Genomic DNA, 56,179 nt, shown 5'->3' on the forward strand with positions numbered 1-56,179 from the left:
GGGACGGCTTGCGACGGCAGGCAGCACTGGCCGCCTCCGCGCACGTGAGCGCCGCGAGGGCCGGCTGAAGGGGGGACGCGGACGTGAGGGAGAACGACAAGGCGGGCTGCGTCGGCTTCATCGGGCTCGGCACGATGGGGCGCGAGATGGTCCGCAACCTGCTCAAGGCCGGCCACGCCGTGCAGGCCTACGACGTGCGTGCCGAGGCCGTGGCGGAGCTCGCGAGCGACGGAGCCGTCACGGCGACGAGCCCGGCCGACGCGGCGCGGGGCGCGGACCTCGCGATCACCATGCTGCCCGACACGCCTCACGTCGAGGCGGTGGTCTACGGGGAGCAGGGCCTTCTCAAGGCCCCCCCGGCCGGTCGACTGATCGTCGATATGAGCACGATCTCGCCCGTCGCCGTCCGGCGCATGGCGGCGGATCTCGCGGCGGTCGGCATCGCCTTCCTCGACGCGCCGGTCTCCGGCGGCCCGGTGGGCGCGAAGAACGCGGCTCTCTCGATCATGGTCGGCGGCGAGGCCGAAGCCTTCGCGAGGGCCGGGCGGTTCTTCCGCGCCATGGGCACCACGATCACCCACGTCGGGAACGCCGGTGCGGGCCAAGCGGTCAAGCTGTGCAACCAGCTCATCTGCGGCATCACCATCCAGGCGATCTGCGAGGCGCTGGCGCTCGCGCGCGCGTCGGGCGTCGATCTCGAACAGCTGCGGCACGTGCTGCTCGGCGGCTCCGCGGCCTCCTGGATGCTTGACCGGCTCGGGCCTCAGATGATCGCGGGCGATGCCTCCGCGGGCTTCCGCATCGACCTCATGCTCAAAGACCTGCGCCTCGTCCTCGAGCAAGCCGGTGCCCTCGACGTCCCCCTGCCGGCGACCGCGCTCGTGACGAGCCAGTACGTGGAGGCGCGCGCCCACGGCGAGGGCGCGAACGGCAACCAGGCGCTGTTCCGCGTCTACGACCGCATGACCGGTCGGGCGGCAGGCTGAGGCACGGGATCGCGGCCGGTGTCCCTCGACCTCGACTTCGGCGCCGTCCTCGAACGGTGGCCGAGCTTCCTCGACGGTGCGCTGCTCACCCTTGAACTCTCCGGCATTGCGACGGCAGTCGGCGGCGCGCTCGGCGGGATCACGGCGATCGGCCGCAGGAGCCGGCACGCGGCATTGCGCCGCCTCTGCGAGGTCTACGTCGAAGCGATCCGCAACACGCCGCTCCTCGTCCAGATCTTCCTCGTCTACTTCGGCCTCGCGAGTCTCGGCTTCCGCTTCTCGGCCCTAACCGTCGCCGCGCTCGCACTCACCATCAACGTCGGCGCCTACACCACCGAGATCGTGCGCGCCGGGCTCGACGCGATCCCCCGCGGCCAGATCGAGGCGGCGGAGGGTCTCGCCCTGTCGCGCGCGCAGATCTATCGGCACGTCGTGCTGCTACCCGCGATCGAGCGGGTCTATCCCTCGCTCACGAGCCAGTTCGTGCTCCTGATGCTCGCCTCCTCCGTGACCTCGCAGATCTCGGCCGAGGAACTGACGGCGGTGGCGAACTACATCCAGTCCGACACGTACCGGGCCTTCGAGACCTACATCGTGGTGGCGCTGATCTACGTCGCGCTCTCCTTCATCATGCGTGCGGGCTTCTGGGGGCTGGGTCTCGTCCTGTTCCCGCGGCGGCGACGCCTCGGTACCCCGCTGTGAGGTGCTGAGATGTCCGGCTCCCTCAACGCGAACCACCTGCTCTTCCTCGGCCAGGGTGCGCTCTGGACGATCGGATTGTCGCTCATCGCCCTCGTCGGCGGCGGCGCGCTCGGCTTCGTCATCGCCCTGTGCCGCATCTCGGCTCTGCGCGCGGTGCGCTTCGCCAGCGGCGCCTACGTCCAGCTCATCCAAGGCACGCCGCTCCTCGTCATCATGTTCCTGACCTTCTTCGGCCTGCCGCCGCTGGGTCTGAGGGTGTCGCCGCTCACCGCGGCCGGCGCCTCGCTGACGATCTACGTCGGGGCCTACCTCGGCGAGATCTGGCGCGGTGCCATCCAGTCCGTGCCGCGCCCGCAATGGGAAGCGGCCGAGGGACTCGCCCTCTCGCGCGCCCAGCGCATGACGAAGGTCATCCTGCCCCAGGCCGTGCGCATCGCGACCCCGCCAACCGTCGGCTTCATGGTGCAGATTGTGAAGAACACCTCGCTCGCCTCAGTGGTCGGCTTCGTCGAATTGGCTCGCGCGGGCCAGATCATCAATAATTCCCTGTTCGAACCCTTTCTGATCTACGCAATCATCGCGGCCGTGTACTTCGCCATGTGCTTTCCCCTGTCGCGGCTCAGCCAGCGACTCGAGAGGCGAGGCGCGCGCGGCCGCACCACCCTGATGCCGGCCTGATGGAGATGCCGCGCGCCATGCCCGATACCCCAGCAGGTCAGACGCCGGCGCCCGTCGTCACCCTGCGCGACGTCCACAAGAGCTTCGGCACCCTCAAGGTGCTCGACGGCGTCTCGTTCGAGGTGCCGCGCGGTACGGTGACGGCGATCATCGGCCGCTCGGGTTCGGGCAAGTCGACGGCGCTGCGCTGCATCGACCGCTTCGAAACCATCGATCGCGGCGAGATCCGCGTCTGCGGTCATCGCGTCGACGATCCCGGCCTCGATCTCCGGGCGCTGCGCCAGGACGTCGGCATCGTCTTCCAGAGCTACAACCTGTTCCCGCACCTCACCATCGAGGAGAACATCACCCTCGCACCAACTTCGGTGAAGGGCACACCGCGCGCGGAGGCCCGCGCGCTCGCTGCCGAGGTGCTCGCGCGGGTCGGCCTCGCTGACAAGCTGCAGGCCTATCCGGAGCAGCTGTCCGGTGGGCAGCAGCAGCGAGCCGCGATCGCCCGCTCGCTCGCCATGCAGCCGAAGGTCATGCTGTTCGATGAGGTGACCTCAGCCCTCGATCCGGAGCTCACGGGCGAGGTCCTCAAGGTCATCGAAGGACTGGCCGCATCCGGGATGACCATGGTCATGGTCACGCACGAGATGGGGTTCGCGCGCGGCATCGCCGACGAGGTCGTGTTCATGCATCGGGGGCGCGTTCACGAGCGGGGTCCCGCCACGATCCTCGCATCGCCGACGACCCCGGAGCTCATGCAGTTCGTGGGCTCCGGTCTGTGAGCCAACACTCAGAACCACGGAGGGAGACGATCATGAGACGCCCGATCCTCGCCGCGCTGCTCGCGGCTACCGCGTTCGTTGCGATGCCATTCGCGGCGCATGCCGACCTTCTCGACGACGTGCTGAGTGCCAAGAAGATCCGCGTCGCCACCGATCTCGCGATACCGCCATCCGGCATGATCGACGCGAATCTGAAGCCGACCGGCTCGGACGTCGAAACCGCACAGCTCCTCGCCAAGGACCTCGGCCTCGAACTCGAATTCGTGCAGACGACGGGGGCGACCCGCATCCCGAACGTGCAGACGAACAAGGCGGATCTGATCATCTCCACGCTCTCCGTCACGCCCGAGCGCGCGAAGGTGATCGACTTCACCAAGCCCTACGCGGCGCTGCAATCCGTGGTCGGCTGCCTCAAGTCGGTCGAGGCAAAGAGCTGGCCCGACCTGAAGGGCAAGACGATCGCGGTCTCGCGCGGCACGACGCAGGACACCACGCTCACCAACATGAAGGATCGCGACCTCCGGCTGGCGCGCTACGACGATGATGCGACGATGGTCACGGCGGCGGTGTCGGGGCAGGCGGATTGCATCGCCACCTCGGCCACGATCGTCAACCAGATCGGCGTGAAGAACCCGTCGCGCGTCTACGAGCCAAAGGTGCCGATTACGACGTTCGACCTCGCGATGGGCGTGCGCAAGGGTGAGCCGCGGTTCGTCGAAAAGCTCAACGCGTGGATCGAGACGAACCTGAAGAACGGCAAGCTCAACGCGATCTACAAGAAGTTCCACGGCTCGGAGCTGCCGCCCGAGCTGCGCGGCTCGTGAAGCGCGACAACCGCCACGCTTTTCCGATCGCGGCGGCAATCCCGCCGCGGTCAGCCATCAACGGAGCGAAGTGACATGCGACTCGTGATCGGATCGGACCACGCCGGCTGGATGCTCAAGGGAGCGGTGATCGACCACGTGCGCTCGCTGGGCCATGAGCTCATCGACGTCGGCTCGTTCGACGAGCATCCCGTCGACTTCCCCGACATCGCGCGCGAGGTCGCCCGCAAGGTGACCTCCGGCGAGGCTGACCGCGGCCTGATGGTCTGCGGGACCGGCGTCGGCGCCTCGATCGCGGCGAACAAGATGAAGGGCATCCGGGCCGCCGTGTGCCACGACGTCCACTCCGCGCATCAGTGCGTCGAGCACGACGACGTCAACGTGATGTGCATCGGCGCCCAGATCGTGGGGCCTTGGCTCGCCAAGGACCTGATCGCCGCCTATCTCACGGCCGAGTTCTCCACCGACGCGGATTTCCGCCGTCGGGTCGAGAAGTTGCACGCCATGGACGCGGAAGGTTGACGCGCGCGGAGGACGCATCGGTGATCCTCGTGTTCGGCTCGATCAACGTCGATCTCGTCGCGCGCGTCGCCGCGATCCCCCGCCCTGGGGAGACGGTGCTGGCGCCGCGCTACGCGACGCTGTTTGGTGGCAAGGGGGCGAACCAAGCGGTGGCTGCCGCGCGCGTCTCGGAGCCGGGGCGGGTCGCCATGATCGGGTGCGTCGGCGACGATCCCTTCGGCCGGATGTGCCGCGAAAACTTGGCCGCGAACGGCGTGGCCGTCGCGTGTGTCGCTCAAGGCGCGGAGCCGACGGGGTGCGCCTTCATCACGGTCGATGCGGCCGCCGAGAACGCGATTACGGTGGCGAGCGGAGCCAACGCGGCCCTGACCGCCTCCGCCCTGCCCGAGGCGATGCTGGTGCCCGGCGCGACGCTCGTCCTCCAGATGGAAGTTCCCGTCGCGGCCTCGCTATCCGCCGCGCAACGGGTCCGCGCCGTGGGAGGGCGCGTCATCTGGAACCTCGCACCCGTGCCGGAAACCCTGTCTCCCGTCGAATTGCGCGCGCTTCTCGCGGCGACGGACGTGCTCGTCGTGAACGAGCACGAGGCGCGCGCAGCGAGCCGACTGCTCGGGCCGCCGGATGGCGCACTGAGCCAAGGCGCCCTGAGCCAAGCGGCCGCCACGCTCGCGCTCGCTGGACCGCTCACCTGTGTGGTGACCGCGGGAGCCGAGGGAGCACTGGCGGTCGAGCCGGGTGGCTCGCAGCATGCCGCGGCTGCCGTAGCAGTCCGGCCGGTCGACACGACGGGGGCGGGCGACACCTTCGTCGGCATTCTGGCCGCAGGCCTCGACGAGGGACGGACCCTGCACACGGCGATGGCCCGAGCGTGTCGCGGCGCGTCGCTCGCGTGTCTGACGGAAGGTGCACAGGCTGGCATGCCGACCTCAGACCAGTTGCGGCCGTAGCGATCCGGACGCGCGTGTCTCGATGCAGCTCTCCCAGGCGACGGATGAGACCTGTGCGCGAGGCGCTCGAAACACGGCGTCTTGCGCCTTCCTTCTCTGAAAAGATACCGGGAATGATGGCTCCCCAGAGTCGCGCACTGGTCTCACCGATGCGGAACGGCGACGGCGAAGCCGGCCAGGGCGCGGTCCATGGCTTGCGTGCAGACGCGCGGCAGAACGAGGGCGACGTCCTCACCCATGGCGGGCCGCACGGCCTCGAACAGCCAGGCAGAGGCGAAGCGCGTGTCGGCGATCCCGGGCGGGCGCCGCACGAAGGGCCGATCCGGTCGTTCCTGACCAGGGCCTCCGATCGCACGACGACGATGATTGTCCGGGCAGTAAGCTGAGCAATAAGCAGAACTCCTCCATTCATGCCGCCCACCAGCCTGTCATGGTTAACCACTTGTTAACCATCAGGTCTGATCATCAGATCTCTGCGAGGAGTCGGAGATGACGCGATCCCAGAAGCTTCGCCTCAAACGCTGGATCATGCGAGAGATTGATCGAGCTCTACCAAAAGCACAAATAGACCCTTCTCAGTACGCCCGCATGGCTGCTCCTGAAGGCTCGACTTGTGGTTTAAGCGAACCTGGTCGGTAACCCACTTGAGGAACGCGCAGGAACGACACTCGCGTCCGCGGCACAAGCACCGGCACTGCCCTGGATCCGCGACACTTGCCCTGCCTGGCGAAGGGAGCGGGGGACGGCCATGGATCGTGTCCCCTGGCGTGGCGTCGCTGCGGCGCGGCCACCACGGTCACCGGTTGGGGCCGGTCTGATCAAGCTGCCGGGGTCGGCAGGTTGACGAGGGGGTCATCGCTGATCGGGGCGATGCGTTCCAGGGAGATGGAGCGGGCGCGCTGGACGGCCCTTCGTCGTTCTGTTCGAGCAGGATTGCGCCGACGGGGCGGGCGATGGCGGCCTCGCTGCGAAAGTGCCGGCCACCTCGGCCCGGCATTTGATCTCGCCGTTGGGGCACGCCAGCGGGTTCGTAACCGGTGTGACGATGGCGGTGCCGCGGTTCGGCCGGGACGCAGGTCCTGGCGTATGGTGCGACCATCCGGGACAGAGGCACCGGGAGCACGAGGTGCGGAGGTCTGGACGCCGGACGCGGCGACCGAGCGGCTGCGCCGGCTCGTGGCGCCGCGCAATCAGGTCTCCGCCATCGCGCGCGGCGCAAAACGAGACCCAGGCGATGCGGCACGCCCACCGCGTGCCGCCGTGCCCGCACGCCGATCCGTTCAGTCGGGTCGGCCGGGCTTGGCCGGGGCGGCAGGCGTTGCCCGACGACGCGCACGCGGCCGTACGGCGGCGGCTGCGCGAACTCGACACGCTGCGCGATGATCGCGCCGTCCTCGACCCGGCGATCGTGGTCCCGTTCCTGATCTACGGGGTGCTCGGCACCTGGGCCTGCCGCCGGACGGGGCACGGCGGGCTCACCAACGCGGTCGCCTTCGCCTGGGACCTCGGGGTCACGTTCCCGCTGCTCGCCGCCTGAGACCCGGAACGTGGCGGCCCGCGGCGGTGCCGGACGGCGTTATGGTGGCGGCGGCAATCGTGGGGGCAATTATGGCTCAAGCGTCCTCCGGCCATCGCGGGCGGCGGGTCTTCCTCGTCGGCGCGACGGGCACGATCGGTCGCGCCACCGCGCGGGCTCTCGCGGCGCGCGGTCACGACGTGGTCTGCTTCGTCAGGCCCCGCCCCGGCCGGTCGCCCGGGTCGGATGCTGCCGTGCGCCTCGGGCTGCCCGCGGGCGCCGCCGTCCGGTTCGGCAACGTGACCGATCCCGCCTCGCTCGCGCATGACGGCCTGCGCGGCGAGCCCTTCGACACGCTGGTCTCGTGCCTGGCCTCGCGCACCGGGCGCCCTCGCGACGCCTGGGCGATCGACCACGACGCCCATCTGGCGCTGCTGGCCGCGGCCGGGGCGTCCGGCATCGGGCACATGGTCCTGCTCTCGGCGATCTGCGTCCAGAAGCCGCTGCTCGCGTTTCAGCAGGCCAAGCTGGCCTTCGAGCGCGCCCTGATCGCCTCGGGGACCGACTACACGATCGTCAGACCCACCGCCTTCTTCAAGTCGCTCTCCGGGCAGGTCGAGCGCGTCAGGCGGGGCAGGCCGTGGCTGCTGTTCGGCGACGGCGCGCTCACCGCCTGCAAGCCGATCAGCGACGACGATCTCGCCCGCTACCTCGCCGAGTGCGTCGAGGAGCGCGAGCGGCGCAACCGCGTGCTCCCGATCGGCGGACCGGGCGAGGCGATCACGCCCCGGCAGCAGGGCGAGGCGCTGTTCGCCCTGCTCGGCCAATCCCCGCGCTTCCGGCACGTTCCGGTGGTTCTGCTGGACGCCGTTGTCGGCGGGCTGTCCGCGTGCGGCCGCGTGATCCCCTCGCTGGCCGACAAGGCCGAGCTCGCGCGGATCGGGCGCTACTACGCCACGGAGTCGATGCTCGTTCTGGATCCCGCCTCGGGCCGGTACGACGCGGCGGCGACGCCCAGCACCGGGTCCGAGACGCTGTTCGACTACTACGCGCGCCTGCTCCGGGGCGAGGCCGAGGCCGAGCGCGGCGATCACGCCGTGTTCTGACCGCGTCCCCCGGCCCGGCTGCCGGCTCTCGCTCAGGACATGGATCGGCTCCGAAGCGCGCCCGCGGCCAGGCAACACCTGCTCGACCGCCGAGAACGGAGGTCGAGGTGGGCCGTGGCTTCGCTCCTCCGCGCCGCAGCGTCGACATCGCCGGCCGCGCCCGCTCCGCAGAACCGCGAGAGCCTGCAGGCGACGTCGGACGAACCGGGCGCAAACGGGCGAGAGGGACCCCAAGCGGCCCCTCGTGAGGCGGGTCGGGAGTGTCCGGATCCGAGAGTTGTCCGGACACCTGTTCTCCCGGCACCGATCCCCTGGCGTCAGGTTCCCTGCAGGGCCGCTTTCACCTTGGCCGGCGAGAACGGCACTGACCGCAGCCGAGCGCCCGTCGCGTCGAAGATCGCGTTCGAGATCGCCGCCGGCACGATCGCTGCGGACGGCTCGCCCGCGCCCCACGGCTTCTCGGTCGGCCGATCGATCAAGTCGGCCACCACCTGCGGCACGTCCGGGAAGCTGAGGATCGGGTAGCTCGCCCAGTCCAGACTCGTGACGGCGCTCCGGTCGAAGGTGATCTCCTCCATCAGCACTCGGCTCACCGTCTGAATGACGTTGCCGTCGAGCTGGTTGCGCACACCGTCCGGGTTGATGATCTGACCGCAATCCTGGGCCACGAAGAAGCGCGGCACCCGCACCTGACCCGTCTTGCGGTCGACCTCGACCTCGGCCACGCCCGCCACGTAGGTGCGGTTGAGCTCGTAGCGCACGTAGGAGAGCCCGCGGCCGCGCAACACCTCGGCCTTGGCGTCCTCCTTCGCAGGCGAGGGCCGCGCCTGCCAGCCGGCCAGCTCGGCCACGCGCCTGAGCACCGCGATGCCGCGGGGGTCCTTCAGGGCGCGCAACCGGTAGTCCAGCGGATCGGCGCCGGCCGCCGCCGCGCACTCGTCCAGAAAGGCCTCGTTGGCGAAGGTGTTCTGCATCCGCCCCGGCGTGCGGATCCAGGAGGGGCGGAACGGCGTGTCGGCGAGCCGGTGACACACCGTGCGCACGTTCGGAAAGCCGTAGGGCAGCGCCGAGTTCTGAATGACGTTGCCCGGCGCCATCGTGGTCTCGTGCGGCAGGCCCGCCAGGGTCGCGGCCACCAGCGGCACATTGCCGGCAGCCCCTTCCGGCACGTGGAACTGTGAGGACCACGCGGCAACGTTGCCCGCCGCGTCGAGCCCGGCCTTGAGATCGATCAGGGTCGGCGGACCTTTGGGATCCCAGCCATGCTCGTCCGCCCGCGACCACTGCACCCGCACCGGCCGGCCGACGGCCCGCGCGAGCAGCGCCGCGTCCCCGGCCGCGTCCTCGTGCCCGTTGCGGCCGTAGCAGCCCGAACCCTCGACGTAGATGCAGCGCACCGCCTCCGGCGCGAGCCCGGTCATCGCTGCGAGCTGCATGCGCAGCGCATGCGTCATCTGCGAGGCGGTCCAGCAGGTCAGCAACCCTTCCTTGAACTCGGCCACGGCGCAGGAGGGGCCGATCGAGCCGTGCGTGTGGATGGCAAAGTCGTAGGTCGCCTGGAGCACCTTGGACGCGCTGGCGAGCGCAGCCTCCGCGTCGCCCGTGCTGCTGGTGACGTCGTCCTTGGTCACTTTCGTGGCGCGCACGTGCTCCCAGAGCCGATCCTGCGCGGGCAGGCCCTCCCAGGCGGACCACGTGGCCTTGAGCTGACGGGCTGCTTTGATGGCCGCCCACTCGCGTTCCGCGACGACGGCCAGGAAGCTGCCCCGGCGCACGACCTCGATCAGCCCCGGGATGTCCGCCACGGAGCCGTCATCGACGCCCTCGAGCGTCGCCCCGATCGCCGGCGGACGGACCACGCGGGCGTGCACCATGCCGGGCACGCGGAAATCCTGCATGTAGGTGAAGCGGCCGGTCATCTTCTCGGGGATGTCGAGCCGCGGCACCGACTTGCCGACGAGCGCGAAGTGCGCCGGGTCCTTCGTGGTGATGGCCGGGTCGACTTTGGTCTCGAAGCGCCCGTCCTTCAGGAGGTCCGCGTAGGAGACGCCGGTGCCTCCCGCCTTCGGCCTCACACCGCCGTTCTCGGTCACCAGCGCGTCGACCGGTGCACCGAGCCGCTCGCTCGCGAGCTGGACGAGGCGAGCGCGGGCAGTGGCCGCAGCGTGCCGGATCTCGACGCCGCCCTTCTGGATCGAGAGGCTGCCGTAGGTTGGTCCCTGGTCGGGGGTGAGCGCGGTATCGCCCTGCACGACGGTGACGTGGTCGAGCGGCAGGTCGAGCTCCTCGGCGGCGATCTGCGCCATCGCGGTCTCGATCCCGGTGCCGAGATCGACCTTGCCGGAGAAGATCGTCGCCCGACCGTCGCGCCCGAGTGCCAGGAAGCTGTCGACCTGGTCCGGCGCGATGGCTTTCGAGAAGCCATTCGTAGCGACCGAGGCAGCGGTCTGCGCCAGCGCGGAGCGGCCCGCGAGGGAGAAGCCGACCACGAGCGCGCCACCCTGCAACAGGGCACGGCGCGAGAACACGGGTGCGTTCATGACGGCCTCCCTCAGAGCGACTGGGCAGCGCGCTGGACCGCGCGCACGATCCGCAGGTGGCTGCCGCAGCGGCAGAGATTGCCCGCCAGGGCCTGCCGGATCGCGGCCTCGTCGGGCTTGCGGTTCTGGTTCAGCAGGGCTGCCGACTGCATGATCATGCCGTTGATGCAGTAGCCGCACTGCGCGGCCTGCTCGGCGATGAAGGCGGCCTGCACCGGATGCGGCGTCTCCGGCGAGCCGAGCCCCTCGAGGGTGACGATCCTGGCCTCGGGCTTGAGGCTCGACACCGGAGTGATGCAGGACCGCACGGCTCGCCCGTCGACGTGGACCGTGCAGGCCCCGCATTGGCCGAGCCCGCAGCCGAACCGCGGTCCGTGCAGGCCAAGGTCGTCCCGGAGCACGTAGAGCAGCGGCGTGTCCGGGTCATCGACGCTCACGGGCGCAGCGCGCCCGTTCACAGTGAGAGACATCTGGTGGGCCATGGGGCGTCTCCCTGGAACCATTGTGGTCTCGCCTGCCTGTATCTGGTGCAGTTTCGAGGCAAGGCGATCGGGTGGCGGGCATCGTTCGTCAGAGCCGCGCCCCCGGTCTGGACTTGGCGGGAGGGAGCGTCGATGCGGTCTCCAAAGCGCGTCCATCTCATTGCCGCGCTGGCCCTCGCCGTGGCGGCGGGACGGGTTGGCGCCGAGGAGCGGCCGGCGAAGGACTGGCCCGCAGCCTCACGGGCGGCCGCGGACGCGATCGTGGCGAAGTACGGCCCACCCCAGGAGCAGACCGCGACCCTGCTGATCTGGCACCGGAACGGCCCGTGGATCCGCACGGTCGTGCACAAGGTCGGGGCGGAGCACGACTTCCCGATCAAGCACCAGGACGTGCTGGAGCAGAGCCTGCCCTACAAGGTGCCGCTGAACCTCTACAGCGCGGTGGCGACGTTCAACGGCAGCGTCATTCCCGACCGGACCCGGGGCACGCTCACCGCCTTCGGCGCCAGTGAAGCCGAAACCATCCTGTCCCTCAACCTCGCGCAGGCGGTCGTACGGGGTGAGATGAATGCCGAGCAGGCCCGCGACGCGCAGGTGGCGGCCGAGCGCGATCTCGCGAACGGCAAGACGCCGGAGATCGCGGCGAAACTCAGGATCGAGCAGCAGCAGGAGGGCGACGTTTCAGACCCAGACACGGCAATGATCCTGCCGCCGGGCCGCACGCCATAGGTCTCTCCGACTCTCTCGAAATCCGCGGTTGGAGCCGCGGGCGGAGGCCGGCGACCGAGGTGCAGGTGAGCGGCCGGGGCGGGCGCACCTCAGAAGGAGTGCGGCTGGAGGGAGCGGAGTAGCGCCTCCATTGTAGCCGATCGTTCCGTAGCTCCGAGAATCAAAGGGAGGAAGCCCGATGAGGCACCTACCGTCGCAGCGTGCATTCCAGAGTTTGATTGTGGCTGGCACGCTCTGGATCACGCCAGCATTTGCACAAGATCGTCCTACTGTCGCCGTGGTGGCAACAGGCGGCACTATTGCGATGAAGCTTGATCCCGTCTCGCATGCGCCGGTTCCTGCTGTCTCCGGCGAGGATCTTGTCGCAGCCGTACCGCATCTGAAGGAAATCGCAAATATCCGAGTCGTGGAATTCAGCAATATTCCAAGCGACTACATGGGGCCGGATCGCTGGCCTAACCTGACCAAGAAAGTCGAGGAGGTCCTTGCCGACCCGACCGTCAAAGGCGTCGTCATCTCGCATGGGACGGACACCCTCGACCAGACCGCCTACTTCCTGGACCTGACGCTCAAGAGCGAGAAGCCGGTGGTCGCGGTCGGCGCACAGCGGAACGCCTCCGACTGGGACACCGATGGCCCGCGGAACCTCCTGAATGCGGTCCGGCAGGTCCTGGCCGAGGACTCGAGGGGCAAGGGCGTGACGATCACGATGAACAGTTACATCAACGCCGCCCGCTACGCTCGGAAAACCCACACCAGCAATGTTCAGACCTTCACATCCGGAGATGTGGGTGCTCTCGGTTACGTCGACGAGGACAAGGTCGTGTACTACTACACGGGCCCTCGTCGGCAGAGCGTTGATCTCCCTGAGCGGCTGCCGCGGGTCGATCTGCTCGCGATGTATGCCGGGGCGGACGGCAGCTATGTGCGACACGCGGCTGACACGGGGGCTGAGGCCGTCGTCGTTGAAGCTTATGGCTGGGGTAACATGAACGAGGCCATGCTCGACGCCATCAAGTACGCAGTCGATAAGGGCGTTCCTGTCGTGGTGGCGACGAAGGTCGAAAACGGACGCGCGCTGCCGGTATACGGCTTCAAGGGTGGAGGCAAAACGCTTCAGAGCGTCGGTGCAGTTTTCGCGGGCGACCTCTCCGGCGATAAGGCCCGCGTTCTTACCATGTTGGCCCTGCCGACCGCCAAAGATCAGAAGAAGCTGCAGGCTTTCTTCGACAAGTAGGCGGCGGCTGTTCTGGCCAGGCACGGCCGGCTGATTGCGGCCGGTCGTGGGGCGCCTTCCGGAAAGGCGCTTTTCAAGATCCGTCTCTCGCGCGGCGCGCGGGGTCCGGCGCGCGCGGACGCTGCGGTCGAGGAGCGGGCGATCGGGCCGAGACGGCGGGGTTGCAGGGGCTGTTTGCGGGCCTCAGGGAAAGGGCAGCACAACGCCGAAATTCAGCTGCGTGTCCGAGTTCGCGCCAGTCTCCGGCGCAGCTGGAAAACCTGAATTTGACGAGGATGGATGGTGGGGGAAGTAGGACTCGAACCTACGAAGGCATAGCCAGCGGATTTACAGTCCGCCCCCTTTGCCGCTCGGGACATTCCCCCATCGCGGCGAGGCCGCGAGGTCGGCGCGCGCGGCGTCGACGGCGGTCCTTATGGTGGAGCCCCCCTGTGCCTGTCAAGCACCTCAGGTCGCCTCGGCGGCGTCGCACAGGCGGAGCTGGACGCGCTCGCTGCCCCGCCAGCGGTCGCGGGCGAGCGTGCCCGCGGCGTGGATGTCGCGGCCGATGCCCCGCAGCAGGAACCGGCCCAGCGGCCCCTCGGCGGCCCGGAAGGCGATGGCCGGGACCGTGACGCCGTCGCGCCCGCGCAGCTGCACCTTCACGTGCCCGGTGCCGACCATCCGCGCGTCGGCGACGCGGTGGCGGGCCAGCGCGAAGACCGGCTCGGGCGCGCCCTGGCCGAAGGGTCCGGCGCGCTCCAGGGCGGCGATCAGGTCGGGCTGCACGCCGCCGGCCGACAGCGTCCCGTCGATCAACAGCGCCTCGGCGGCGCGCGCCTCGCCCACCGACGCGGCGAGGTCCCGGGCAAGCGCGTCGCGGAACCGGTCGAGGTCGACGGCAGCGATGGTGACGCCCGCCGCCATGGCGTGGCCCCCGCCCTTGGCGGCGAGGCCGCACTCGACGGCGCGGCGCACCGCCCGCCCGAGATCGGCGCCGACGATGGAGCGGCCCGACCCGGTCGCGCTGCCGTCCTGGCGCAGGGCGAAGGCGAAGGCCGGGCGGCCGAAGCGCTCCTTGAGGCGCGCCGCGATCAGCCCGACCACCCCCGGATGCCAGTCGGGGCTGCCGGTCACGATGACCGCCTGGTCGGGCTCGCGCTCCAGGCGAAGGGCCGTCAGCGCCTCGGCCTCGGCCACGGCGGCGGCCTCGATCGCCTGCCGCTCGCGGTTGAGCTGATCCAGCTGCGCGGCGATGCCGGCCGCCTCGATCGGGTCCTCGCAGAGGAGGAGGCGCGCGCCGAGCGTCGCGTCGCCGATGCGCCCGCCCGCATTGATGCGCGGCCCGACCAGGAAGCCGAGATGCCAGGCCTGGGGCGGCTCCCCGAGGCCGGCCGCGTCGAGGAGGGCCGCGAGGCCGAGGCGCCCGCGGCCCCGCATCACCGCGAGCCCCTGGCGCACGAAGGCCCGGTTGAGCCCGGCGAGCGGCACCACGTCCGCCACGGTGGCGAGGGCCACGAGGTCGAGCCCGGTCATCAGGTCGGGCAGGTCGACGCCGTCGCGGCGCAGCCGGCGCTTGAGGGCCACGAGGGTGAGGAACACCACCCCGGCCGCGCAGAGGTGGCCGAGGCCCGAGAGGTCGTCGAGCCGGTTCGGATTCACCACCGCCCGGGCGGGCGGCAGGGATTCGGGCGCGCCGTGATGGTCGAGGACGATCACGTCGAGCCCGAGCCGCGCCGCCTCGGCCAGGGGCGCGTGGCCGGCCGTGCCGCAATCGACCGTGACGAGGAGGCGCGCGCCCTCCCCGGCCAGCACGCGCACCGCCTCGACGTTCGGCCCGTAGCCCTCGGTGATCCGGTCCGGGATGTGGAGCCGGTACGGCACGCCGAGGTCGCGCAGGGCGCCGGCGAGGAGCGCGGCGCTCGCCGCGCCGTCGACGTCGTAATCGCCGAAGATCGCGACCTTCTCGCGCCGCAGCACCGCGTGGGCGAGCCGGTCGGCGGCCGCCTCCATGTCGAGGAGCACGGCCGGGTCCGGCATCAGGTCGCGCAGGCGCGGCTCCAGGAAGAGCGGCACGTCCCGCGGCGCGACGCCCCGCCCGGCCAGCACCCGCGCCAGCACCTCCGGCAGGCCGTGGCTCTGGGCGATGGTCGCGGCCGCCTGCTGGGGCGGGCCGTCCGCGCAGCGCTCGCGCCAGGGCCGGCCGAGCACCGAGCGGTGGACGTCGAGGAGCGGGCGGGGAAGGTCGATCAGGGCTGTCACCGGACCAGTCTAGCGGGATTCGCCCGGCCCGGCTGCCGCCGCGGCGCGACACTCGCGCGGCGCGATGCGCGCGGCAGGTCCCGGAAACGCGAAAGCGGGGCGCGAGGCCCCGCTTCCCGGTCGGCGCGGCGCGCGGCGCCGGCTCACATGACATCCGGTTGATCGCTTCGCGATGCGGATGTCGGCTTTGCTCAGGCGCCGCGCGGGCTTGTCATACCAAATCCGCTTGATCCCTTCGGGAGGGCGGATTTGGGCTTCGCTCAGGCGCCGCGCAGGCTTGGGATACGGGATCCGCTTCGATCAAGCGGATCGCGTCTCACATGTTCTTGACGATGTCGTCGACCACCTTCTTGGCGTCGCCGAACAGCATCATGGTGTTGTCGCGGAAGAAGACCTCGTTCTCGACGCCCGCGTAGCCCGAGCCCATGCCGCGCTTGATGAACAGCACGGTCTTGGCCTTCTCCACGTCGAGGATCGGCATGCCGTAGATCGGCGATTGCGGATCGGTCTTGGCGGCCGGGTTGGTGACGTCGTTGGCGCCGATCACGAAGGCCACGTCGGCCTGCGGGAACTCGCCGTTGATGTCCTCCAGCTCGAAGACCTCGTCGTAGGGGACGTTGGCCTCGGCGAGCAGCACGTTCATGTGGCCCGGCATGCGGCCCGCCACCGGGTGGATGGCGTACTTGACCTCGACGCCCTCCTTCTTGAGCTGGTCGGCCATCTCGCGCAGGGCGTGCTGGGCCTGGGCCACCGCCATGCCGTAGCCCGGCACGATGATGACCTTCTCGGCGTTCTTCATGATGAAGGCCGCGTCGTCGGCCGAGCCCTGCTTGACCGGGCGCGTCTCGACCTTGCCGCCGGCCGCCGCGGCGCTGTCCCCGCCGAAGCCGCCGAGGATGACCGAGATGAACGAGCGGTTCATCGCGTGGCACATGATGTAGGACAGGATCGCGCCCGACGAGCCGACCAGCGACCCGGTGATGATCAGCGCGAGGTTGCCCAGCGTGAAGCCGATGCCCGCGGCCGCCCAGCCCGAGTAGGAGTTGAGCATCGAGACCACGACCGGCATGTCGGCGCCGCCGATCGGGATGATCAGGAGCCCGCCCAGCGCGAAGGACAGGAGCACGATCAGCCAGAACACGACCTTGCTCTCGCCGCCGATGAAGGCGGCGAGGAGGCCGAGCAGCAGGAGGCCGAGCGCGATGTTGATCGCGTGCCGCTGCGGCAGCATGATCGGCTTGCCCGACATGCGCCCGTCGAGCTTCAGGAAGGCGATCACCGAGCCCGTGAAGGTGATGGCGCCGATGGCGACGCCGAGCCCCATCTCGAACAGGGATTGCTTGTGGATGTGGCCGCCTTCCAGGATGCCGAAGGCCTGGGGCGCGTAGAGGGCGCCCGCCGCCACCGCCACGGCCGCGAGGCCGACGAGCGAGTGGAAGGCCGCGACGAGCTGCGGCATCGCCGTCATCGGCACGCGCCGGGCGATCACCGCGCCGGCGCCGCCGCCGATCCCGAGGCCGAGCAGCACCAGGAACCACGCCCCGATCCCCGCCGGCGGATGGCCGATCAGCGTGGTCAGGATCGCGATGCCCATGCCGATCATGCCGTACAGGTTGCCCTGCCGCGACGTGGTCGGGTGCGAGAGGCCCCGCAGCGCCATGATGAACAGGACGCCGGCGACGATGTAGAGAAGGGACGATACGTTCTCCGACATCGCGTCACGCCTTCTTCTTGTACATGGCGAGCATGCGTTGGGTGACGAGGAATCCGCCGAAGATGTTCACGCTCGCGAAGACGAGGCCGAGGAAGCCGAAGAAGCGTGCGACGCCGGTGCCCTTCTCGACGAGCGGGACGCCCACCGCGAGGAGCGCGCCGACCACGATCACCGAGGAGATCGCGTTGGTGACGGACATGAGCGGGGTGTGAAGGGCCGGGGTCACCGACCACACCACGTAGTAGCCGACGAAGATCGCCAGCACGAAGATGGCGAGGCGGAACACGGTCGGGTCGACCGCACCGTGGGTGGCGGCGGCGATGCCGTGGCCGGCCGCGTCGGCGATGGCCTGGGCCTGGTCGGCGGCCTTGGCGGCGATGTCGGCGGCGGTGCGGGCGGCGGCGGCCGCCGCGCGCGCCTGCTCGGCCGCCTGGTCTGGGGGAAGCGTGGCCATGACGGTCTCCGCGAGGATCAGGCTTTGGGCTGGAAGTTCGGGTGGACGACGGCGCCGTCGCGCGTCAGGCAGGTCGCCTTGACGAGTTCGTCGTCCCACTTCACGGCGAGGCTCTTCGAGGCCTTGTCGATCAGGGTCTCGACGAAGGCGTAGAGGTTGCGCGCGTAGAGGCTCGACGAGGTGGCGGCGAGGCGGCCCGGCACGTTGGCGTAGGCCACGATCTTCACGCCGTTCGGGGTCTCGACGATCTCGTCGGCCCTGGCGCCCTCCACGTTGCCGCCGCGCTCGATGGCGAGGTCGACCAGCACCGCCCCGGGCCGCATGGAGGCGATCATGTCGGCGGTGACGAGGCGCGGGGCCGGGCGGCCCGGGATCAGCGCCGTGGTGATGACGATGTCCTGCTTGGCGATGTGGCTCGCCACCAGCTCGGCCTGCTTGCGGCGGTACTCGGCCGACATCTCCTTGGCGTAGCCGCCCGCGGTCTCGGCCTGCTTGAACTCCTCGTCCTCGACCGCGACGAACTTGGCGCCGAGGGATTCGACCTGCTCCTTGGCGGCGGGCCGCACGTCGGTCGCGGTGACGACGGCGCCCATGCGCCGGGCCGTGGCGATCGCCTGCAGGCCCGCGACGCCCGCCCCCATCACGAAGATGCGGGCGGCCGGCACGGTGCCGGCGGCGGTCATCATCATGGGCAGCGCCCGGCCGTAGACGGCGGCGCCGTCGACCACCGCCCGGTAGCCGGCGAGGTTGGCCTGGCTCGACAGGACGTCCATGACCTGGGCGCGGGTGATGCGCGGCATCAGCTCCATGGCGATGGCGGCGACGCCCGCATCCGCCATGGCCTTCACCTCGGCCTCGTGGCCGTAGGGATCCATGATGCCGACCACGAGGGAGCCGCGCCTGAGAACCGGCAGCTCCTCGGCGGCGGGCCTGCGCACCCGCAGCACGATGTCGGCGTCCCGCGCGGCGACCGCCGCGTCCGGCGCGATCGTGGCGCCGGCGGCCTCGAACTCGCCGTCGGGAAGCCCCGCCCTGCCCCCCGCCCCGGCCTGGACCGTCACGTCGGCGCCGAGAGCTTTGAATTTCTTGACCGTCTCGGGGATCGCCGCGACGCGCGGCTCCGCCGGGTCGGTCTCCGATAGCACCGCGATCCGCATCCATCCACCCTTCGGTCGCGTGTGGAGAGCGGCCGCCGGCGACGCCGGCACCGAGGGGAGACCCACACAACCGTGAAGCTGATTCCTCCCGCTAAGATCGCCTCTAGTGGATTTTCATCGGGTTTGAAAGCGGCAGAGACGGTGTCGCACAATGGTAAAGGCCGCCGCCTCGTCGCGAGGCGGCGGCCCGGTGTCGTCCGAACTCGGTGCGGGGCGTCAGTAGAGCGCGAGCAAAATCGCCAGCAGCACCGCCACGGCGGCCGGCGAGCGCCAGCCGAGGGCCGGGGCGAGGGCCCCGACGGCGCCGGCCACGCCCGAGATCACGACGCCGAAGATCGCGGTGAGCCACGCCTCGCGCACGCCGCCGATGGCGAGCGAGAGCACCCAGCAGATCACCACGGTGGTGGCGATCTCCACGAAGCGCACGAAGCCGCGATAGGTCGCCTCGTGGGTGGAGCCGTCCATCGAGGGACCGTAGGCGTCGTTGGAGGCGTGGTTGGTGCTAGCCATGCTGCGGGGCCCCGGTCTTCTTGGATGTTTGGTCGCGCTTTAGCGCATGGTCAGGGTCGCCGCAATGCGCGATGGGCGAAGGGCACCCTCGCCATTCGGGTGAGGCGGTCCCGGGCCCGGCGGGAGCCGGGCCCCTCACGCCGGCAGCGGCAGGCCGGCCGCGTCGAGCACCACCCTCTGCCGCGAGGCGAGGTCGTCGAGGGAGAAGCGGTCGATCTCGGCCTCGAACAGGCGGTGATAGTTCAGCTCGGAGCGCAGGTGCAGGAAGACGGCGCCGAGCCCGACCGCCGCCCGGTCCATGAACACGAATTCGCGCGGCACCGTCACCGGGCCGCGCTCCTTGAGGGCGCGGTGGACCTCGAAGGCCTGGCGCCGGCCGTACTCGCCGGGCTTCACCCCGTCCGCCACCGTGCGCACCCGGTCCTCCAGCAGCGGGCCGTAGATGAACTTCGCCCAGATGTTGAGGATGTCGATCAGCTCGCGGTTCAGCCGCTTGAAGCCCCAGCTCTCGTAGGCGTGGACGATGCGGTCCTGGTCGCCGTGCAGCAGGCCCCGGTAGAGGTCGACCACGCCGCCGACGAAGCGGGGATGGAAGATCCGGATGCAGCCGTAATCGAGCAGGTTGATGCCCGCCGGCTCGCCCCCTTCCGAGAAGACCGTGTAATTGCCCAGGTGCGGATCGCCGTGGATCACCGCGGCGCGGCTGAAGGGATGCCACCACGCCTTGAACATTGCGTGGGCGAGGCGGTTGCGGATGTCGAGGGGCGCCTGCGCGTAGGTCAGGATCTTCTCGCCGTCGAGCCAGCCGAGGGTCAGCAGGCGCTTCGTCGAGAGGGCCGGATGCGCCACCGGCACCCGCACGTTCGGCATGTCGCGCAGCACCTCGGCGTAGAGGGCGGCGTGCTTGGCCTCGCGCTGGTAGTCGAGCTCCTCGCGCACCCGGTCGCCGATCTCCTTGGCGATCTCGCGGGTGTCGATGGCCACGCGCAGGCGCCGGTGCAGCGCGAAGGCCATTTCGAGCTGCTTCAGGTCCGCCTCCACGGCGGATTGCATGTCTGGATACTGCAGCTTGCAGGCGAGGGCCTCGCCCTCGCGGCTCACCGCGCGGTGGACCTGGCCCAGGGAGGCGGCCGCGGCGGGCCGCAGGTCGAAGCTCGCGAAGCGGCCCTGCCAGTCGGGGCCGAGCTCCGCGGCCATGCGGCGCTTCACGAAGGCCGCCCCCATCGGGGGCGCCTCGGATTGCAGCTTCTGCAGCTCCTGGGCGTATTCGGGCGGCAGCAGGTCCGGCACGGTGGCGAGGAGCTGCGCCACCTTCATGATCGGGCCCTTGAGGCCGCCGAGCGCCTGGGCGAGGGCGGCGGCGTTCGAGAGGTCCTCGCCCTTGAGGCCGAGGAGGCGCGCACCGGCCATCCGGGCCGCCACGCCCCCCATATTGGCGCCGACCCGGGCGTAGCGGGCGGCGCGGGCGGAGAAGCGGTTGGCTTCGGTATCGGAGGCGGACATGCAGGGGCTCGGGACGCGCTGGACGGCTCTCAGATAAGCCCCCGCCCCGGTCCCGCTAGGCCACCGGGCGGGAAGGTCGCACCGGCCCGTCAGGATTGGCGCAGGGCGCTGCGCAGGACGCGGATCATCTCCTCCACCGCCCCGTCGCGGTCGTTGCTGCGCACCGCGTAGTTCACGGACGCATCGAGGTGGTCGCTGATGAGCTGGAGCGCCGCCTCGCGCACGGCCGCCGTGATCGCGTTCATCTGCTGGACCTCGTCCAGGCAGTAGCGGTCCTCGGTGACCATGGCCTGGAGCCCGCGCACCTGGCCCTCGATCCGCTTCAGGCGCTGCAGGATCGGCCGTTTCTCGTCGTCGGTGCGACGGATCTGAAGGCGCCCGTCCTGATACGTGTAATCCATGGTGGTCCGATCCGGTTCGTCCGCGGCCCGCAGGCGAGGAGAGCGGGGCGTGACCATTCGCGTTCGCAGGGACGACCGCCGTTCTGTCTCTACGGAAGACTCCGATCCTCCATTCGGCCCCTCGCGGTCAAGACCATTTGGAGGGCGTCGCCAAGTATTTCCGCACCCGTGCCCAACCGGAGACAGATCGGCGGCCCATTCCGGCCTGCTCCGAACGACCTAGTCCCCCCGCCGCGCAGATTCCAGCCCCGGTTTCGCGACCGAGCTCGGCCCTGGAGTCCGTCGAGGCCCTGCCCTGTTATAACGCGGCCGCCGCGCATTATCTCCCGATTTAGGGAAAAAGCGGCAATCATGTTCTCGCGGCGGGGGCGCCTCACGCCTCCATGGCTTCGAGCTCGGCGATCATGCCCTCGATCATCGAGAGGCCGATCTGCCAGAAGGAGGGGTCGCGGGCATCGAGCCCGAAGGGCGCCAGGAGTTCGCCGTAGGGCTTGGTGCCGCCGGCCGAGAGCAGCGCGAAGTAGCGCGCGACGAAGCCCTCCTCGGCTCGCTGGTAGACCCCGTACAGGGAGTTCACCAGGCAATCGCCGAAGGCGTAGGCGTAGACGTAGAACGGCGAGTGGATGAAGTGCGGGATGTAGGCCCAGAACGGCTCGTAGCCCTCGTCGAGGCGGATCGCCGGCCCGAGGCTCTCGGCCTGGACCGACATCCACAGCGCGCAGATCTGCTCGGCCGTGAGTTCGCCGTCCCGGCGCGCGAGGTGGAGCCGGCGCTCGAAGACGTAGAAGGCGATCTGGCGCACCACCGTGTTGATCATGTCCTCCACCTTGGCGGCGAGGAGCGCCCGGCGCTGATGCGGCTCCCGGGTGGCGTCGAGGACGCGGCGGAAGGTCAGCATCTCGCCGAACACGCTCGCGGTCTCGGCGAGCGTCAGCGGGGTCGGGGCCATCAGGGCGCCGTTCCCGGCCGCCAGCACCTGGTGGACGCCGTGCCCGAGTTCGTGGGCGAGGGTCATCACGTCGCGCGGCTTGCCCTGGTAGTTCACCAGCACGTAGGGATGGGCGGAGGGCACGGTCGGGTGCGCGAAGGCGCCCGGGGCCTTGCCGGGGCGCACCGGCGCGTCGATCCAGCCGCCCTCGAAGAAGGTGCGGGCGATCTCGGCCATCCGGGGCGAGAAGGCGCCGTAGGCGGAGAGCACGGTCTCGCGGGCCTCGGCCCAGGGAATCGTGCGCTGCTCGACCTTCGGCAGGGGCGCGTTGCGGTCCCAGTAGGCGAGGCTGTCGCGCTGGAACCAGCGGGCCTTCAGCCGGTAGTAGCGGTGCGAGAGGCGCGGATAGGCCGCCGTCACCGCCTCGACCAGGGCGGCCACCACCTCGGGCTCGACGCGGTTGGCGAGGTGGCGCGAATCCGCCACGTCGCCGAAGCGCCGCCAGCGGTCCGAGATCTCCTTGTCCTTGGCGAGCGTGTTGGTGATCAGGGTGAAGACGCGCAGGTTCGCCCGGAACACCCCGCTCAGGGCCTCGGCGGCGTCGCGGCGCAGGCCCTCGTCGGCGTCCTGGAGCTTGTTGAGGGTCGGCTCCAGGGTCAGCTGCTCGCCGCGCAGGGGGAAGCGCAGGGAGGCGATGGTCTCGTCGAAGAGCCGGTTCCAGGCCGACCGGCCGGTCACCGACTTCTCCAGCAGCAGCTTCTCGAGGTCGTCGGAGAGCTGGTGGGGCTTCTCGCGGCGAATATCCTCCAGCCAGGGTCGGTAGCGGGCGAGCGGCGGCAGGGCGGCGGCGGCGTCGATGTCCGCGTCCGGCACCCGGTTCAGTTCGAGCGTGAAGAACAGGAGGTCGCTCGACGCGGCGGTCAGGCGCTCCTGGGTGTCGCCGTAGAACTTGGCGCGGACGGGGTCGGTCGTGTTGCCCGAATAGACGAGGCCCGCGAAGGACATCAGCCGGCCCATGAGGTCCTCGATGGCCTCGTAGGCGGCCACCGCCGTGCCGAGCTGGTCGGCGGCGCCCTCCCCGCCCGCCAGCGCGGCGACGCGGCCCCGATAGGTCTCGGCGAAGCTCCGGCACTCCGCCTCGGCGCGGGCGAGGTCGCGGGCGAAGGCCGGGTCGTCGAGGCCCGCGTAGAGATCCGAGAGGTCCCACTCCGGCAGCGGCCCGAGATCGACGGCGCGGGCCGTCGCCTGGGCCGTGCTCAAGGAACCTTCCGACGGCACCGCGGCTCGGGTCGACATGGCTTCGCGTCCTCTCAGGGTTCTCACAGACAACGCCGTCATATCGGCAGCCTCGCCCCCGCGATCAACCGAGCGCTCCTCCCAATCGGGTGAACGGGCCCGGGGGGCCGCCCGGCGTGTCGCAACGGCAACGGTTTGTTGGCGTTAAGCGCCACTTTACGGTTGTGGGCGAGCATCCGGCTCGAAACGAAACAACCACGCGATTCGCTCGGGCGGGCGGTCGGGCGGGCCGAGGCTCCGCCGGGACCCGCCGTCGTCGCAGAACCCGAAAGGACCCGGATGTCGACCACGGTGCTCATCGTCGATGATGATCCGGTGCAGCGTCGCCTCGCCGAGGCGATGGTGCGGCGCCTGGGCTTCGAGGCCGCCGTGGCGGAGGGCGGCGAGGCCGCGCTCGCGGTCCTGCGCGCGCCCGACACCCGCGTCGACGTGGTGCTCCTCGACCTCGTCATGCCGGGCGGCCTCGACGGCCTCGGCGTGCTGGCCGAGATGCGCAAGGCCGGGCTCGACGTCCCGGTGATCGTCCAGACCGCGAACGGCTCGATCGACGCCGTGGTCACGGCGATGCGCGCGGGCGCGACCGACTTCGTGGTCAAGCCCGCGGGCGCCGAGCGCCTGCAGGTCTCGATCAAGAACGCCCTCCAGGTGGACCAGCTCCAGGACGAGATCCGGCGCATGCGGCGCCGGGCCTCGGGGGCGCTGAGCTTCAAGGACCTGACCTCGAAGAGCCCCGACATGGGGCGGGTGATCCGGCTCGCCGAGCGGGCCGCGAAGTCGAACATCCCGGTGCTGATCGAGGGCGAGTCGGGCGTCGGCAAGGAGGTGCTGGCCCGCGCCATCCAGGGCTCGGGCGAGCGCAGGGGCAAGCCCTTCGTCACGGTCAATTGCGGGGCGATCCCCGACAACCTCGTCGAATCGACGCTGTTCGGCCACGAGAAGGGGGCGTTCACGGGCGCCACCGAGCGCCATGTCGGCAAGTTCGTGGAAGCGTCGGGCGGCACCCTGTTTCTCGACGAGATCGGCGAATTGCCCCTCGACGCCCAGGTGAAGCTGCTGCGCGCCCTACAGGAGGGCGAGGTCGACCCGGTCGGCGGGCGCAAGAGCGTGCGGGTCGACATCAGGCTGATCTCGGCCACCAACCGCTCGCTGCTCGACCTCGTGAAGCAGGGGAGGTTCCGCGAGGACCTCTACTACCGGCTCAACGTCTTCCCGATGACGCTGCCGCCCCTGCGGGCGCGCCGGGAGGACATCCCGGACCTCGCCCGCTCCTTCTGCGCGCGCTTCGCCGCGGAGGAGGGCAAGCGGGTGCGGGGCATCACCGCCGAGGCGATGGCGCTGCTCACCCGCTACGAGTGGCCCGGCAACGTCCGCCAGCTCGAGAACGCGCTCTTCCGCGCCGTGGTCCTGGCCGACGGCGACGAACTCACCGTGGCGGAGTTCCCGCAGATCGCCGCCCAGGTCGACGGTTTCGAGGTGCGCATCCCCGCCGCCCCGAGCCTGCCGGAGGCGGTGGCGAGCGCGGCGCCCCTGCGCGAGATCGTCCGGGTCGAAGTGCGCGATCCGCACGCGATCTCCCTCGTCGCCGAGGAGACCGGGGAGATGAAGACCATGGAGGGGCTGGAGGGCGAGATCATCCGCTACGCCCTGCAATTCTACCGCGGGCGGATGTCCGAGGTCTCCCGCCGCCTCGGCATCGGCCGCTCGACCCTCTACCGCAAGCTCAAGGATCTCGGGATCGACGAGGACAAGGCGGAGGACGCGGCCTGATACCCGGGGGCGCCTTTCCGGCACCGCAGCGCCTTTCTGGCGCCGCACGAGTGTTCCATACCGGGACCGAGTGGCATGTGTGCGAGGGCACGCCCTGTTCGGGGGCGTCCGTTAGCTTAAGTGTCGGTTGAGACGACTTCGCGCGGCCGGGGGGCTGGCCACGCGCTCCAGGAGATGAGCATGCTCCCCAGGCGCAGGGCCGCCGCGCTCCTCGCGGTGCTGATGGCGGGAGCCGCGGGCCTCGCCGGCGCGCGGGCCCAGGACGCGTCCCAACCGGCGACCGCGCCCGGCGCGGCCACCCCGGCGGCGCCCGCCGCCCCGGCGCCCGCCGCCCCGGCACCCGCCGCCGAGGCGCCCGTCGCCCCGGCGCCCGCCCCCGAGGCGCCGGCCGTCGAGGCCGCCAAGCCGCCGCTCCCGGACGATCCGGTCGCGGCGGCGATCGCCACCAAGCTCGCGGAGCCGAACCTGACGCTCCTGCGCCGCTTCGGCCGCAGGGAGCGGGAGGCGCTGCAGGCCTTCTACGCGCTCGGAGCGTTCAAGCCGATCTGGATCGTCGATCGCGCCTGGACGGAGGCCGCCAGGGCGGTGATCGCGCGGCTCGGCGCCGCCGCGGAGGACGGGCTCGATCCCCTGGACTACCCGGTGCCGGCCCTCGGCGTGCCGACGGCGAGCCCGGCGGACCTCGCCGACGCGGAGCTTCGGCTCTCGGCCGCCGCCGCCCTCTACGCGCGGGACGCCCGCGGCGGGCGCCTCGACCCGCCACGCCTGTCGCGCCTGATCACGCCGAAGCTCGACCTGCCCCTCGCCGACGCGGTGCTGCCGAAACTCGCCACGGCCGGGGCCGGCGCGGACGCGCTCCTGCACGCCTACAACCCGGCCCAGCCCGGCTACCTCGCCCTGAAGGCGCGGCTCGCGGCCCTGCGCGCCCGCCAGCCCGGCGGCGCGGTGCCGATGGTGCGGCTGCCGAAGGGGCCGGTGCTCAAGCCCGGCATGCGCGACGCCCGCGTGCCGCTGATCCGGGCCCGGTTCGGGCTCGGCAGCGCCGACGACGCCACCGCCTACGATGCGGCCGTGGCCGGCGCCATCGAACGCTTCCAGCGCGAGCGCGGCCTCGCCGCGACCGGCATCCTCGATCCGCGCACCGTCGCGGCGCTGGCCGGCCCGTCGCCCGGGCGGCAGGAGGCCGACCTCCTCGCCAACATGGAGCGCTGGCGCTGGCTGCCGGCCGAGCTCGGGCGGAAATACGTCTGGGTCAACATCCCCGACCTCAAGGTGCGGGTGATGGAGGGCGGCCGCGTCGTCGACGAGGCGCGGGTCATCGTCGGCAAGCCCGATTCGCCGACCCCGATCTTCTCGGGCGAGATGAGCTACGCGGTGGTCAATCCGTCCTGGAACGTGCCGCCCTCGATCCTCAAGAACGAGTTCCTGCCGCGGCTCGCCCGCGACCCGAGCTACGCGGCGCGCCTCGGCTACCAGGTCGTGCGCAAGGGCAACAGCATCGCGGTGCGCCAGCCGCCGGGCGAGCGCAACGCCCTCGGCTTCATCAAGTTCATGTTCCCGAACGAGCACGCGGTCTACCTGCACGACACGCCCAACCGCACGCTCTTCGCGCGCGGCGCCCGGGCGCTCAGCCACGGCTGCGTGCGGGTGGACGATCCGTTCCGCTTCGCCGAGGTGGTGCTCGGCCCGACCTGGCCGACCGAGCGGCTGAAGAAGCTGATCGGCAAGGGCGAGCGCACCGTCATGCTGCCCGAGAAGCTCCCGGTCCACCTCGCCTACTTCACCCTCGTCGCCGACGAGGCGGGCGGCCTGCGCGAGGCCGAGGACCTCTACGGCATCAATGCCCGCGTGAAGGTGGCGCTCGGCCTCTCGAACGAGGCGCTGCCGCCCTCGCCGGAGGCCCTGAAGCGGGAGAAGGAGAAGGCGAAGGTCCGGGCGCTGCCCGCGCAGGCGCCGGCTCCGGCGCGCGACGCCCGGCCGGTCCGGGACGCGCACGCCCCGCGCCTCGCGGCGCCCGCGCCCCGGGTCGCCACCCAGGCACCCCGGCGCAGCCGGCCCCTCGTCACCGCGGATCCGCGGGTCGTCCAGCCGGCCCCCGACGACTTCGCGCCGCCCCCGGCGCCCCCCTCGTCGGGCTGGTGGTGAGGTCCCGCGCCCCGGCCGATTTTCGCCACGGTTAAGCCTTACCCCTCGCGACCAATGCGGCGCGGGGCGCCGGTAACCGTCCGTTCACGGTTATGGGTAACCCTGCGTTCACCATGGCGGCCGCGACGGCGGCATCGGCGGGGGCGGAGACGAACGTGCGAGCGCAGCGGACCAGCCGCCGACCGGCGGCGACTTCCCGTGAGGCCCGGCTCCGCTGCGAGACGCCGCGACGGGCCCTGCGCCGGACCGGCCTCGTCGCCGCCGCGGTGGCGGCGGGCCTGCTCGGCGGCACGCGCGGCACCCAGGACGCGGTGGCCAACGGCGACACCCGCACGATCACCATCTTCCACGAGCACACCAAGGAGAGCGCGACCGTCACGTTCAAGCGCGATGGCCGCTACGACCGGGCCGCCCTGGAGCAGCTCAACTGGCTCCTGCGCGACTGGCGCATCGACCAGCCGACCCGGATGGATCCGCGGCTCTTCGACGTGGTCTGGGAGGCGCACCGCGCCACCGGCTCGCAGGACGCGATCCACGTGGTCTCGGCCTACCGCTCGCCGCAGACCAACGCCGCCCTGCGGCGCCGCTCCCGCGCCGTCGCCGAGCACAGCCAGCACATGCTCGGCAAGGCGATGGACTTCTACCTGTCCGACGTGTCGGTCGATCAGGTCCGCGAGATCGGCATGCGGATGCAGCGCGGCGGCGTCGGCTGGTACCCGCACGCCTACAATCCCTTCGTGCATCTCGACGTCGGCTCGGTGCGCTCCTGGCCGCGCATGCCCTACGACCAACTCGCCCGCCTGTTCCCGGACGGCCGCACCGTCCACCTGCCGCGGGACGGCCGCCAGATGCCGGGCTACGAGGTGGCGAAGGCCGAGATCCTCGCCCGCGGCGGCTCGGTGATGGGCTACAGCCAAGCGGTCGCCGCCCTCGACGAGGAGGACAGCCCGAGCGTGATCGGGCAGTTCTTCAGCATGCTGTTCGGCGGGGCGAAGCCCGCCGGCGGGGCCGCGCCGCCTCCCGCCCCCGCCCGGGTGCGCCCGGTGGCCCTCGCGAGCGCGGCGGCGGACGATGCCGGCACCCGCGGGGTCATGGCCTACGCGCCGGTGCCGGACCCGCGCGCCGCGCTGCTGCGCCCGCCGCCCCCGGCCGCGCCCGCGCCCGCGCCGGTGGCGGCCGTCCCGCCGCCCGCGCCCGCCCCGGCGAGCGCGGCCGCCGCGCCGGAACCGGCCGCGGCCGAGCCGGCCGGCGCCCCCTGCCGCCGCGCCGCCCGGTGGAATTCGCCGGCCTCGCCGAGGCCCTCGTGGCCGTGCCGCTGCCGCCGCCGCGGCCGGCCGCGGTCCAGGTGGCCTCCGCGGATCCGGCGGCCCTCGGGCCGCTCCTGCCGGCGCGACCGGCGCGCTCCCCGGCCGCGGAGGCCGCGGCGGGCGACGCGAAGGCGCAGCTGCGCGCGCTGTTCGCGGCCGCGGCGGACCCGGCCGCCTCCCCGCGCGGCGGCGTCCGGCTCTCCGAGACCCGGACGACGCTGCGCGGCGCGCTGCCCGCCGGGCTCGTCGCCGCGCCGGCCGACGCGGTCGCCGCCCGGTTCCAGCCCCGCGGCCCGGCCGAGATCGATGCCGGGCGCTTCTCGGGTTCCGCCCTCAAGCCGGGCGCCCGCTGACGGGCGGACCGTCGCCGGAGCGCCGGCCCATCCCCCCTCCCGTCGAGCCATGCCGTGTCCCTCCTCGCCGCGTCCGCCCGGGATCTCGCCCTCGCCTATCGCGGGACGCCCGTCCTCGACGGCGTCGACCTCGCGCTCGCGGGCGGCGAGATCCTGGCGCTGCTCGGCCCGAACGGCGCCGGCAAGACCAGCCTGATGCGGCTCCTCGCCGGGCGGCTCACCCCGGCCCGCGGCAGCGTGCGGATCCTCGGCCGGGACCCGGCGGCGGACCGGGCGGTGCGCGGCGCGATCGGCTGGGTGCCGCAGGAGATCGCCCTCTATCCCCGCCTCACCGTGGCCGAGAACCTCGACGTGTTCGCGCGGCTCGCCGGGCTCGGGCGGGGGAGCGGGCGCGGGCGGCGGCGCGGGCGGTGGAGCGGACGGGCCTCGCCGAGGTGGCGGACCGCCTCGTCGGCACCCTGTCGGGCGGCTACCAGCGGCGCACCAACATCGCGGCGGCGCTGCTCGCCGAGCCGCGCGTGGTCCTGCTCGACGAGCCGACCCAGGGCGTCGACCGGGTCGCCCGGGCGGCGATCCACGGCATGCTGGAGCGGCTGCGCCGGAGCGGGACCGCGATCCTCATCGCCACGCACGATTTCGCCGAGGCCGAGCGCCTCGCCGACCGGGTCGCCTTCCTGCGCGACGGGCGCATCCGCCTGGAGGGCCGCCTCGACGCGCTGCTCTCCACCCTCCGGGCCGGCCCGCCCGAGCACGAGGCGGCGCTCGGCGAGCCGGCCGGGCCGGGCGCCGCGGCGGCGCTGCGGGCGGCGGGCTTCCACCCGGCGGGCGCGCTGACCTGGCGGGCGATCGACGCGGTGGCGGGCGGGCGGGACGGGGCGGCGCTCCTCGCCTACCTGCGCAAGAAGGGCGTGCCGGTGCGCGAGATCCGGGTGAGGGAGCCGGGCCTCGAAGCGCTCTACCTCGACATCGTCGGCGCCTCGCACGCCCTGCCGGAGGCCGAGCCGCGATGATCGCCGCCGCCTTCCGGGTGATGCTCCTGACCCTGCTGCGCGACCGCGCCGCCCTGGTCATGGCCTTCGTGCTGCCGACCGTGATCTTCTCGGTCTTCGCGGCGATCTTCTCCGGCGCGGTCGGGGACCGGGTGCGCATCCATCTCGGCCTGAGCGACGCCGCCCGGACCGCCAGCACCGAGCGCCTCGCCGCGGCGCTGGAGCGCGACCCGGCGCTGCGGGTGAGCCGGCTGACCGGCGACCCGCTGGCGGCGGTGCGCCGCGGGGAGGTGGACGTCGCGCTGGTGCTGCGCGCCGACCTCGCGGGCGGCGGCGCGGGGACCGGGCAGCCGGCGCCCCTCCTCCTGGTGGAAAGCCCGGCCCGCGCGCTGGCGACGCCGATCGCCCTCGGCCAAGTGCAGCGCGTGCTCAACGAATCGCTGCCCGACGTGGTGCTGTCCCGGGTCGTCGCGGACGTGGAGCGGGCGGGCAAGATCGGCCCCGACGAGCGGGCCTTCCTCGACCAGACCTTCGCGGAGAGCCGGGCCAAGCGCGAGGCCTTTTCCTTCGCCTCGCTGGTCGAGCGGACGACCACCGCGCGGGCGGGCAGCAACGACCGGGTCGGCTACTATGCGGGGGCGATCACCGCGGTGTTCCTGCTCTTCGCGGCGATGCAGGGGGCGCTCTCGCTGGTGGAGGAGCGCCAATCCGGCATCGCCGACCGGCTCGCGGCCGGGCCGGGCGGGCTGCCGGTCGTGGTGCTCGGCAAGTTCCTGTTCCTGGTCGCGCAGGGGCTCGGCCAGGGGGCCCTGATCTTCGCGGCGGCCTCCCTGCTCTACGGCGTCTCGGTCGGGCCGAACCTCCTGGCCTGGCTCGTCACCGGGATCCTGGTCTCCGGCATGGCGGCCGGGCTCGGCCTCGCCGCCTGCGCGGCCGCGCGCACGCGCCAGCAGGCGCATCTCGTCTCGACCTTCGGGGTGCTGCTGCTCTCGGCGATCGGCGGCAGCATGGTGCCGCGCTTCCTGATGCCGCCGTGGCTCCAGACGCTCGGCTGGTTCACGCCGAACGCCTGGGCGATCGAGGCCTTCCAGGGCGCCCTCGGCGAGGGTGCCGCGGCGGCCTGGCCGGCCTGGGCCGTGCTCGCCGGCATCGCGGCGGCGGGGCTCGCGGCGGCCTTGACGCTGGTCTCGCGCCGGATCGTCTGAGGCGGGTGCCGGGCCGGGCTCAGGGCTGCGGACGCAGGGTCGCGGCGGGCGCCTCGTCCAGCTCGTCCGCCGGAACGATCCAGGGCTCGCGCAGGGCCGCCTCGCGCCACGCCGCGAGGGCCGGCAGGCCCAGCACCGCCTCCATGTAGGCCCGAACCTCCGGATCGACCGCGACCGCGTAGGTGTCGAGGCGCGTCACCACCGGGGCGAACATCGCGTCCGCCCCGCTGAAGGCCCCGAACAGGAAGGGACCGCCCGCACCGAAGCGCGCGCGGGCGTCGCGCCAGATCGCGGTGACGCGGGCGAAGTCGGCCGCCACGGCCGGGCCGCGGTCCCGCGCGGCGTAGCGGCGGCCGAGATTCATCGGCAGGGCGGCGCACAGGGCCTGGAATCCGGAATGCATCTCGGCCGAGATCGCCCGCGCGTGGGCCCGCGCCGCGCGCTCTCCCGGCCAGATCCCGGCCTCGGGCCAGCGCTCGGCCGCGTATTCGAGGATGGCGAGGGACTCCCAGACCGTGACCTCGCCGTCGATCAGCACCGGCACCCGCCCGGCCGGCGAATGGGCGAGGATGCGCGCGCGCGTGTCGGGCTGGTCGAGGGGGATCAGCACCTCGTCGAACGGGATGCCGGCGTGCCGCAGCGCGAGCCAGGGCCGCAGGGACCAGGACGAGTAGACCTTGTTGGCGATGACGAGCGTCGGCACGGGCGGGCTCCTTCGGCGCGACCATCGCACCGGCGGGGCCGCCACTCCAACCAAATCCCGTGATCACCGCGATCGCGCGGGCGAATGGGACGCGCCGCGACCCGGTGGCCCGCCCGCGCCGGGAGCGCGATCGTGCCGGCGCCGCGGCAGGACGACATCTCCGCCTGCCCGCCTATCTGTCCTCGTCGCGACCGGAGATCGTCCTCGTCATGCCGCGCCTCCTCCCCGCCCTGCTCGTCGTCCTGAGCCTGCCGGCCCTCGCGGGCGAGGATCCCTGGGCGGCCCTGAAGCGGGACGGCACCGTCGCGCTCCTGCGCCACGCCCGGGCGCCCGGCTTCGGCGACCCGCCGGGCTTGCGGCTCGACGATTGCGCGACCCAGCGCAACCTCTCGGACGAGGGACGCGCCCAGGCCCGGCAGATCGGCGAGGGCTTCCGCCGGCACGGGATCGCGGTCGGCGCGGTGCTGGCGAGCCGCTGGTGCCGGGCGCAGGAGACCGCCCGCCTCGCCTTCGGCCGCGCCGAGGGCTTCCCGCCGCTCGATTCGGTCTTCGCGCAGGGCGACGGCGAGGCGCAGAGCCGCGCCGTGCGCGCCCGGATCGCGGCCTGGCGGGGGCCCGGCATCCTTGCCCTCGTCACCCACCAGGTGAACATCACGGCGCTCACCGGCCTCGTGCCGGCCGAGGGCGAGGTGGTGGTGCTGCGCGCCGGACCGGACGGGACCCCGGCGGTGATCGGCCGGCTCACCCCCTGAGCCCCCCGCGCGACCCGGTGTAGCGTTGACCGTCCCGCGGGGCGGCCTAGCTTTGGGTGAGGCGCGCGCATCCGCGAGGCGTGCCCCGGGGAGTGACGTCGGTGATGGGCTCTGGATCGGCGGTCGCCGTGGTCGGCGGAGGGTTGGGCGGGCTGGCAGCGGCCTGCGTGGCGGCGGCGCGCGGCCACAGGGTCACGCTCTACGACAAGAATTCCTGGATCGGCGGCAAGGCCGCGGTGCTGCACGAGGGCGGCTTCCGCTTCGACATGGGGCCGACCATCCTGACGGTGCCCCGCGTGCTGGAGCGGATCTTCGGCGAGGCCGGACGCTCCGTGCACGACTACATGGACCTGCGCCGCCTCGACCCGCAATGGCGCTGCTTCTTCGACGACGGCAGCCGCATCGACCTCGTCGAGAACGTCGCCCGCATGGCGGAATCCATGGACCGCTTCGTGCCCGGCGCCGGGGCCGGCGAGGGCTACAAGCGCTTCATCGGCATCTCCGAGCACCTGCACGGGATCTCGGAGCGGTTCTTCTTCTGGAAGCCGGTCGAGGACCTGTTCGACACGATCAACATCCGCGCGAACATGAACCCCGGCACGCTGCGCGACGTTCTGTCCCTGCGCATGCATGCCTCGGTCGCGAGCACCATCCGGGGCAAGGTGCGGGACGCGCGGCTCGCCCAGATGCTCGATCACTTCGTGCAATATGTCGGGTCCTCGCCCTACGGGGCGCCGGCCGTGCTCTGCGCCATCGCGCACATGCAGACCGCCGAGGGGGTGTGGTACCCGATGGGCGGCACCCGCGCGGTGGCCGAGGGGCTGATGAGGCTCGCCACCGAACTCGGCGCCGTGCTGAAGCCCGACAGCGAGGTCGAGGGGCTCGCGATCGAGAACGGCGCCGTGCGGGGCCTGCGCACCCGCGAGGGCGTGGCGCGCTTCGACCGCGTGATCTCGAACATGGATTCGGTGCGCACCTACCGCGAACTCGTCGGCGGCGAGGTCGGCCGGAGCTACGAGAAGAAGAGCTTCGAGCCGGCCTGCTCGGGCGTGGTGCTCTATCTCGGGCTCAACAGGCGCTACGACCACCTCGCCCATCACGACTTCGTGTTCTCGCGCGATCCGGAGGAGGAGTTCGACGCCATCTACCGGAAGGGCGAGCCCGCCCCCGACCCGACCGCCTACCTGGCGGCGCCGAGCGCCACCGACCCGTCGGTGGCGCCCGCGGGCGGCGAGGCGCTCTACGTACTGGTCCACACGCCCTACCTGCGCCCGCACCACGACTGGTCGCAGATGCTGCCGGCCTACCGGAGGGTGATCCTCGACAAGCTCAAGCGGACGGCCGGCCTGCACGACATCGAGGAGCGGATCGTGGTCGAGCGGCACCTCACCCCGGCCGACATCCACGCCCGCTACAAGGTGCTGAACGGGGCGATCTACGGCCTCGCCTCGCACGGGCGGATCATGGGCGCGTTCAAGCCGGGCAACCGCTCGCGGGAGGTGCAGGGCCTCTACCTCGCGGGCGGGGCCGCGCATCCGGGCCCGGGCATGCCGATGGTGATGATGTCGGGCTGGATCGCCGCCGACGCCATGGACCAGGACGCCCGCGGCGAGGCCCTGCGGACCGCCTCGTGAGCGGTCGCGGGCCGGACGACCCGACGCGTCGGCGCTCCGCCCTCGCGTGGCGCTTCATGGCGGCCTACTTCGACCGCTACCTGCGGCGCCACCTCACGGCGCTGCGCCTGAGCCGCTGGGGGGCGCCGGACCTGCGCGGCCATCCCGGGCCGCTCGTGGTCTACTGCAACCACCCGGCCTGGTGGGACGCCGCCGTGCTCATCGTGCTGGCCGAGCGCTGCTTCCCGGACCGCGAGGGCTACGCTCCCTTCGACGCGCAGATGCTGGCGAAGTACGGGGTCTTCGGGCGGATCGGCGCCTTCGGGGTCGATCCGGCCTCGCGCCGGGGCGCCGCCGCCTTCCTCACCGCCTCGCGCCGCATCCTCTCCCGCCCGGAGCGGGCGCTCTGGGTCACGGCGCAGGGCCGGTTCAGCGACGTGCGCGAGCGCCCGCTCGGGCTGCGCCCGGGTGTGGCGCACCTGCCCGAGGTCGCGCCGGACGCGCTGTTCCTGCCCCTCGCCCTCGAATACGCGTTCTGGTCCGAGCGGGGGGCCGAGGCCTTCGCGGCCTTCGGCCCGGCGCTCGCGGGCCGGGACCTCCTCGCCCTGCCCCGCGCGGCGCGGCTGGAGCGGCTGGAGGGGGCGCTCACGGGCGTGCTCGACCGGCTGAGCGCGGACGTGATGAGCCGCGACCCGGCCCGCTTCGTCGCCCTCACCGAGGGACGCCGCGGCGTCGGGGGTATCTACGATCTCGGGCGGCGGGTCGCGGCCGCCCTCGCCGGGCGGCGCTTCGAGCCCGGCCACGGCAAGGGCTGAGACCGTGACGCTCCTGGCCCTCCTCGCCCTCGTCCTGGCGCTGATCCCGGCGGTGCTCGCCATCGGCAACCTCGCGTCCCTGCGCGCCCCGCGCCCGGAGCCGGGCGAGGGATTGGTCTCGATCCTGATCCCGGCGCGCAACGAGGCCGCCAACCTGCCGGCGACGCTCGCCGCGGCCCTGGCGAGCCGGCAGGTGGCGCTCGAGGTGGTGGTGGCGGACGATCACTCGACGGACGGCACGCCCGATCTCGTGGCGGCGCGCGCCGCCGAGGATCCGCGGCTGCGCCTCCTGCGCGTGCCGCCGCTTCCCCCCGGCTGGACGGGGAAGAACCACGCCTGCCAGCGCCTCGCCGAGGCCGCGCGGGGCGACCACCTGCTCTTCATCGACGCGGATGTGCACCTCGCTCCGGACGCCGCGGCGGCGCTGGCGGCGCGGGCGCGCCGCGGCGGGGCCGGGCTGGTGAGCGGCGTGCCGCGGCAGGTGACCGGCACCCTGGGCGAGGCGCTGACCGTGCCGATGATCAACTTTCTGCTCCTCGGCTACCTGCCGGTCCCGCTCGCCCGGCTCGTCAACCACCCGGCGCTGGGCGCGGCCTGCGGGCAGCTGGTGCTGGCCGACGCGACGGCCTACCGGGCGGCGGGCGGGCACGAGGCGATCCGCACCAGCCTGCACGACGGCGTGCAGCTGCCGCGGGTCTTCCGGCGGGCGGGCCTGCGCACCGACCTCGTCGACGGGGCGCCGCTCGCGACCTGCCGCATGTATGCGGGGCTCGCCCAGGCCTGGGCCGGCTTCTCGAAGAACGCGCACGAGGGCATGGCGACGAAGCGGGGGCTGCCGGTCTGGACGCTGCTCCTGTTCGGCGGGCAGGTTCTTCCCTGGCTGCTGCTCGCCCTCGGCGACGCGGGCGCGCTCGCCGCCGCGACGGTCTCGCTCGCCACGCGGGTCGCGGTGACCGCGAAGGCGCGCGAGGCGTGGTGGACGGTGCCGCTGCACCCGGTCAGCGTGCTGCTGACGCTCGCCCTGCAGTGGAACGCGCTCCTGCGCCCCGGCCCGGCGGGGGTGGCGAGCTGGAAGGGCCGGACCTATCCGGCCGCGTAGGGGGCGGAGGGACCCCGTCCCTCCGCCGGGAGTTCAGGGGGCGGTGAGCCCCCGCGGGCAGGGAGCAGGGTATGACGGAGATCCGGCACCTCGACGGGGCGGCCCTGGCGGCGCGCTACAGCGACGGCGCGCTCTCGCCGCGGGAGGTGGTGGCGGACAGCCTCGCCCGGATCGCGGCGCACGAGCCCGCCATCAACGCCTTCGTCCTGGTCGACGCGGAGGCGGCCCTGGCGCGGGCCGCCGAGTCGGAGGCCCGCTGGCGCGCCGGCACCCCGCGCGGCCCCCTGGACGGGATCCCGGTCACGATCAAGGACAACATCGCCTGGGCGGGCCATCCGATGCGGCGCGGCTCGCCCACGACCTCGCCGGAGCCCCTCGCCGCGAGCGCGCCCGCGACCGAGCGCCTGCTCGAGGCGGGCGCGATCCCGCTCGGCAAGACGACGATGCCGGAATTCGGCTGGAAGGGCCTCGGCGACTCGACCCTGACCGGCCCGACCCGCAATCCCTGGGACCTGTCCCGCACCACGGGAGGCTCCTCGGCCGGGGCCGCGGCGGCGGCGGCGCTCGATCTCGGCCTCGCGCATCTGGGCACGGACGGGGCGGGCTCGATCCGCATCCCGGCCGCCTTCTGCGGCGTCTTCGGGCTGAAACCCTCCTACGGGCGGGTGCCGGCCTACCCGCCCTCCCCGTTCGGGCCGGTGGCGCATCTCGGCCCGCTCGCGCGGCGGGTCTCCGACGCGGCGCTGATGCTGCGGGCGATCGCGCGGCCCGACGCGCGCGACATGCTGGCCTGGCTCTCGGAGCCGCCGGATTACGCGGCCGGCCTCGCGGCGGGCGTGCGCGGCCTGCGGATCGCCTGGAGCCCGCGGCTCGGCTACGCGGCGCGGGTCGACCCGGAGGTCGAGGCGCTGACCGCGCGGGCGGCATCCGCCTTCGCGGAGCTCGGCGCGACCGTGGAGGAGGCGGATCCGGGCTTCGCCGACCCGGTCGAGACGCTCAACGGCATCTGGCTCGTCGGCGCCTGGAGCGTGCTGCGCACCATCCCGGAGGCGCAGCGCGGGGCGGTCGAGCCGGCCCTGCGCGCGGCGGCCGAGCGCGGCAGCCGGATCTCGGCGCCGGATTTCCTGGCCGCGCTCAACGCGCGGGCCGCGATCTTCACCGCGATGGCGCGGTTCCACGCCCGCTACGACCTGCTGCTGACCCCCGCGGTGGCCGTGCCCGCGCTCCCGGTCGGGCGGCTCACGCCGGCGGACGGGAGCGAGGGCGACGACTGGCTCGCCTGGACGCCGTTCTCCTACCCGTTCAACCTCACCGGTCAGCCGGCGGCGAGCGTGCCCTGCGGTCTCAGCGCGGCGGGGCTCCCGGTCGGGCTGCAGATCGTCGGCCCGATGGGCGAGGACGCGCGGGTGCTGGCGGCGGCGCGGGCCTTCGAGGCGGCGCGGCCCTGGCCCGCGATCGAGGCGCCGCGCCCCGCGCCGTGAGCGTCGACGCCCCGCCCCGCTGGCTCTGCGACGAGATGCTGGGGCGGCTCGCGCGCCTGCTGCGCGCGGCGGGCCACGACGCGCGGCTCGCCGCGCCGGGCACGCCCGACCGCGACCTCCTGGCGCTCGCGGCCGCGGAGGAGAGGATCCTCCTCACCCGCGACCGGCGCCTCGCCCGGGAGGCGCGGGCACGCGCGCTCCTGATCCGGGAGGAGCGGCCGGAGGCGCAGGCCCGGCAGCTGTCGCGGCTGCGCGCGATCGACTGGCACCTCGCCCGCTTCAGCCGCTGCCTGGTCGACAACGCCCCGTTGCGAGCGGCCCCGGCCGAGGAGGTTGCCGCCCTGCCGGCGGCGGCGCGGGCCGGACCCGGCCCGTTCCGGGCCTGCCCGTCCTGCGGGCGCCTCTACTGGCCCGGCAGCCACGTGCGGCGGATGCTGGACCGGCTCGACCGGCTCGCGGGCGACGCGGCCGTGGAGCGCGCCGAGGAGGCCCCCCTCACCAGCCGATCGTGCCCGGCCCGCCCTTGAACGGCCCGACCACCGCGCCGGTGATCCAGCCGCCGTAGAAGCCGCCGGGCTGGGGCGTCACCCGCTCGTCGCCGACGAAGCAGGCCTCCATGGGGCCGGCGTAGAAGGCGAGGTAGTGGGCGATCGGCCGGAATCCCGGCATCGGCGCCGGGTAGGCCCAGGCCGCGCCCGGGACGGTGCGGCCGCCGGCCGTCACGTCGTGCAGGACGGCGCGCCCCTTCCACTCGCACAGGCTGGCGGGCCGGGGCGGGCCGAGCACGCCCGGCAGGACCGAGTCGGGCGGGAAGTAGTAGGTCGGCGGATGGCTGGTTTCCAGCACGCGGAACCCGGCCCGGGTCTGCGCGATGGTGATTCCGCCGAGGACGACGGCGAGGCGCTCGGCCACGGGCTCCAGGCGCGGCGGGCGCGGGTAGGCCCAGACGCTCTCCTGGCCCGGGCCCGGGGGGATCGGCTGCGGCGGCATGCGGGCCTCCTCTCGCCCGGGAGGATGCGCCGGCCCCGCGCCGCCGGCCCCGCGTCACGATGCCCGAGGCTTCGGCCGCCGAGGCCCCTGCCTCCGCCCCGAACCCCCTGCCTCGGCCCCGGGGCATTTGCCTCGGCGGCCGCCACGCGGTTTATGGCCTCGCCCCCGTCGCGGGCCCGACCCGCGCGGCGGGAGGCTGCGCCGCCGCTTCCGGAGAGCCGAACCGTGACCGACACCGCCCACGCGCTGTTCCTCGACTTTGACGGCACCCTCGTCGACATCGCTCCCCGGCCCGACGCGGTCGTCGTGCCGCCGGCGCTGCCGCCCGCCCTCGCGGCCCTGCGGGCGCGGCTCGGCGGCGCGCTCGCCATCGTGACCGGCCGGCCGATCGCGACCATCGACGGGTTCCTGGCGCCCGAGCGCTTCGACGTGGGCGGGCTGCACGGGGTGGAGATGCGGCGGGGCGACGCCGTCGCGGGCTGCGAGCCCGCCGCCCACCCCTCCCTGCGCGCGGGGGTCGAGGCGCTGAAGCGGCAGGCCGCCGCACTCGATCGGGTGCTGATCGAGGACAAGGGGTGCTCGGTGGCGGTGCATTGGCGCCTCGCCACGCCGGGCGACGCGGACCGGGCGCAGGCGGCGGTGGAGCGGCTGGCGGCCGATCTCGGCAGCGCCTACCGGCTGCAGCTCGGCAAGGCGGTGGGCGAGATCCTGCCCGCCAGCGCCACCAAGGGCCACGCCATCCGGCAGTTCCAGGAGCGGCCGCCCTATGCGGGGCGCCGCGCCGTCTTCCTCGGCGACGACCTCACGGACGAGAAGGCCTTCGCGACCGTGAACGCGGATGGCGGCATCAGCGTGCGCGTCGGCGGCGGCGAGACGATCGCGCAGCGCCGGCTCGCCGCCCCGGAGGACGTGCGGGCGCTCGTCCTGCGCTGGGCCGAGGGCGCGCCCGTCGATCCGGACAGCCTGCCGCGGGCGTGACCCCGGCCTCTCGGCAGCGGCGGGCGGGCGTGCTAACCCGGCCCTCCGTTCGTGACACGAGGACCCTTGTCCGCGATGCGCCCCTCCTCCCTCCTCCGTGCCGGAGCCCTGTTGATCGCCATGAGCAGCGCCGCCTCCTCCGCCGATTTCGTCACCACCGCCTCGGGCCTGAAGTACAAGGACGACGTGGTCGGCACCGGGCCGCAGCCCCAGGCCGGCCAGAGGGTCAGCGTGCACTACACGGGCTGGCTCGATGACAAGGGCCGCAAGGGGAAGAAGTTCGACAGCTCGGTCGATCGCGGCCAGCCGCTGGAATTCGCGGTCGGCACCGGCCAGGTCATCAAGGGCTGGGACGAGGGCCTCTCGACCATGAAGGTCGGCGGCAAGCGCACCCTCCTGATCCCGCCGGATCTCGGCTACGGCGCGCGCGGCGCCGGCGGCGTCATCCCGCCGAACGCGACCCTGATCTTCGACGTCGAGCTGCTCGGCGTGCGCTGAGGCGCGCCGCCGGCCGCCCGCCGCGGCGCGGGCGGCCGGCCCGGGATCGCCCGCCGCTCGCGACGTCCCGCGCCGGCGCCGCCCTTCGCGGCAGACCGGGACCGCCGCATCTCGGCCGGCGCAGCCATCTCGGTCCGACGGCCTCCAGCGTTTTACTTTCGCTTAACTTTTGCCGATCGTCCGCGCGGCCCGCACGATTGCGCCCTCGGAGCACCGGGACAGCGACCCGACGGCAAGAGATCTTCTGCTCATTTCATACGCTTTCCGGAAGTGATCTTCCGGACAGCGTCTGCCAAGCCCGCGCGGCGCTTGAGCGAAGCCGACATCCGCATTGCCGAAATGGGAGATGGCGAAGCAATCAGCCGGATGTCGTATCACGTGATATTTGCCTCACTGTCGCGCCGATCTTCGCCGCGCACTGTGGCGGCCTTGCCACAGACGACTCGCTTCGGGTGATCTAACCTTACGTCAGTCTCGTCGGAGAGCCTGCCGTGAACAGGGTTGCTGCTTCCGGATTGCTGGCCGTGCTCGCCGCCACGGGCGCGCAGGCCGCCGATCTACCTCGCCGCGCGGCGCCGCCGGTCGTCGCGCCCGTGCCGACCTTCACCTGGACGGGCGCGTATTTCGGCGCGAACGTCGCGGGCCTCGTGGACGGGAATTTCCTGCTGCGGAGCCTCGCTCCCCTGCCCGGCGCGGCGTCGCGCCCCTCGGCGGGCGGGTTCGTGGCGGGGGGGACGGTCGGGTACAATTACCAGTTCGCGCCCGAGAACGGATTCGTCGCCGGCCTCGAGGGCGATATCGGCTACAGCGGCGTCCGGCACACCGGCATCATCGCCGCGGCGGGTCTGGGCACCGCGAATGGCCGCCTGCAGACGGACACGTACCACGCCACGATCCGCGGGCGGATCGGTTACGCCTGGGGCCCGGTCCTGGTCTACGCCACGGGCGGCTGGGCCTTCACGGAATTCAACGCCGAGGGCGTCGCGGCGACGCAGCGGTTCGGTCTCGGCGCCGGCCGGCCGTTCGTCGGGGCCTTCGCGGGCCCGGTCCGCCGCTCGATCCCGCTCGACGGCTACACGGTGGGCGGCGGCGTCGCCTACAAGATCACGCCGGACTGGTCGCTCAAGGCCGAGTATCTCTTCGCGGAGCTCGACCGGAGGGTGGCGTTCCGGGCCGGAGGAACGCCGGTGCGGGCGCGGGTCGGCCTCGACGCGCACCTGATGCGGATCGGCGCCGACTACCGGTTCAGCCTGTTCTGAGCCGAGGTGCGGATCGCGGCGCGGGCCCGGCTCGTAGGGAGGGGGAGCCCCCGCCTCACACCTCCAGCCATTCCCGCCGCACGGCCTCGTCGGCCATCAGCGCGGCGGGCGTGCCCTCGAAGACGACGCGGCCGTGGCCCATCACGTAGAGCCGCCGCGACAGCTTCAGGGCGATCGTCAGCTTCTGCTCGACCAGGAGAACGGAGACGCCCCGGGCCGCGATCTCGGCGACGAGCTCGCCGACGCGCGCCACCATCTGGGGCGAGAGCCCCTCCGTCGGCTCGTCGATCATGATCAGCTCGGGATTGCCCATCAGGGTGCGGCAGATGGTGAGCATCTGCTGCTCGCCCCCCGACAGCACGCCCCCCGGCGTGTCGATGCGCTCCTCGAGCCGCGGGAAGAGCCGGAAGATGTCGGCCTCGGTCCAGCGCGCGCCCGAGCCCGCCTTCTCGCCGAGGGCGAGGTTCTGGCGCACCGTGAGCTTGGGGAAGATCGCCCGCTCCTCCGGCACGTAGCCGAGGCCGCGGCGCGCGACGAGGTGGGGTTTCAGCCCGGCGATCGGCCGGCCCTTGAAGCGGATCGTGCCGCGCGGGGCGACATCCCCCATGATGGCCTTCAGGGTCGTCGAGCGGCCGACCCCGTTGCGGCCGAGGATCGAGACGATCTCCCCCGCCCCGACCGTGAAGCTCACGCCCTGCAGGATGTGGCTCTTGCCGTAATAGGCGTGCAGGTCCTCGACCTCGAGCAGGGCCGGGCCGGGCGGCGAGGCGGCGGCGCTCATGCGGCGACCCCCAGATAGGCTTCCTGCACGGCGCGATTGCCCCGGATGCGGGCCGGCGTGTCGGTGGCGATGAGGCGGCCGTAGACGAGCACCGAGATGCGGTCGGCGAGGCCGAACACCACCGCCATGTCGTGCTCGACCATCAGCAGGGTGCGCCCGGCCGTGACCTCGCGGATCAGCGCGGTGGCGTGCTCGCTCTCGCTGTGGCTCATGCCGGCCATGGGCTCGTCGAGCAGGATCACCCGGGCGTCGCTCGCGATGCTGATGCCGATCTCTAGGGCCCGCTGCTCCGCGTAGGCGAGCATGCCGGCCGGCATCGCGGCGCGGTGGCCGAGGCGGATGCTGTCGAGGATCGCCGCCGTGCGGTCGGCGACGCCCGGCAGGCGCTCGGCGCTGCGCCAGAAGACCGGCCGGTGGCCCATGGCGCGCAGCACCGCGCAGCGCACGTTCTCCCAGACGGTGAGCTTGGGGAAGATGTTGGTGACCTGGAAGCTGCGCGCGAGGCCGCGCCGGTTGATGGCGGCGGGCCGCGCCCCGGTGATGTCGGCGCCCTCCAGCCGGATGGTGCCGCTCGTCGGGGCGAGGCGGCCGCTGATCAGGTTGAACAGGGTCGACTTGCCGGCCCCGTTCGGTCCGATGATGGCGTGGCGCTCGCCCGCCGGGACGGCGAGGTCGATGCCCGCGATGATCTGCGTCGGCCCGAAGGACTTGGTGACGCCGGCGAGTTCGAGGGCGGGCGCGCTCATCGGGAGGCGGCCTCCGGACCGGCCGGCGCGGCCTCGTGCCACGCGGCCGCCACGCGGGGGGACGCGGCGCGCAGGCCGAGGATGCCCGCCGCGAGGGCGGCCGCGGCGAGGAGCCAGGGCAGTGGCGAGGCGACGTCGAGGGCGAGGCCGAACAGGCGCAGGGCGCTGCCCTCGCCGGCCTTCACGAGGGCGTGGAAGCTCATCTCGATCAGGCCGATCAGGCCGAGGACCAGCGCGAGCGCGGGCGGCAGGGCGAGGGCGTAGGCCGGCAGGAGCCGGTGGGCGGTGCCGGCGCGCAGCAGGGGACCGTGCATCAGGGCGAGCCCGGCGAGGCCGCCCGGGGCGAACATCACGATCGCGATGAACAGGAGCCCGAAATACAGCTGCCAGACCTCGGTCAGGTCGGAGAGCGACACCTGCAGGATCGTCACCACCACGGCGCCGATCACCGGCCCGACGAAGTGGCCGATGCCGCCGATGAAGGCGGCGAGCAGCACCACCCCCGACTGGTTGAGGCTGAGATACGAGACGTTGACGATCTCGAAGTTGATGGCCGCGAGCGCCCCCGCCACGCCCGCGAAGCCGGCCGAGAGGCAGAAGGCGATCAGGCGCACGGTGCGGGGCTCGTAGCCGATGAACTCGACCCGCTCCGGGTTCTCCCGCACGGCGTTGCACAGCCGCCCGAGCGGCGTCCGGGTGATCCCGTACATCAGCAGGGCGCAGATCAGGCACCAGCCGGCGATCAGGTAGTAGACCTGGATCTGCGGCCCGAAGCTGAGGTCGAACAGGCGCAGCATCTTGGTGCGGTTGGTGGTGACGCCCTCCTCGCCGCCGAAGAAGCTGTGCAGGATGTGCGAGCCCGAGGCGACGAGTTCGGCGAGGCCGAGCGAGATCATCGCGAAGACGGTGCCGGCGCGCCGCGTCGAGACCGCCCCGAAGACGAGGCCGAATCCGAGCCCGGTCGCCGCGCCGACGAGCGGCATGACCGCGAGGGGGATGGGCAGGCGCCCGGCCGCGACGGCGTTCATGGCGTGGACCGTGAAGAACGCGCCGAGCCCGTAATAGACCGCGTGCCCGAAGGAGAGCAGCCCGGTCTGGCCGAGCAGCATGTTGTAGGACAGGGCGAACACGATCGCGATGCCCATCAGGCTCAGCATCGTGAGGGCGGTGCCGCCGGAGAAGACCTGCGGGGCGGCCGCGAGGATCGCGGCGGCGGCGAGCCAGGGGGCGACCCGGCCGAGCAGGCCGCGGCGCGGCGGCGCCGCCGCGGCGGCCGGCCGGCCCGCGGCCCAGTCGGGGGCGGCGCCGTGAGCGAGATCGGTCATGCTTCGCGGTTCCCGAGCAGCCCGGTCGGTCGCACGATCAGCACGATCACGAGCAGGAGGTAGGGGATCACCGGCCCGACCTGCGCGATCGTGACCGTCCAGAGGTCGCCGAGCACCCCGGCCCCCGGCGCCGCCGCGATCCCGAGCGCGGCGGCCACGCTCGCCGGCGAGACGTCGAGGGAGACCGCGAAGGTCTGGACGAGGCCGATCAGCAGGGAGGCCACGAAGGCGCCGGTGAGCGAGCCGAGCCCGCCCACCACCACGACCACGAACAGGATCGGGCCGAGCAGGCCCGCCATGTTCGCCTGGGTGACCAGGGCCGGCCCCGCGATGACCCCCGCCACCGCCGCGAGCCCGGTGCCGATGCCGAAGACCAGCATGAAGACCTTGGCGACGTCGTGGCCGAGCATCGCCACCATGCTCGGATGGGTCAGCGCCGCCTGGATGATCAGCCCGATCCGGGTGCGGGTCAGGACGAGGAGCAGCCCGGCGAAGATCGTCACCGAGACGACCAGCATGAACAGCTTGTAGGCCGGGTAGTTGGTGTCGAAGATGGTGAAGGCGGGAAAATCCAGGAGCGCCGGGACCCGGTAATCGACCGGCAGCTTGCCCCAGACCATCTGCACCGCCTCCTCGATGACGTAGGCGAGGCCGAAGGTGAAGAGGAGTTCGGGGACGTGGCCGTGCCGGTGCACGTTGCGCAGGCCGAAGCGCTCGATCAGCGCCCCGATGCCGCCGACCGCCAGGGGTGCCACCACGAGCCCGACCCAGAAGCCGGTGAAGCGGCTGATCTGATAGCCGAAGAACGCGCCGAGCATGTAGAAGCTCGCATGCGCGAAGTTGAGCACGCCCATCATGCTGAAGATGAGCGTCAACCCGCTCGCCATCAGGAACAGCAGCATGCCGTAGAGCACGCCGTTCAGAGTCGAGACGATGAGAAGTTCGAGCAAACTGCGATCTCCTGCAGCGCGGTCGCGGCTCTTCGCGGGGTCACCATGCGCTCGCGGCAGCGCCCGCCGCGGGGATGGGCGGAGGCGGGCACGCGGTCTCCCCCGCCGCCGCCGCGTCCATCGCCGCGCGGGCGGGGCGGGCCGCGAGACCTCGCCCCTGCGCCGCGCGACGCTCGCTCCCGAGGGGCCGTCGCGCAAGGCCGACGACCGCCTCCCGACCTTCCGCCCTCAGCTCGGCCGGTCCATCTTGCAGGTGGTCGGCAGCAGCGTGTCCTTCGCGCTGACCTCGCCCGCCGCCTTCCAGCCCCAGCCGGTATTCTCGCTGTCGAATTGCTTGGCGGTGTCCACGGGGCCGAATTGCGAGATGTAGATCGGCTGGAAGAGCTGGTGGTCGTCCGGCCGCATGAAGCTGTCCTGGCCGTAGAGCGTGTCGTTGTGGATGGATTCCAGCGCCTTCGCGATCGCCTTCGGGTCGGTCGACTTCGCCTCGCCGGCGGCCTTGGCGAGGATGTTCATCAGGTTGACGATGCGGGGATAGGTCAGCTCCTGGCCGACCCGGGCCCGGAACGCCTTCTCGAACTCCTGCCCGGCCGGGTACGGGATGTTGGCGTAGCCCTCGGCGACCTGGAAGACCCGGTCGGCCAGATTCGTCTGCTTGATCGCGGTCGGCGATCCCGACCCGCCGCCGTAATACGTGTAGAAATTGGCCTGAAGCCCGGCATCGGCCGCTGCCTTGAGCAGCAGCGCCATGTCCTGGCCCCAGTTGCCGGTGATGACCGTGTCGGCGCCGGACGCTTTCACCTTGGCGACGTAGGGCGAGAAGTCGTTGACCTTCTGCAGCGGCGCGACCTCGTCGCCGACGATCTGCACGTCCGGACGCTTCTCCTTCAGCATCGCGCGCGCCGCGCTGCGCACCGCCTGCCCGAACGAGTAATCCTGGTTGATCAGGTAGACCTTCTTGACCTCGGGCTTGCCCTTCAGGAAATTCGTCAGGGCCCCCATCTTGATGTCGGAATTGGCGTCGAACCGGAAGTGCCAGTAGCTGCACTTCGCGTTGGTCAGCACGGGATCGACGGCGGCGTAGTTGAGGTAGACGACCTCCTTGCCAGGGTTGCGATCGTTGTACTTGTTGACGAAGTCGACGATGGCGGAGGCCACGCTCGAACCGTTGCCCTGCACGACGACGCGGGCGCCGGAATCGATCGCCTTCTGAAGCTGGACGAGGCTCTCCTGCGGATTGAGCTTGTTGTCGTAGCCGAGGACTTCGAGCTTCAGGTCGGGGTTGTTGGCGTTGAGGCGCTCGGCCATGAACTGGAAGGTCTTGAGGCCGGCCTCGCCGGTGCCGGCGCCGCCGCCGGACAGCGGATCGATGAAGGCGATCTTGAGGGTGGCGGGCGCGGCCAGCGCCGCCCCGGCCGCGAGCGCCAGGATGCCGGCCGCGGCGGTGCGTGCGATCGATCTCAACAAGGGCGTCTCCTCCGGGTGGCGTTTTCGTCTTGATTGTCATCGTACCGCGCGCCGTGTTCGGCGTCGCCGTCGGGCCGGCCGCCGGCGCGACGGCCGGGCGGCCAGGGCCGAACCCTGCCCGCGCACCCGGGACGGGTCAAGACGCGAAATAGCGGTCCGCATCGCGAAACGGGTTGCCGGAATGGCGGCGGATCGGCAGGGTTGCGCCCGGGGCCGCGGGCGCGGCCATGCCAGACGGGGCTGAACATGTCAGAGGCTCTCGCGCCGGGCCGCGACACGCCGCGCGGCCGCGCCGCGGCCGGGTGGCGGGATCCCGCGCGCCCCGACGGCGAGGACGGCGACCGCCAGTTCGTCACCGCCCTCGCCCGAGGGTTGCAGGTGCTGCGCGCCTTCCGGGACGCGTCCGAGTGGCTCGGCAACCGGGAGATCGCGGCGCGCACCGGCCTGCCGAAGCCGACCGTGTCGCGCCTGACGCACACGCTGCTGGCGCTCGGCTACCTCGTCCACGGGGAGGATGGCGAGCGCTACGGGCTGGGGCCGGCGGTGCTCGCCCTCTCGGCCGCCTTCCTGCGCCAGAACTCCTTCCCGCAGATGGCGAAGCCCTACCTGCAGGACCTCGCCACGGCGGTCCAGGCCCACGTGGCGCTGGGCCTGCGCGACGGGCTGCACAGCGTCTACATCCAGCTCTGGCGCGGCGTCGGCCAGACCATCACCATCTCGCGGGAGGTCGGCTTCCACCTCCCGCTCGCCCGCAGCGCCATGGGCATGGCGACGCTCGCGGGCATGGACGAGGCCGAGCGCGCGCCCCTGCTCGCGCGCCTGCGCGCGGAGGCCGGGGCCGAGTGGCCGCGCCTGGAGGGGACCATCGCCCGCTGCCAGGCGGAGGTGGCCGAGCGCGGCTTCTGCGTCGGCGTCGGCATCTGGCACCCCGAGATCAACGCGGTGGCGGCCCCGATCCACAGCCCGGGGGCCCAGGGCCTGTTCGCGGTCAATGTCAGCGGTCCGGCCTTCGTGATGACGGAGGCGGTGCTGCGCCGCGAGACCGGGCCCAGACTCCTGGAGACGATCGCCCGGATGCGGGCGCTCGGCATCGTCGAGTAGCGCGCCGGGCGGCGCGCAGGCCGGAGGCGGGGCCGGGACCGGCCAGGGGTCGGCCGAGGGGTCGGCCGAGGGGCCGGCCAAGGGACCAGCCAGGGGAAATGCAGCATGGCCCTCCGACTCGTCACCGCACTCGCGCTCGCGCTCCTCCTGCCCGCGGCGGCCCCGGCGGCCCCGGAGCGCGGCGGGGCGCCGGCCGCCGGCCCGGACGCGGCGGCGCCGGACGGGCTCGACGTGATGGCGTTCATCCCCGAGCCCCTGCGCGCCGGCATCCGCGCGCGACGATCCACGGCCGACCTCACGCCCTACCTGCGCGAGGCCCTGGCGACGGGGCGTGCCCTGCGATTCCCGGCCGGCACCTACCCGGTCTGCGGCAGCCTGCCCCAGGCGAGCGGCCAACTCCTGCTCGGCGACGGCGTGACCTCGACCATCCTGAAGGTCGGGCCGTGCTACCAGGGCTCCGCCGCCGTCATCGAGGTGGCGGTGGGCGACAGTTCCGGGATCGACCGGATCGGCATCGTCTTCGACCAGAGCGGGGCCACCAGCCGCGACACCCTGCGCCGCTACCCCTGGGCCATCGATGTGCGGAACGCCAGCCGCTACAAGATCGGCCATCTGCGCCTCTCGAACGCCTGGAACGGCATCAACGGGCACCAGCCGGTCGAGGGCCCGAATCCCGGCGGATTGCAGATCGACCTGCTCGAACTCGGGATGTTCAACCAGGGCCTGCTGATCGACGGCGCCCTCGACTTCGTGCACGTGACCTCGGTGCATTGCTTCCCGTTCGACTTCGCGGCCGATCCCGAGCTGATGGCCGTGTGGGGCGATGGGCAGGGCACCTGCGTGGAGTTCGGGCGGGCGGACGGGCTCGACGTCAAGGCGATCACGACCTTCCAGAACAAGGTCGTGGCCAGGGCGCACGGCTGCTGCACGGCCCAGGGCTGCTGCAAGGGCGCCGCCCGCCACATCGCCCAGATCCAGCTCGACGGAGACCGCGCCGCCTACATCCACGAGGACGGCGACGTGATGCTCGGCCAGGTCAGCTCGACCAAGGGGGCCGATGCGCGGGCGGACGGGCCGGCGCTGCTGGTGAAGGGCGGCACGGTGCTGGTGCAGAGCCTGCGGCTCACCGGCGGCACCCTGGCGCCGAGCCTCCGGGTGACGGGCGGCCTCCTCAGCGTGCTCGGGGGCCATGTCGAGCAGCTGGTCGGCCGCTTCCCGGCCGCGGAGGTCACGGGCGGCCGCCTGATGATGAGCAACACGGCGCTGGCCGTGCAGGAGGGCGCGCGGCTCGAGGCCGGGTTCCTGTCCCAGGACGGAGGGGGCGTCCTGGTGGCGACGAACAACACCGCGCTGAACGCCCCGGGCGCGGGGGCGCTGGTGAGGATCGGGACAGACCTCGCGGGCCACCGCGTCGCCGGCAACGACTTCAACGGCTGGGGTTACGGGCTGCCGCCGGGGGCGCGGCGCGGCCAGTACGGCCCGAACCGGGTCGCGCCGTTCCCCTGGACGCCGGTGCTGGCGCGGCAGGCGCCCGGCGCGCCGCCGCGCGGCGCCGCCCAGCAGGGGCGCTACTGGTACGCGGAGGACGGCCTCCATTTCGAGGGCCGGGTCGTCGCGCCGGCCGATCCCTCCTGGCGCCCGCGCCTCCCGCTCAGGATCGGCGGCCTGCCGGTGCGGGGCGATGCCAGCTTGGCCTCCCGGCCCGTCACCCTGGGCGAGATCGGCGGCCTCGGCCCCATCCCGCTCACCGCCTTCCTGTCCGCCGCCGACGGCGCGATCGTCGTGACGGGGCCGGGCGACGCGCCCGCCCGGGGCTCGACCGGCGCGCCGGATCCCGGCGGCCCACTCGCGATCGGCTTCTCCGGCTTCCTGCCCCTGCGCTGAGCGGCGGTCGCCGCCCCGGCCCGGTTCTCCCGGCCCGCTCTCCCGGAACCCGGACCCCGCGCAGGGGCGCCGTCTCCGGCTCGGCACGCGGCAGCGCCCCGCGACGGCGGCCGAAACGCACTCTAGGTTAGATTATTAAACTCTAAGGCATGCCTCTCTCGACCGCCTCGACGCCTCGCTCGCATCCGGAGATTTGCCGATCGTCGCGATCTGCCTGGCTCCGGACACGGGCAGCTTCTCAAGACATGAAATGATCCATCCGTTGCATGGACAAATCAATTTTCGCTGCTTTCGATTGCGCCTGACGAAAATTCTTCCTCTCTTACGGCTTACCGGCGCAAATACATTGCAAGATAGGCGCGAGGGATTGCGCTATGACTGTCCGCGGCCGCCGAGTCGTGGCCGATGATCAGTGAGGATCTAACATGAATACCTTCAGTGAAGATGATGTCGTGAATAGCTGGATTTACAATATCCCCCAATATTATGATCATTTCGTGTTCGCCGACAATGCCGCGGCGACGGCGCGCGGGACGTTCCTCGGTGAGGACACCGCCGACCCGAACGCGAGCGGGACCGCGATCTACACGGAACTCACCAACCTTCCGACCGCGGTCTCCAGCATCCTCCAGCACAGCCAGAAGCGCGCCAACTTCAACCCGGCCACGCTCACCCCGGAGGCCCTGGCGGCAGCGTTCAACGGCTACGTCACCGAGATCGGCAACAACCCGTTCTTCGGCCTCTTGACGAACAACACCACCAAGCAGACCTTTGAGAGCAAAGATTACAACCTTCTTATCGATCAAATCAGCAATCTATACACGGGAGTATCGTCGAAGGATCTTCAGACGATCAAGACGGCCATCGCCGACATGGCGAAATCCGTCTTCGGCCAGGAACATTCACAACAATGGAAGAACTTGTTCTCGCAATCGACGATTGATATGAGCAATCTGTCACAACCGAAGCTCTATGTCTACTATACAGCGCTGTACATGGCGCACGACAAGAACGGAAAATCGGAAGTCTCGAAGCAGAGCTACGAGGTGCGCCGCACCGAGTTCTCGGTTCTGACTCTGAAAATCAAGGCCAATGCCGGCCGGCTGGTGGCGCTCGATACGACGGACGTCAATGGCTGGCTGGACAATGCCACGAGTCCCACCAACGCCGGCAGGAAGCTCTGCTTCGAGGCGTAACCCGCCCGAGGCCGCCCGCCGGCGAGCGGGAGCCGGCACCGCGGATCCCCGGGAGGGCGCCCCGTTCGCCGGGGCGCCCTCCTCCCGCCGCGAACCGTCCCGGCGCCCCCGCGGTCAGCGCGCGTGCTTGGTCAGGCACGCGAACAGGCCGATCACCTGGTCGACGAGGTCGCACGGCAGGTGCTGGCAGGTCGCCAGCAGCCTCGCCTCCCGCTCCGAGATCGCGCGATCGGCCGCGAGGTCCGGCGCGCCGCGCCCCAGGAGCAGCCAGTCCAGCGAGACGTCGAGCACCTCGCATATGCGCACGGCGTGCTCGGTCGAGATCTCCCCGCCGCCAACCCAGCGCGTCACGGAACTCGGATTGACGTCGAGTTCCGCCGCAAACGCGTAGAGCTTGGTCCTCCCCCGCAGCGCCAACGCCATCTGAAGCCGTTTTCCGCGCTCTCTCGGCATGGTCCGGATCCTGCGAAGCTGCCGGCCGGGGCATACGTCCGAGATCGCTCCCTGACAATCGTCGGCTCCGCGCCCGCCGACCGAATAATCATGGGTGACATGTCAGTTTGTGCGCCAGCGCACCCACAGATTATGCGCCCGCAGGCACGGCGCTATATATACGTCATGAGCATATGTATTTTAATGGTTTGCCCTGAGCCGCGGCGCAAGCACCCGACAATATGCCGTTCGCGTCAATCGGGAGCAAGCATTGCCGCCTCGCCTGGACTTGCCTCGACGCTGGACTTGCCTTGACGGAGGATGAGCGTGGCCGGCCGCGCGCCGCGCGGGGTGGATCTGCCGGCGCCTGCGCGCGTAGAGCTTGTGGGACGAGATCCGGAGGCCCCATGACCGAGACTGCCCGCACCGCCCTCGACACCCGCCTCGACACCCGCCTCGACACCCGCAAGATCGCCTACCAGCTGCCGCAGCCGGGCGGCATGGTGCCGGACATCTTCGTGGGCGGCGCCCTCGCCCTCGACGGCGACGAGCGCGACTGGGTGCCCCAATCGGCGGACGTCGCCTTCAAGCCCCTCGTGCTCTGCGTGAGCCAGGGCTACTACGTGAACATCCTGCGGGTGCGGGCGGCGGGCGTGCTGTCGCGGCACCGGCACAGCGGGCCGGTCCACGCCTTCACCCTGCGCGGGCGCTGGCGCTACCTGGAGCACGAGTGGGAGGCGACGCCCGGCGACTACGCCTTCGAGCCCCCCGGCGAGACCCACACGCTGGTCGTGCCCGACGACGTGACCGAGATGGCCACCCTGTTCCACGTCACGGGCGGCTATACCTACGTCGATCCCTACGGCCAGGCGCTCGGCTACGAGGACGTCTTCACCAAGCTCGACGCGGTGCGCCGGCACTACGAGCGGATCGGGCTCGGCGCCGCCCATGCCGACCGCCTGATCCGCTGACGCCGCTGGACAGGCCCCGTCCACCCTGCCAGTTTCGCGCGAAACACGATTTCGCAGGGTGGAAACGCGGATGATCAGTGCGGACCTGAGGGGGAAATCCGTCCTGGTGACCGGGGCAGCGTCGGGGATCGGGCTCGCGGCCGCGACCCTGTTCGCGCGCTGCGGCGCGGCGGTCGCCCTCAATCACCTGGCCGAGGACGGGCGCGGGCCGGAGGCCGCCGCGCGCCTCGCGGCGGAGGGCTACCGCGTCACGGCCGTCGCCGGCAGCGTCGCGCAGGCGGGCGAGGCGGAGGCGCTGGTCGGCCGGGCGGTCGAGGCGCTCGGCGGCCTCGACGTCCTGATCAACAATGCCGGCACCTCCGGCACCGCCCAGCCGATTCCCTTCGCCGATCTCGACGCGATGACGGAGGAGTTCTGGCAGACGATCCTCTCGACCAACCTGATCGGCCCGTACCGCTGCGCGCGCGCCGCGGCGCCCGCCCTCCGGGCCCGGCGCGGCGCCATCGTCAACACGGCCTCGGTGGCCGGCCTCGGCCGGCGCGGCTCCAGCATCGCCTACTCGGCCAGCAAGGCGGGGCTCGTGAACCTCACCCGCAGCCTCGCCCGGGCGCTCGCCCCCGAGGTGCGGGTCAACGCGGTCGCGCCGGGCCTGGTCGAGACGCCCTGGACCGAGGCCTGGCCGGCCGAGCGCAAGCAGGCGACCCTGTCGCGCACCCTGCTGGCGCGGCTCGCCAAGCCCGAGGACATCGCCGAGGCGATGCTCTTCCTGGCCGCGGGCGCGGCCTACGTGACCGGCGAGACCCTGGTGGTCGACGGCGGCAGCGACTGACGCGGGGAGGCACGCATGTCCGCCACCACCCTCTCGGGCAAGACTGTCATCACCTGCGCCCTCACGGGCTCGTTCGACACGCCGTCCCGGAACCCGGCCGTGCCGGTCTCCCCGCAGGAGATCGCGCGCTCGGCCCTGGAGGCGGCCGAGGCCGGGGCCGCCGTGGTCCACATCCACGTGCGCGACCCCGGCACCGCCAAGCCGAGCATGGACCTCGCCCTCTACCGCGAGGTCGTCGAGCGCATCCGCGAGCGCGACGAGGCGGTGATCCTCAACCTGACGACCGGAGCGGGCGGGCGCTTCGTGCCAGGCCCCGACGAGGAGCCGGCCCGGGCGGGCCCGGGCACCAGCCTCGCCTCGCCGGAGGCCCGGACCCGGCACGTGACGGCGCTGCGCCCGGAGATCTGCACTCTCGACGTGGCGACGATGAATTTCGGCGAGCACGCCTTCCTCAACACGCCGGGCCACCTGCGCGAGATGGCGGCGCGCATCCGCGACGCCGGCGCGCGGCCGGAGATCGAGGTGTTCGATCTCGGCCAGATCGAACTCGCCAAGCAGCTGATCGCCGAGGGCTACCTCGACCGGCCGCCCCTGTTCCAGATCTGCCTCGGGATCCCCTGGGGGGCGCCGGCGACGCCGGAGACGCTGCTGCAGATGCGCGACCGGCTGCCGCCGGACGCGATCTGGTCGGCCTTCGGGATCTCGCGGGCGGAGTTTCCGATCCTGGCGCTCGCCGCCACGGCCGGCGGCCACGTGCGGGTCGGGCTGGAGGACAATCTCTACCTCTCGCGCGGCCAGCTGGCCCCGAGCAACGCCGCCCTCGTCGAGAAGGCGGTGGCGCTCCTGGCCCTGCTCGATCGCGCTCCGGCGACCCCGGACGAGGCCCGCGCGCTGCTCGGCCTCCCGTCCCGCGAGGCGCCCGCGGACCGGGGCCGGGCGGGAGGCGGCTGAGCACCCCCGGGAGGCCGGTCCGGCCGCACGGTCCGGCGATTCGCCTGCCGGACCGGTCGCCGGAGGCGTCATGCGGATGTCGGCTTCGCTCACGCGCGGCGCGGGCTCGTGATCCGCGGTCCGGACGTGATCGTCCGGACCGCGGATCACTCCTCGACGACCGCGTCCTTGCCGCCGCCCATCGCCTCGACCAGCGAGACGACTCGCCGGCGCAGGAGCGGATCGTTCACGCGCTGGAAGGCGCGGACGAGCTGGAGGTCCTGACTCGTCCAGAACAGGTCGACGCTCGGGGCGCGCGCCGCGTCGCCGCGCTCCTCGTCGTGGCCGTTCTCGCTGCGCGGCGCGCCCTCGTAGAAAAATCCCACGGGCACGCCGAGCATTTCGGCGATCTGCTGCAGCCGGCTCGCACTGATGCGGTTGGCGCCCTTCTCGTACTTCTGGATCTGCTGGAAGGTGACGCCGAGCGCATCCCCCAGCTTCTCCTGACTTACCCCCATGAGAAGCCGCCGCACCCGCACCCGGTGGCCAACATGACGATCGATCGGATCCGGTGCTTTCTTCAAGTCCTGCTCCACACCCCGCACGGTGGCCTTACGGGCGTGCGCTCCCGATTCGGGCGCCCGCGGCCAGCAGGACCGACCCTAGAAGCAATGCGACGAAAAACAAATCGCCAAAACGTGCGTAGATCGTACTTTCCCCTAGGTCGCGCGGCAGCCTCACATCGAGGACGCCCTCCGCCCCGACTGGGAGCATGCCAGTCACCCGTCCGTAAGGATCGACCATGGCCGAGACGCCCGTGTTGGCAGCACGCGCGAGCGGCAGACCTTCCTCTACGGCACGCAGCCGGGCCTGGGCGAAATGCTGCCGCGGCCCGGGCGTGTCGCCGAACCAGCCGTCGTTGGTCAGGTTGAGGATCAGTCCGGCCCGCGGGCTCACCGAGGGCACGACGGCGCCGGGGAAGATGACCTCGTAGCAGATCGAGGCCGCGGCGGCCGGCAGGCCCGGCACCGAGAACGGGCGCCTCGCGCCCTCGGCGGCGGTGAAGCCGCCCGGCACGGACACGAATTGCCGCAGGCCGAGCGCGCGCAGGATGCGGTCGACCGGGGCGGGCAGGTACTCCCCGAACGGGACGAGGTGGTGCTTGTCGTAGGGCACGCCGACGAAGCCCTCGGCGCCGATGACCAGGATGCCGTTGTAGAAGTGCAGGCGCTCCCCCGGCAGGGGCTCGTCCGCGCGCGCGGCGCCGGTGACGAGGTACTTGCCCGGCGGCAGGGCGGCGGTGATCTGGCCGAGCGCCCGGGGCTCGCGCTGGATCAGGAACGGGAAGGCCGATTCGGGCCAGATCAGGTGGGTGACGTCGGCGAGCCCGCTCGATCCGGGGCCGGTCGCGCTGTCGCTGAGGCCGAGGTAGCGCTGAAGAATGCCCTCGCGGTTGCGCGGGTTGAAGCGCGCGTCCTGGGGGATGTCGGGCTGGACGAGGCGAAGCCGCACGCCCGGCACCTCCGGCACCTTGCCGGCGGGGACGCGCAGGGCGCCCGCCCCGGCGAGGAGCGCGAGTCCCGCCAGAGCGGCCAGGGTCGGCCAGCGGCGCGCCCGGGCGGTCGCGCCGGTGGCCAGCGTGGCGGGCGCCGCCCCGATCAGGACGGCGAGCAGGGTCAGGCCGTAGAGCCCGACGACGGAGGCCGCCTGCATCAGCCAGAGGTTCTGGCCGAGCGCCATGCCGAGGGTGTTCCAGGGGAAGCCCGTGAACAAGTGCCCGCGCAGCCACTCGGAGGCGGCGAGGCCGGCCGCCAGGGCGGCGATCCGCCCGGCGCCCCGCGACCAGACGAGCCGCGCCAGGGCGAAGCCGAGCCCGAAGAACAGCCCGAGCAGGGCGGGCAGGCCGAGCACGCCGAGGGGCATGAGCAGGGCGAACTCGTCGGCATCGACCAGGAAGGCGGCGCCGAGCCACCACAGCCCGGCGACGAAGTAGCCGAAGCCCCAGGCCCAGCCGATCGCCCCGGCGCTGGCCGCCGTGGCGAGGACGCGGCGCAGCCGGCCGCTCCCCGTCGCGGCGCCGTCGAGGAGCCAGACCGCCGGGACGAGCGCCACCGCCAGGGCGGGCAGGACCCCGAAGGGCGGCATGGCCAGGGCGCCGCAGGCGCCCGCCAGCCACGCCAGCGCGAGCCGGCGCCAGCCGCCCGCCAGGGCGAAGCGGTCCGCGAGGGCTCCGAGCCGCGAGGGCGCCGCGAAATCCGTTCCGTCTGGCCGCATGGGGTGATTCGCCGTGGTCGAGTGAGGCCGCCGGTCCGGCGCGAGGCGGTGAGGCCCCGGCCGCACTGGCCCGGGAAGATGAAGGGACGATAA

At 72.3% G+C, this 56,179-nt stretch carries 51 protein-coding genes, 1 tRNA gene and 3 pseudogenes (1 of these 55 only partly in view); 32 read left to right on the plus strand and 23 right to left on the minus strand.

The window, feature by feature from the left end:
- The 8 genes from QA634_RS15845 to QA634_RS15880 all read left to right on the plus strand — a co-directional run.
- On the plus strand, positions 1-68 hold the 3' portion of the coding sequence (locus tag QA634_RS15845; RefSeq protein WP_012332934.1) for a FadR/GntR family transcriptional regulator. It extends 679 nt beyond the left edge of the window; only the last 68 of its 747 coding nucleotides appear in the window; the start codon falls outside the window, past its left edge; its stop codon occupies positions 66-68.
- Positions 69-83: 15 nt separating this feature from the next.
- The gene (locus QA634_RS15850; protein ID WP_012332935.1) at positions 84-986 is read left to right on the plus strand and encodes an NAD(P)-dependent oxidoreductase; all 903 of its coding nucleotides are present in this window, start codon (positions 84-86) and stop codon (positions 984-986) included.
- Between the two features lie 18 nt (positions 987-1,004).
- The gene (locus tag QA634_RS15855) at positions 1,005-1,688 is read left to right on the plus strand and encodes an amino acid ABC transporter permease (RefSeq protein ID WP_012332936.1); all 684 of its coding nucleotides are present in this window, start codon (positions 1,005-1,007) and stop codon (positions 1,686-1,688) included.
- A gap of 9 nt (positions 1,689-1,697) precedes the next feature.
- Positions 1,698-2,366, plus strand: a complete 669-nt coding sequence (locus QA634_RS15860) for an amino acid ABC transporter permease (protein ID WP_012332937.1) — start codon at positions 1,698-1,700, stop codon at positions 2,364-2,366.
- A complete protein-coding gene (locus tag QA634_RS15865; RefSeq protein ID WP_012332938.1) occupies positions 2,366-3,139 on the plus strand; it encodes an amino acid ABC transporter ATP-binding protein in 774 nt (257 codons plus the stop codon). Before QA634_RS15860 ends, QA634_RS15865 begins: the two co-directional genes overlap by 1 nt.
- 83 nt (positions 3,140-3,222) lie before the next feature.
- Positions 3,223-3,963 carry a transporter substrate-binding domain-containing protein gene (locus QA634_RS15870; protein ID WP_085984495.1) on the plus strand — a complete coding sequence of 247 codons (741 nt, stop codon included), beginning with the start codon at positions 3,223-3,225 and terminating at the stop codon, positions 3,961-3,963.
- A 75-nt stretch (positions 3,964-4,038) separates the two neighbouring features.
- Positions 4,039-4,485, plus strand: coding sequence for a ribose 5-phosphate isomerase B (rpiB, locus tag QA634_RS15875; RefSeq protein WP_012332940.1), 447 nt, complete (start codon positions 4,039-4,041; stop codon positions 4,483-4,485).
- A 20-nt stretch (positions 4,486-4,505) separates the two neighbouring features.
- Positions 4,506-5,432 (plus strand): ribokinase, encoded by a 927-nt coding sequence (locus tag QA634_RS15880; RefSeq protein WP_012332941.1) that lies wholly within the window; start codon positions 4,506-4,508, stop codon positions 5,430-5,432.
- A 143-nt stretch (positions 5,433-5,575) separates the two neighbouring features.
- On the opposite strand, the gene QA634_RS15885 is transcribed toward QA634_RS15880, so the two are convergent.
- Both QA634_RS15885 and QA634_RS15890 read right to left on the minus strand, forming a co-directional pair.
- The gene (locus QA634_RS15885; RefSeq protein WP_168169158.1) at positions 5,576-5,743 is read right to left on the minus strand and encodes a hypothetical protein; all 168 of its coding nucleotides are present in this window, start codon (positions 5,741-5,743) and stop codon (positions 5,576-5,578) included.
- 507 nt (positions 5,744-6,250) lie between these two features.
- Positions 6,251-6,464: pseudogene (locus tag QA634_RS15890) on the minus strand (IS256 family transposase); the annotation flags it as partial.
- Positions 6,465-6,666: 202 nt separating this feature from the next.
- Between QA634_RS15890 and QA634_RS15895 the strand changes: the two are divergent.
- Both QA634_RS15895 and QA634_RS15900 read left to right on the plus strand, forming a co-directional pair.
- Positions 6,667-6,969, plus strand: coding sequence for a hypothetical protein (locus QA634_RS15895; protein WP_043701274.1), 303 nt, complete (start codon positions 6,667-6,669; stop codon positions 6,967-6,969).
- A gap of 71 nt (positions 6,970-7,040) precedes the next feature.
- Positions 7,041-8,054 (plus strand): NAD(P)H-binding protein, encoded by a 1,014-nt coding sequence (locus QA634_RS15900; RefSeq protein WP_012332942.1) that lies wholly within the window; start codon positions 7,041-7,043, stop codon positions 8,052-8,054.
- A gap of 317 nt (positions 8,055-8,371) precedes the next feature.
- On the opposite strand, the gene QA634_RS15905 is transcribed toward QA634_RS15900, so the two are convergent.
- Both QA634_RS15905 and QA634_RS15910 read right to left on the minus strand, forming a co-directional pair.
- Positions 8,372-10,594, minus strand: a complete 2,223-nt coding sequence (locus tag QA634_RS15905; RefSeq protein ID WP_043701277.1) for a xanthine dehydrogenase family protein molybdopterin-binding subunit — start codon at positions 10,592-10,594, stop codon at positions 8,372-8,374.
- A gap of 11 nt (positions 10,595-10,605) precedes the next feature.
- Positions 10,606-11,076, minus strand: coding sequence for a (2Fe-2S)-binding protein (locus QA634_RS15910; protein ID WP_012332944.1), 471 nt, complete (start codon positions 11,074-11,076; stop codon positions 10,606-10,608).
- 132 nt (positions 11,077-11,208) lie between these two features.
- Here QA634_RS15910 and QA634_RS15915 point away from each other — a divergent pair, with 132 nt between their 5' ends.
- Together QA634_RS15915 and QA634_RS15920 are read left to right on the plus strand one after the other, a co-directional pair.
- Positions 11,209-11,805, plus strand: coding sequence for a hypothetical protein (locus QA634_RS15915; RefSeq protein WP_012332945.1), 597 nt, complete (start codon positions 11,209-11,211; stop codon positions 11,803-11,805).
- 304 nt (positions 11,806-12,109) lie between these two features.
- Complete coding sequence (locus QA634_RS15920; protein WP_445928389.1) at positions 12,110-13,042, plus strand: asparaginase; 933 nt, start codon at positions 12,110-12,112, stop codon at positions 13,040-13,042.
- 280 nt (positions 13,043-13,322) lie between these two features.
- Here the strand turns inward: QA634_RS15920 and QA634_RS15925 are convergent.
- The 9 genes from QA634_RS15925 to QA634_RS15965 form a co-directional block, all read right to left on the minus strand.
- A tRNA-Tyr gene (locus tag QA634_RS15925) sits at positions 13,323-13,407 on the minus strand.
- 82 nt (positions 13,408-13,489) lie between these two features.
- Positions 13,490-15,283, minus strand: a complete 1,794-nt coding sequence (gene recJ, locus QA634_RS15930; protein WP_012332947.1) for a single-stranded-DNA-specific exonuclease RecJ — start codon at positions 15,281-15,283, stop codon at positions 13,490-13,492.
- A 316-nt stretch (positions 15,284-15,599) separates the two neighbouring features.
- Positions 15,600-16,997: an NAD(P)(+) transhydrogenase (Re/Si-specific) subunit beta gene (locus tag QA634_RS15935; RefSeq protein ID WP_012332948.1), complete on the minus strand. Its 1,398-nt coding sequence runs from the start codon at positions 16,995-16,997 to the stop codon at positions 15,600-15,602.
- Between the two features lie 4 nt (positions 16,998-17,001).
- Positions 17,002-17,451 carry a proton-translocating transhydrogenase family protein gene (locus QA634_RS15940; RefSeq protein ID WP_012332949.1) on the minus strand — a complete coding sequence of 150 codons (450 nt, stop codon included), beginning with the start codon at positions 17,449-17,451 and terminating at the stop codon, positions 17,002-17,004.
- Between the two features lie 17 nt (positions 17,452-17,468).
- Positions 17,469-18,608, minus strand: a complete 1,140-nt coding sequence (locus QA634_RS15945) for a Re/Si-specific NAD(P)(+) transhydrogenase subunit alpha (RefSeq protein WP_012332950.1) — start codon at positions 18,606-18,608, stop codon at positions 17,469-17,471.
- 216 nt (positions 18,609-18,824) lie between these two features.
- On the minus strand, positions 18,825-19,118 hold the full coding sequence (locus QA634_RS15950; protein WP_012332951.1) for an aa3-type cytochrome c oxidase subunit IV: 294 nt from the start codon (positions 19,116-19,118) through the stop codon (positions 18,825-18,827).
- 135 nt (positions 19,119-19,253) lie between these two features.
- Positions 19,254-20,621: an ABC1 kinase family protein gene (locus QA634_RS15955; RefSeq protein WP_012332952.1), complete on the minus strand. Its 1,368-nt coding sequence runs from the start codon at positions 20,619-20,621 to the stop codon at positions 19,254-19,256.
- An 89-nt stretch (positions 20,622-20,710) separates the two neighbouring features.
- Positions 20,711-21,022, minus strand: a complete 312-nt coding sequence (locus QA634_RS15960; RefSeq protein ID WP_012332953.1) for a metal-sensitive transcriptional regulator — start codon at positions 21,020-21,022, stop codon at positions 20,711-20,713.
- A 373-nt stretch (positions 21,023-21,395) separates the two neighbouring features.
- On the minus strand, positions 21,396-23,246 hold the full coding sequence (locus QA634_RS15965; protein ID WP_012332954.1) for a M3 family oligoendopeptidase: 1,851 nt from the start codon (positions 23,244-23,246) through the stop codon (positions 21,396-21,398).
- 279 nt (positions 23,247-23,525) lie between these two features.
- Here QA634_RS15965 and QA634_RS15970 point away from each other — a divergent pair, with 279 nt between their 5' ends.
- The 5 genes and pseudogenes from QA634_RS15970 (at position 23,526) to QA634_RS15990 (ending at position 31,012) form a co-directional block, all read left to right on the plus strand.
- On the plus strand, positions 23,526-25,013 hold the full coding sequence (locus QA634_RS15970; RefSeq protein ID WP_012332955.1) for a sigma-54-dependent transcriptional regulator: 1,488 nt from the start codon (positions 23,526-23,528) through the stop codon (positions 25,011-25,013).
- A gap of 180 nt (positions 25,014-25,193) precedes the next feature.
- Positions 25,194-27,158 carry a L,D-transpeptidase family protein gene (locus QA634_RS15975; protein ID WP_012332956.1) on the plus strand — a complete coding sequence of 655 codons (1,965 nt, stop codon included), beginning with the start codon at positions 25,194-25,196 and terminating at the stop codon, positions 27,156-27,158.
- Positions 27,159-27,313: 155 nt separating this feature from the next.
- A pseudogene (locus QA634_RS15980) lies at positions 27,314-28,818 on the plus strand (DUF882 domain-containing protein).
- 54 nt (positions 28,819-28,872) lie between these two features.
- Positions 28,873-29,828 (plus strand): annotated as a pseudogene (locus tag QA634_RS15985) (ABC transporter ATP-binding protein).
- A complete protein-coding gene (locus QA634_RS15990; protein WP_012332959.1) occupies positions 29,825-31,012 on the plus strand; it encodes an ABC transporter permease in 1,188 nt (395 codons plus the stop codon). The pseudogene QA634_RS15985 and the gene QA634_RS15990 overlap by 4 nt, the downstream one beginning before the upstream one ends.
- A 19-nt stretch (positions 31,013-31,031) precedes the next feature.
- Here the strand turns inward: QA634_RS15990 and QA634_RS15995 are convergent, their stop codons facing one another.
- A complete protein-coding gene (locus QA634_RS15995) occupies positions 31,032-31,715 on the minus strand; it encodes a glutathione S-transferase family protein (protein WP_012332960.1) in 684 nt (227 codons plus the stop codon).
- Positions 31,716-31,924: 209 nt separating this feature from the next.
- Here QA634_RS15995 and QA634_RS16000 point away from each other — a divergent pair, with 209 nt between their 5' ends.
- The 6 genes from QA634_RS16000 (at position 31,925) to QA634_RS16025 (ending at position 38,002) form a co-directional block, all read left to right on the plus strand.
- The gene (locus QA634_RS16000; RefSeq protein WP_012332961.1) at positions 31,925-32,467 is read left to right on the plus strand and encodes a histidine phosphatase family protein; all 543 of its coding nucleotides are present in this window, start codon (positions 31,925-31,927) and stop codon (positions 32,465-32,467) included.
- A 104-nt stretch (positions 32,468-32,571) separates the two neighbouring features.
- The gene (locus QA634_RS16005) at positions 32,572-34,101 is read left to right on the plus strand and encodes a phytoene desaturase family protein (RefSeq protein ID WP_012332962.1); all 1,530 of its coding nucleotides are present in this window, start codon (positions 32,572-32,574) and stop codon (positions 34,099-34,101) included.
- A 56-nt stretch (positions 34,102-34,157) separates the two neighbouring features.
- Positions 34,158-34,895, plus strand: a complete 738-nt coding sequence (locus tag QA634_RS16010; protein ID WP_210161195.1) for a lysophospholipid acyltransferase family protein — start codon at positions 34,158-34,160, stop codon at positions 34,893-34,895.
- A gap of 4 nt (positions 34,896-34,899) precedes the next feature.
- Positions 34,900-35,994, plus strand: a complete 1,095-nt coding sequence (locus tag QA634_RS16015) for a glycosyltransferase (protein ID WP_012332964.1) — start codon at positions 34,900-34,902, stop codon at positions 35,992-35,994.
- Positions 35,995-36,065: 71 nt separating this feature from the next.
- On the plus strand, positions 36,066-37,475 hold the full coding sequence (locus tag QA634_RS16020) for an amidase (RefSeq protein WP_012332965.1): 1,410 nt from the start codon (positions 36,066-36,068) through the stop codon (positions 37,473-37,475).
- Entirely contained in the window at positions 37,472-38,002 is a 531-nt protein-coding gene (locus QA634_RS16025) for a Mut7-C RNAse domain-containing protein (RefSeq protein WP_012332966.1), read from the plus strand. The genes QA634_RS16020 and QA634_RS16025 overlap by 4 nt, the downstream gene beginning before the upstream one ends.
- Here the strand turns inward: QA634_RS16025 and QA634_RS16030 are convergent.
- On the minus strand, positions 37,971-38,465 hold the full coding sequence (locus QA634_RS16030; protein ID WP_012332967.1) for a DUF427 domain-containing protein: 495 nt from the start codon (positions 38,463-38,465) through the stop codon (positions 37,971-37,973). The genes QA634_RS16025 and QA634_RS16030 overlap by 32 nt on opposite strands.
- Before the next feature lie 225 nt (positions 38,466-38,690).
- On the opposite strand from QA634_RS16030, the gene otsB reads away from it, so the two are divergent.
- The 3 genes from otsB (at position 38,691) to QA634_RS16045 (ending at position 41,200) form a co-directional block, all read left to right on the plus strand.
- Positions 38,691-39,443, plus strand: a complete 753-nt coding sequence (gene otsB / locus QA634_RS16035) for a trehalose-phosphatase (protein WP_012332968.1) — start codon at positions 38,691-38,693, stop codon at positions 39,441-39,443.
- Positions 39,444-39,518: 75 nt separating this feature from the next.
- Complete coding sequence (locus tag QA634_RS16040; protein WP_012332969.1) at positions 39,519-39,941, plus strand: FKBP-type peptidyl-prolyl cis-trans isomerase; 423 nt, start codon at positions 39,519-39,521, stop codon at positions 39,939-39,941.
- A gap of 491 nt (positions 39,942-40,432) precedes the next feature.
- Positions 40,433-41,200 (plus strand): outer membrane protein, encoded by a 768-nt coding sequence (locus QA634_RS16045; protein ID WP_012332970.1) that lies wholly within the window; start codon positions 40,433-40,435, stop codon positions 41,198-41,200.
- Positions 41,201-41,255: 55 nt separating this feature from the next.
- On the opposite strand, the gene QA634_RS16050 is transcribed toward QA634_RS16045, so the two are convergent.
- From QA634_RS16050 to QA634_RS16070, 5 genes are all read right to left on the minus strand, one after another.
- The gene (locus QA634_RS16050; RefSeq protein ID WP_026190584.1) at positions 41,256-41,948 is read right to left on the minus strand and encodes an ABC transporter ATP-binding protein; all 693 of its coding nucleotides are present in this window, start codon (positions 41,946-41,948) and stop codon (positions 41,256-41,258) included.
- Positions 41,949-41,977: 29 nt separating this feature from the next.
- Positions 41,978-42,727 carry an ABC transporter ATP-binding protein gene (locus tag QA634_RS16055; RefSeq protein ID WP_012332972.1) on the minus strand — a complete coding sequence of 250 codons (750 nt, stop codon included), beginning with the start codon at positions 42,725-42,727 and terminating at the stop codon, positions 41,978-41,980.
- Complete coding sequence (locus QA634_RS16060) at positions 42,724-44,052, minus strand: branched-chain amino acid ABC transporter permease (protein WP_012332973.1); 1,329 nt, start codon at positions 44,050-44,052, stop codon at positions 42,724-42,726. The genes QA634_RS16055 and QA634_RS16060 overlap by 4 nt, the downstream gene beginning before the upstream one ends.
- Positions 44,049-45,002, minus strand: coding sequence for a branched-chain amino acid ABC transporter permease (locus QA634_RS16065; protein WP_012332974.1), 954 nt, complete (start codon positions 45,000-45,002; stop codon positions 44,049-44,051). Before QA634_RS16065 ends, QA634_RS16060 begins: the two co-directional genes overlap by 4 nt.
- A 228-nt stretch (positions 45,003-45,230) precedes the next feature.
- Positions 45,231-46,466, minus strand: a complete 1,236-nt coding sequence (locus QA634_RS16070; RefSeq protein ID WP_012332975.1) for a branched-chain amino acid ABC transporter substrate-binding protein — start codon at positions 46,464-46,466, stop codon at positions 45,231-45,233.
- 249 nt (positions 46,467-46,715) lie between these two features.
- On the opposite strand from QA634_RS16070, the gene QA634_RS16075 reads away from it, so the two are divergent.
- The 3 genes from QA634_RS16075 (at position 46,716) to QA634_RS16085 (ending at position 50,650) form a co-directional block, all read left to right on the plus strand.
- Entirely contained in the window at positions 46,716-47,570 is an 855-nt protein-coding gene (locus QA634_RS16075; RefSeq protein WP_012332976.1) for an IclR family transcriptional regulator, read from the plus strand.
- 105 nt (positions 47,571-47,675) lie between these two features.
- Entirely contained in the window at positions 47,676-49,454 is a 1,779-nt protein-coding gene (locus QA634_RS16080; protein WP_012332977.1) for a hypothetical protein, read from the plus strand.
- A gap of 425 nt (positions 49,455-49,879) precedes the next feature.
- Positions 49,880-50,650, plus strand: coding sequence for a hypothetical protein (locus QA634_RS16085; protein WP_012332978.1), 771 nt, complete (start codon positions 49,880-49,882; stop codon positions 50,648-50,650).
- Between the two features lie 114 nt (positions 50,651-50,764).
- On the opposite strand, the gene QA634_RS16090 is transcribed toward QA634_RS16085, so the two are convergent.
- Positions 50,765-51,073, minus strand: coding sequence for a helix-turn-helix domain-containing protein (locus tag QA634_RS16090; RefSeq protein WP_018260442.1), 309 nt, complete (start codon positions 51,071-51,073; stop codon positions 50,765-50,767).
- A 416-nt stretch (positions 51,074-51,489) separates the two neighbouring features.
- Here QA634_RS16090 and QA634_RS16095 point away from each other — a divergent pair, with 416 nt between their 5' ends.
- The 3 genes from QA634_RS16095 (at position 51,490) to QA634_RS16105 (ending at position 53,833) form a co-directional block, all read left to right on the plus strand.
- Entirely contained in the window at positions 51,490-52,053 is a 564-nt protein-coding gene (locus QA634_RS16095) for a 2,4'-dihydroxyacetophenone dioxygenase family protein (RefSeq protein ID WP_012332980.1), read from the plus strand.
- 70 nt (positions 52,054-52,123) lie between these two features.
- The gene (locus QA634_RS16100) at positions 52,124-52,882 is read left to right on the plus strand and encodes an SDR family NAD(P)-dependent oxidoreductase (RefSeq protein WP_012332981.1); all 759 of its coding nucleotides are present in this window, start codon (positions 52,124-52,126) and stop codon (positions 52,880-52,882) included.
- A gap of 15 nt (positions 52,883-52,897) precedes the next feature.
- Positions 52,898-53,833, plus strand: a complete 936-nt coding sequence (locus QA634_RS16105; protein ID WP_012332982.1) for a 3-keto-5-aminohexanoate cleavage protein — start codon at positions 52,898-52,900, stop codon at positions 53,831-53,833.
- A gap of 146 nt (positions 53,834-53,979) precedes the next feature.
- Here QA634_RS16105 and QA634_RS16110 read toward each other — a convergent pair whose 3' ends face one another.
- Positions 53,980-54,396 carry a helix-turn-helix domain-containing protein gene (locus QA634_RS16110; RefSeq protein WP_083784685.1) on the minus strand — a complete coding sequence of 139 codons (417 nt, stop codon included), beginning with the start codon at positions 54,394-54,396 and terminating at the stop codon, positions 53,980-53,982.
- 28 nt (positions 54,397-54,424) lie between these two features.
- Positions 54,425-56,086 (minus strand): apolipoprotein N-acyltransferase, encoded by a 1,662-nt coding sequence (gene lnt, locus QA634_RS16115; RefSeq protein WP_012332984.1) that lies wholly within the window; start codon positions 56,084-56,086, stop codon positions 54,425-54,427.
- Between the last annotated feature and the right edge of the window lie 93 nt (positions 56,087-56,179).

It is taken from the genome of Methylobacterium sp. CB376 (assembly GCF_029714205.1).
Lineage (GTDB): Bacteria > Pseudomonadota > Alphaproteobacteria > Rhizobiales > Beijerinckiaceae > Methylobacterium.

Bases quoted from the DNA above. Each gene is read 5' to 3' on its own strand.
- QA634_RS15860 (WP_012332937.1), top strand. From the start codon at position 1,698: ATGTCCGGCTCCCTCAACGCGAACCACCTGCTCTTCCTCGGCCAGGGT.
- QA634_RS15865 (WP_012332938.1), top strand. From the start codon at position 2,366: ATGGAGATGCCGCGCGCCATGCCCGATACCCCAGCAGGTCAGACGCCG.
- QA634_RS15870 (WP_085984495.1), top strand. From the start codon at position 3,223: ATGCCATTCGCGGCGCATGCCGACCTTCTCGACGACGTGCTGAGTGCC.
- rpiB (WP_012332940.1), top strand. From the start codon at position 4,039: ATGCGACTCGTGATCGGATCGGACCACGCCGGCTGGATGCTCAAGGGA.
- QA634_RS15895 (WP_043701274.1), top strand. From the start codon at position 6,667: ATGCGGCACGCCCACCGCGTGCCGCCGTGCCCGCACGCCGATCCGTTC.
- QA634_RS15900 (WP_012332942.1), top strand. From the start codon at position 7,041: ATGGCTCAAGCGTCCTCCGGCCATCGCGGGCGGCGGGTCTTCCTCGTC.
- QA634_RS15905 (WP_043701277.1), bottom strand. From the start codon at position 10,594: ATGAACGCACCCGTGTTCTCGCGCCGTGCCCTGTTGCAGGGTGGCGCG.
- QA634_RS15910 (WP_012332944.1), bottom strand. From the start codon at position 11,076: ATGGCCCACCAGATGTCTCTCACTGTGAACGGGCGCGCTGCGCCCGTG.
- QA634_RS15915 (WP_012332945.1), top strand. From the start codon at position 11,209: ATGCGGTCTCCAAAGCGCGTCCATCTCATTGCCGCGCTGGCCCTCGCC.
- QA634_RS15920 (WP_445928389.1), top strand. From the start codon at position 12,110: ATGAAGCTTGATCCCGTCTCGCATGCGCCGGTTCCTGCTGTCTCCGGC.
- QA634_RS15935 (WP_012332948.1), bottom strand. From the start codon at position 16,997: ATGTCGGAGAACGTATCGTCCCTTCTCTACATCGTCGCCGGCGTCCTG.
- QA634_RS15940 (WP_012332949.1), bottom strand. From the start codon at position 17,451: ATGGCCACGCTTCCCCCAGACCAGGCGGCCGAGCAGGCGCGCGCGGCG.
- QA634_RS15945 (WP_012332950.1), bottom strand. From the start codon at position 18,608: ATGCGGATCGCGGTGCTATCGGAGACCGACCCGGCGGAGCCGCGCGTC.
- QA634_RS15950 (WP_012332951.1), bottom strand. From the start codon at position 19,118: ATGGCTAGCACCAACCACGCCTCCAACGACGCCTACGGTCCCTCGATG.
- QA634_RS15955 (WP_012332952.1), bottom strand. From the start codon at position 20,621: ATGTCCGCCTCCGATACCGAAGCCAACCGCTTCTCCGCCCGCGCCGCC.
- QA634_RS15960 (WP_012332953.1), bottom strand. From the start codon at position 21,022: ATGGATTACACGTATCAGGACGGGCGCCTTCAGATCCGTCGCACCGAC.
- QA634_RS15965 (WP_012332954.1), bottom strand. From the start codon at position 23,246: ATGTCGACCCGAGCCGCGGTGCCGTCGGAAGGTTCCTTGAGCACGGCC.
- QA634_RS15970 (WP_012332955.1), top strand. From the start codon at position 23,526: ATGTCGACCACGGTGCTCATCGTCGATGATGATCCGGTGCAGCGTCGC.
- QA634_RS15975 (WP_012332956.1), top strand. From the start codon at position 25,194: ATGCTCCCCAGGCGCAGGGCCGCCGCGCTCCTCGCGGTGCTGATGGCG.
- QA634_RS15990 (WP_012332959.1), top strand. From the start codon at position 29,825: ATGATCGCCGCCGCCTTCCGGGTGATGCTCCTGACCCTGCTGCGCGAC.
- QA634_RS16000 (WP_012332961.1), top strand. From the start codon at position 31,925: ATGCCGCGCCTCCTCCCCGCCCTGCTCGTCGTCCTGAGCCTGCCGGCC.
- QA634_RS16005 (WP_012332962.1), top strand. From the start codon at position 32,572: ATGGGCTCTGGATCGGCGGTCGCCGTGGTCGGCGGAGGGTTGGGCGGG.
- QA634_RS16010 (WP_210161195.1), top strand. From the start codon at position 34,158: ATGGCGGCCTACTTCGACCGCTACCTGCGGCGCCACCTCACGGCGCTG.
- QA634_RS16020 (WP_012332965.1), top strand. From the start codon at position 36,066: ATGACGGAGATCCGGCACCTCGACGGGGCGGCCCTGGCGGCGCGCTAC.
- QA634_RS16030 (WP_012332967.1), bottom strand. From the start codon at position 38,465: ATGCCGCCGCAGCCGATCCCCCCGGGCCCGGGCCAGGAGAGCGTCTGG.
- QA634_RS16040 (WP_012332969.1), top strand. From the start codon at position 39,519: ATGCGCCCCTCCTCCCTCCTCCGTGCCGGAGCCCTGTTGATCGCCATG.
- QA634_RS16055 (WP_012332972.1), bottom strand. From the start codon at position 42,727: ATGAGCGCGCCCGCCCTCGAACTCGCCGGCGTCACCAAGTCCTTCGGG.
- QA634_RS16060 (WP_012332973.1), bottom strand. From the start codon at position 44,052: ATGACCGATCTCGCTCACGGCGCCGCCCCCGACTGGGCCGCGGGCCGG.
- QA634_RS16075 (WP_012332976.1), top strand. From the start codon at position 46,716: ATGTCAGAGGCTCTCGCGCCGGGCCGCGACACGCCGCGCGGCCGCGCC.
- QA634_RS16080 (WP_012332977.1), top strand. From the start codon at position 47,676: ATGGCCCTCCGACTCGTCACCGCACTCGCGCTCGCGCTCCTCCTGCCC.
- QA634_RS16085 (WP_012332978.1), top strand. From the start codon at position 49,880: ATGAATACCTTCAGTGAAGATGATGTCGTGAATAGCTGGATTTACAAT.
- QA634_RS16090 (WP_018260442.1), bottom strand. From the start codon at position 51,073: ATGGCGTTGGCGCTGCGGGGGAGGACCAAGCTCTACGCGTTTGCGGCG.
- QA634_RS16095 (WP_012332980.1), top strand. From the start codon at position 51,490: ATGACCGAGACTGCCCGCACCGCCCTCGACACCCGCCTCGACACCCGC.
- QA634_RS16100 (WP_012332981.1), top strand. From the start codon at position 52,124: ATGATCAGTGCGGACCTGAGGGGGAAATCCGTCCTGGTGACCGGGGCA.
- QA634_RS16105 (WP_012332982.1), top strand. From the start codon at position 52,898: ATGTCCGCCACCACCCTCTCGGGCAAGACTGTCATCACCTGCGCCCTC.
- lnt (WP_012332984.1), bottom strand. From the start codon at position 56,086: ATGCGGCCAGACGGAACGGATTTCGCGGCGCCCTCGCGGCTCGGAGCC.